Source organism: Psychrobacter sp. AOP31-B2-9 (genome assembly GCF_052378005.1).
In the GTDB taxonomy this organism is placed as follows: Bacteria; Pseudomonadota; Gammaproteobacteria; order Pseudomonadales; family Moraxellaceae; genus Psychrobacter.
In genome coordinates this window covers 1-55,760 of the sequence record NZ_JBQSXG010000007.1, presented here as the reverse complement: position 1 = coordinate 55,760, position 55,760 = coordinate 1, and the positions used below count along the sequence as shown (strand labels likewise).

The 55,760-nt window shown below is 41.3% G+C and carries 50 protein-coding genes; 35 read left to right on the top strand and 15 right to left on the bottom strand.

Annotated elements, in window-relative coordinates; genetic code table 11:
• Positions 1 to 311: 311 nt before the first annotated feature.
• Both pnuC and nadR read right to left on the bottom strand, forming a co-directional pair.
• Positions 312 to 1,043, bottom strand: coding sequence for a nicotinamide riboside transporter PnuC (pnuC, locus tag ACT3SX_RS01955; RefSeq protein WP_192519971.1), 732 nt, complete (start codon positions 1,041 to 1,043; stop codon positions 312 to 314).
• Positions 1,044 to 1,118: 75 nt separating this feature from the next.
• Entirely contained in the window at positions 1,119 to 2,165 is a 1,047-nt protein-coding gene (gene nadR, locus ACT3SX_RS01950; protein WP_192519972.1) for a multifunctional transcriptional regulator/nicotinamide-nucleotide adenylyltransferase/ribosylnicotinamide kinase NadR, read from the bottom strand.
• A gap of 367 nt (positions 2,166 to 2,532) precedes the next feature.
• Between nadR and ACT3SX_RS01945 the strand changes: the two genes are divergently transcribed.
• The 4 genes from ACT3SX_RS01945 to ACT3SX_RS01930 all read left to right on the top strand — a co-directional run bounded on the left by ACT3SX_RS01945 (position 2,533) and on the right by ACT3SX_RS01930 (position 6,757).
• Complete coding sequence (locus ACT3SX_RS01945; protein ID WP_192519973.1) at positions 2,533 to 2,745, top strand: PspC domain-containing protein; 213 nt, start codon at positions 2,533 to 2,535, stop codon at positions 2,743 to 2,745.
• 308 nt (positions 2,746 to 3,053) lie between these two features.
• Complete coding sequence (gene glyQ, locus ACT3SX_RS01940; RefSeq protein ID WP_413038458.1) at positions 3,054 to 4,070, top strand: glycine--tRNA ligase subunit alpha; 1,017 nt, start codon at positions 3,054 to 3,056, stop codon at positions 4,068 to 4,070.
• Positions 4,071 to 4,079: 9 nt separating this feature from the next.
• Positions 4,080 to 6,173 carry a glycine--tRNA ligase subunit beta gene (gene glyS, locus ACT3SX_RS01935; protein WP_192991981.1) on the top strand — a complete coding sequence of 698 codons (2,094 nt, stop codon included), beginning with the start codon at positions 4,080 to 4,082 and terminating at the stop codon, positions 6,171 to 6,173.
• A 293-nt stretch (positions 6,174 to 6,466) separates the two neighbouring features.
• Positions 6,467 to 6,757 (top strand): hypothetical protein, encoded by a 291-nt coding sequence (locus tag ACT3SX_RS01930; RefSeq protein WP_318779541.1) that lies wholly within the window; start codon positions 6,467 to 6,469, stop codon positions 6,755 to 6,757.
• Positions 6,758 to 6,846: 89 nt separating this feature from the next.
• Here the strand turns inward: ACT3SX_RS01930 and ACT3SX_RS01925 are convergent, their stop codons facing one another.
• Positions 6,847 to 7,293 (bottom strand): cell division protein ZapA, encoded by a 447-nt coding sequence (locus ACT3SX_RS01925; protein WP_192519975.1) that lies wholly within the window; start codon positions 7,291 to 7,293, stop codon positions 6,847 to 6,849.
• Between the two features lie 103 nt (positions 7,294 to 7,396).
• Entirely contained in the window at positions 7,397 to 7,837 is a 441-nt protein-coding gene (locus ACT3SX_RS01920) for a hypothetical protein (RefSeq protein WP_192519976.1), read from the bottom strand.
• A 185-nt stretch (positions 7,838 to 8,022) separates the two neighbouring features.
• On the opposite strand from ACT3SX_RS01920, the gene ACT3SX_RS01915 reads away from it, so the two are divergent.
• The 6 genes from ACT3SX_RS01915 to ACT3SX_RS01890 all read left to right on the top strand — a co-directional run bounded on the left by ACT3SX_RS01915 (position 8,023) and on the right by ACT3SX_RS01890 (position 13,663).
• Positions 8,023 to 8,676 (top strand): UPF0149 family protein, encoded by a 654-nt coding sequence (locus ACT3SX_RS01915; protein ID WP_192519977.1) that lies wholly within the window; start codon positions 8,023 to 8,025, stop codon positions 8,674 to 8,676.
• A 33-nt stretch (positions 8,677 to 8,709) separates the two neighbouring features.
• Positions 8,710 to 9,945, top strand: coding sequence for an acetylornithine deacetylase (gene argE / locus ACT3SX_RS01910; protein WP_192519978.1), 1,236 nt, complete (start codon positions 8,710 to 8,712; stop codon positions 9,943 to 9,945).
• A 123-nt stretch (positions 9,946 to 10,068) separates the two neighbouring features.
• The gene (locus ACT3SX_RS01905) at positions 10,069 to 10,803 is read left to right on the top strand and encodes a LysE family translocator (RefSeq protein WP_192991980.1); all 735 of its coding nucleotides are present in this window, start codon (positions 10,069 to 10,071) and stop codon (positions 10,801 to 10,803) included.
• Positions 10,804 to 11,582: 779 nt separating this feature from the next.
• Positions 11,583 to 12,797, top strand: a complete 1,215-nt coding sequence (locus tag ACT3SX_RS01900) for an RtcB family protein (RefSeq protein WP_192991979.1) — start codon at positions 11,583 to 11,585, stop codon at positions 12,795 to 12,797.
• 73 nt (positions 12,798 to 12,870) lie between these two features.
• Positions 12,871 to 13,422, top strand: coding sequence for a DUF6756 family protein (locus tag ACT3SX_RS01895; protein WP_192519529.1), 552 nt, complete (start codon positions 12,871 to 12,873; stop codon positions 13,420 to 13,422).
• Between the two features lie 4 nt (positions 13,423 to 13,426).
• Positions 13,427 to 13,663 (top strand): hypothetical protein, encoded by a 237-nt coding sequence (locus ACT3SX_RS01890; protein ID WP_226945076.1) that lies wholly within the window; start codon positions 13,427 to 13,429, stop codon positions 13,661 to 13,663.
• An 80-nt stretch (positions 13,664 to 13,743) separates the two neighbouring features.
• On the opposite strand, the gene miaB is transcribed toward ACT3SX_RS01890, so the two are convergent.
• Positions 13,744 to 15,237, bottom strand: a complete 1,494-nt coding sequence (gene miaB, locus ACT3SX_RS01885) for a tRNA (N6-isopentenyl adenosine(37)-C2)-methylthiotransferase MiaB (protein ID WP_442069485.1) — start codon at positions 15,235 to 15,237, stop codon at positions 13,744 to 13,746.
• 344 nt (positions 15,238 to 15,581) lie between these two features.
• On the opposite strand from miaB, the gene ACT3SX_RS01880 reads away from it, so the two are divergent.
• From ACT3SX_RS01880 to ACT3SX_RS01865, 4 genes are all read left to right on the top strand, one after another.
• The gene (locus ACT3SX_RS01880) at positions 15,582 to 17,705 is read left to right on the top strand and encodes a lytic transglycosylase domain-containing protein (RefSeq protein ID WP_192991977.1); all 2,124 of its coding nucleotides are present in this window, start codon (positions 15,582 to 15,584) and stop codon (positions 17,703 to 17,705) included.
• A 378-nt stretch (positions 17,706 to 18,083) separates the two neighbouring features.
• Positions 18,084 to 18,923, top strand: a complete 840-nt coding sequence (locus ACT3SX_RS01875) for a hypothetical protein (protein WP_225739187.1) — start codon at positions 18,084 to 18,086, stop codon at positions 18,921 to 18,923.
• A 222-nt stretch (positions 18,924 to 19,145) separates the two neighbouring features.
• Complete coding sequence (locus tag ACT3SX_RS01870) at positions 19,146 to 20,135, top strand: malate dehydrogenase (protein ID WP_192519526.1); 990 nt, start codon at positions 19,146 to 19,148, stop codon at positions 20,133 to 20,135.
• A gap of 191 nt (positions 20,136 to 20,326) precedes the next feature.
• Positions 20,327 to 20,566 (top strand): DUF2789 domain-containing protein, encoded by a 240-nt coding sequence (locus tag ACT3SX_RS01865; RefSeq protein ID WP_192519525.1) that lies wholly within the window; start codon positions 20,327 to 20,329, stop codon positions 20,564 to 20,566.
• 77 nt (positions 20,567 to 20,643) lie between these two features.
• Here ACT3SX_RS01865 and ribF read toward each other — a convergent pair whose 3' ends face one another.
• Positions 20,644 to 21,687, bottom strand: coding sequence for a bifunctional riboflavin kinase/FAD synthetase (gene ribF / locus ACT3SX_RS01860; protein ID WP_192519524.1), 1,044 nt, complete (start codon positions 21,685 to 21,687; stop codon positions 20,644 to 20,646).
• Between the two features lie 265 nt (positions 21,688 to 21,952).
• Between ribF and ACT3SX_RS01855 the strand changes: the two genes are divergently transcribed.
• The gene (locus ACT3SX_RS01855) at positions 21,953 to 22,552 is read left to right on the top strand and encodes a GNAT family N-acetyltransferase (protein ID WP_192519523.1); all 600 of its coding nucleotides are present in this window, start codon (positions 21,953 to 21,955) and stop codon (positions 22,550 to 22,552) included.
• Positions 22,553 to 22,615: 63 nt separating this feature from the next.
• Here ACT3SX_RS01855 and ACT3SX_RS01850 read toward each other — a convergent pair whose 3' ends face one another.
• The 3 genes from ACT3SX_RS01850 to ampD all read right to left on the bottom strand — a co-directional run bounded on the left by ACT3SX_RS01850 (position 22,616) and on the right by ampD (position 25,533).
• The gene (locus tag ACT3SX_RS01850) at positions 22,616 to 23,161 is read right to left on the bottom strand and encodes a hypothetical protein (protein ID WP_192519522.1); all 546 of its coding nucleotides are present in this window, start codon (positions 23,159 to 23,161) and stop codon (positions 22,616 to 22,618) included.
• 116 nt (positions 23,162 to 23,277) lie between these two features.
• Positions 23,278 to 24,828 (bottom strand): murein biosynthesis integral membrane protein MurJ, encoded by a 1,551-nt coding sequence (murJ, locus tag ACT3SX_RS01845; protein WP_192519521.1) that lies wholly within the window; start codon positions 24,826 to 24,828, stop codon positions 23,278 to 23,280.
• Between the two features lie 105 nt (positions 24,829 to 24,933).
• Complete coding sequence (gene ampD, locus ACT3SX_RS01840; RefSeq protein WP_192519520.1) at positions 24,934 to 25,533, bottom strand: 1,6-anhydro-N-acetylmuramyl-L-alanine amidase AmpD; 600 nt, start codon at positions 25,531 to 25,533, stop codon at positions 24,934 to 24,936.
• Between the two features lie 279 nt (positions 25,534 to 25,812).
• On the opposite strand from ampD, the gene ACT3SX_RS01835 reads away from it, so the two are divergent.
• From ACT3SX_RS01835 to lpxC, 12 genes are all read left to right on the top strand, one after another.
• Entirely contained in the window at positions 25,813 to 27,927 is a 2,115-nt protein-coding gene (locus ACT3SX_RS01835) for an Lnb N-terminal periplasmic domain-containing protein (protein ID WP_192991976.1), read from the top strand.
• A 108-nt stretch (positions 27,928 to 28,035) separates the two neighbouring features.
• Positions 28,036 to 28,875 (top strand): SDR family oxidoreductase, encoded by an 840-nt coding sequence (locus tag ACT3SX_RS01830; RefSeq protein ID WP_192519518.1) that lies wholly within the window; start codon positions 28,036 to 28,038, stop codon positions 28,873 to 28,875.
• Between the two features lie 167 nt (positions 28,876 to 29,042).
• Positions 29,043 to 30,038, top strand: a complete 996-nt coding sequence (locus tag ACT3SX_RS01825; protein ID WP_192519517.1) for a hypothetical protein — start codon at positions 29,043 to 29,045, stop codon at positions 30,036 to 30,038.
• 77 nt (positions 30,039 to 30,115) lie between these two features.
• Positions 30,116 to 30,826, top strand: a complete 711-nt coding sequence (gene pyrE / locus ACT3SX_RS01820) for an orotate phosphoribosyltransferase (RefSeq protein WP_442061807.1) — start codon at positions 30,116 to 30,118, stop codon at positions 30,824 to 30,826.
• 52 nt (positions 30,827 to 30,878) lie between these two features.
• Entirely contained in the window at positions 30,879 to 31,850 is a 972-nt protein-coding gene (gene gshB / locus ACT3SX_RS01815) for a glutathione synthase (RefSeq protein WP_192991974.1), read from the top strand.
• Positions 31,851 to 32,174: 324 nt separating this feature from the next.
• The gene (murG, locus tag ACT3SX_RS01810; protein WP_192519556.1) at positions 32,175 to 33,260 is read left to right on the top strand and encodes an undecaprenyldiphospho-muramoylpentapeptide beta-N-acetylglucosaminyltransferase; all 1,086 of its coding nucleotides are present in this window, start codon (positions 32,175 to 32,177) and stop codon (positions 33,258 to 33,260) included.
• Between the two features lie 84 nt (positions 33,261 to 33,344).
• A complete protein-coding gene (murC, locus tag ACT3SX_RS01805) occupies positions 33,345 to 34,784 on the top strand; it encodes a UDP-N-acetylmuramate--L-alanine ligase (RefSeq protein ID WP_192519557.1) in 1,440 nt (479 codons plus the stop codon).
• Positions 34,785 to 34,889: 105 nt separating this feature from the next.
• A complete protein-coding gene (locus ACT3SX_RS01800; protein WP_192519567.1) occupies positions 34,890 to 35,816 on the top strand; it encodes a D-alanine--D-alanine ligase in 927 nt (308 codons plus the stop codon).
• 413 nt (positions 35,817 to 36,229) lie between these two features.
• The gene (locus ACT3SX_RS01795) at positions 36,230 to 36,988 is read left to right on the top strand and encodes a cell division protein FtsQ/DivIB (protein ID WP_192992061.1); all 759 of its coding nucleotides are present in this window, start codon (positions 36,230 to 36,232) and stop codon (positions 36,986 to 36,988) included.
• A 198-nt stretch (positions 36,989 to 37,186) separates the two neighbouring features.
• On the top strand, positions 37,187 to 38,479 hold the full coding sequence (gene ftsA, locus ACT3SX_RS01790) for a cell division protein FtsA (RefSeq protein WP_226945089.1): 1,293 nt from the start codon (positions 37,187 to 37,189) through the stop codon (positions 38,477 to 38,479).
• Between the two features lie 248 nt (positions 38,480 to 38,727).
• Entirely contained in the window at positions 38,728 to 39,927 is a 1,200-nt protein-coding gene (gene ftsZ / locus ACT3SX_RS01785) for a cell division protein FtsZ (RefSeq protein WP_192992063.1), read from the top strand.
• 475 nt (positions 39,928 to 40,402) lie between these two features.
• Positions 40,403 to 41,320, top strand: a complete 918-nt coding sequence (gene lpxC / locus ACT3SX_RS01780; protein ID WP_192992064.1) for a UDP-3-O-acyl-N-acetylglucosamine deacetylase — start codon at positions 40,403 to 40,405, stop codon at positions 41,318 to 41,320.
• 299 nt (positions 41,321 to 41,619) lie between these two features.
• On the opposite strand, the gene ACT3SX_RS01775 is transcribed toward lpxC, so the two are convergent.
• On the bottom strand, positions 41,620 to 42,135 hold the full coding sequence (locus tag ACT3SX_RS01775) for a hypothetical protein (RefSeq protein WP_192519562.1): 516 nt from the start codon (positions 42,133 to 42,135) through the stop codon (positions 41,620 to 41,622).
• Positions 42,136 to 42,385: 250 nt separating this feature from the next.
• Between ACT3SX_RS01775 and ACT3SX_RS01770 the strand changes: the two genes are divergently transcribed.
• Positions 42,386 to 43,111 carry a CHAP domain-containing protein gene (locus ACT3SX_RS01770; protein WP_192519563.1) on the top strand — a complete coding sequence of 242 codons (726 nt, stop codon included), beginning with the start codon at positions 42,386 to 42,388 and terminating at the stop codon, positions 43,109 to 43,111.
• A gap of 229 nt (positions 43,112 to 43,340) precedes the next feature.
• Here ACT3SX_RS01770 and ACT3SX_RS01765 read toward each other — a convergent pair whose 3' ends face one another.
• Both ACT3SX_RS01765 and ACT3SX_RS01760 read right to left on the bottom strand, forming a co-directional pair.
• Positions 43,341 to 44,063 (bottom strand): hypothetical protein, encoded by a 723-nt coding sequence (locus ACT3SX_RS01765; protein ID WP_192992065.1) that lies wholly within the window; start codon positions 44,061 to 44,063, stop codon positions 43,341 to 43,343.
• Between the two features lie 242 nt (positions 44,064 to 44,305).
• A complete protein-coding gene (locus ACT3SX_RS01760; RefSeq protein WP_192519565.1) occupies positions 44,306 to 44,614 on the bottom strand; it encodes a YhbY family RNA-binding protein in 309 nt (102 codons plus the stop codon).
• 345 nt (positions 44,615 to 44,959) lie between these two features.
• Here ACT3SX_RS01760 and ACT3SX_RS01755 point away from each other — a divergent pair, with 345 nt between their 5' ends.
• From ACT3SX_RS01755 to ACT3SX_RS01725, 7 genes are all read left to right on the top strand, one after another.
• Positions 44,960 to 45,592 (top strand): RlmE family RNA methyltransferase, encoded by a 633-nt coding sequence (locus ACT3SX_RS01755; protein ID WP_192519568.1) that lies wholly within the window; start codon positions 44,960 to 44,962, stop codon positions 45,590 to 45,592.
• 389 nt (positions 45,593 to 45,981) lie between these two features.
• The gene (gene ftsH, locus ACT3SX_RS01750; RefSeq protein ID WP_319020966.1) at positions 45,982 to 47,877 is read left to right on the top strand and encodes an ATP-dependent zinc metalloprotease FtsH; all 1,896 of its coding nucleotides are present in this window, start codon (positions 45,982 to 45,984) and stop codon (positions 47,875 to 47,877) included.
• Between the two features lie 178 nt (positions 47,878 to 48,055).
• Positions 48,056 to 48,949 (top strand): dihydropteroate synthase, encoded by an 894-nt coding sequence (gene folP / locus ACT3SX_RS01745; protein WP_192519566.1) that lies wholly within the window; start codon positions 48,056 to 48,058, stop codon positions 48,947 to 48,949.
• Positions 48,950 to 49,007: 58 nt separating this feature from the next.
• Entirely contained in the window at positions 49,008 to 49,283 is a 276-nt protein-coding gene (locus ACT3SX_RS01740) for an FAD assembly factor SdhE (RefSeq protein WP_192519764.1), read from the top strand.
• 66 nt (positions 49,284 to 49,349) lie between these two features.
• On the top strand, positions 49,350 to 49,805 hold the full coding sequence (locus ACT3SX_RS01735; protein ID WP_192519763.1) for a protein YgfX: 456 nt from the start codon (positions 49,350 to 49,352) through the stop codon (positions 49,803 to 49,805).
• 130 nt (positions 49,806 to 49,935) lie between these two features.
• Positions 49,936 to 50,637 carry a YidB family protein gene (locus ACT3SX_RS01730; protein ID WP_192519762.1) on the top strand — a complete coding sequence of 234 codons (702 nt, stop codon included), beginning with the start codon at positions 49,936 to 49,938 and terminating at the stop codon, positions 50,635 to 50,637.
• Positions 50,638 to 50,973: 336 nt separating this feature from the next.
• Positions 50,974 to 52,431, top strand: a complete 1,458-nt coding sequence (locus tag ACT3SX_RS01725; protein WP_192992066.1) for an anion permease — start codon at positions 50,974 to 50,976, stop codon at positions 52,429 to 52,431.
• Between the two features lie 34 nt (positions 52,432 to 52,465).
• Here ACT3SX_RS01725 and ACT3SX_RS01720 read toward each other — a convergent pair whose 3' ends face one another.
• The 3 genes from ACT3SX_RS01720 to ACT3SX_RS01710 form a co-directional block, all read right to left on the bottom strand.
• Positions 52,466 to 53,602: a regulatory protein RecX gene (locus ACT3SX_RS01720; protein ID WP_192992067.1), complete on the bottom strand. Its 1,137-nt coding sequence runs from the start codon at positions 53,600 to 53,602 to the stop codon at positions 52,466 to 52,468.
• Positions 53,603 to 53,642: 40 nt separating this feature from the next.
• Positions 53,643 to 54,701 carry a recombinase RecA gene (recA, locus tag ACT3SX_RS01715; protein WP_192519759.1) on the bottom strand — a complete coding sequence of 353 codons (1,059 nt, stop codon included), beginning with the start codon at positions 54,699 to 54,701 and terminating at the stop codon, positions 53,643 to 53,645.
• Positions 54,702 to 55,569: 868 nt separating this feature from the next.
• Positions 55,570 to 55,760 (bottom strand): hypothetical protein (locus ACT3SX_RS01710; protein WP_444518943.1); only part of this gene is annotated, 191 nt, incomplete at its 5' end.

Below are 55,760 nucleotides of genomic sequence, written 5' to 3'. Positions count from 1 at the left end.
CTTTTTAGGAAAGGCTCGAATTTTTTTATTAACCAAGTTTTGATGACTGACCGAATACTCACTAAGCCACTGCTCTAGTGTGCGTTTTGACATCCTCTTTTGCTGAATGCGAGACATACTAACCTCCTTGTTAGTAATGAAAATGTAACCCTATCTGAATGTTTAGGTAGGGACTGCTATCAGTTGTATCATTAATCAGAGCACATCACCATACGGTCTGATAGACGGCTCAGTCAAAACCGATGGCATTATTTACTTTTATGCCTAAAACTGTTGAAGTGTTTTTAAGCTAATTTGGTTGAATATAGCTATTAGCCTTGTTCACTGCGATGCCATTCATATAGGCCAATAAAAGAGTTTATTTGATATATCATTGTTTGAATGGCGAAAATATAGTTGCCAGACATAAGGTTGACGATGAGCCAAACGAAATTGACGATAATCCATAACCACCAGTTAAAAGAATAGCGCAAAATCATGGCTGCTTGCGCTGTGATGGATAGTACAAAAGCAATAACATTGATCCAAAAAAAGGAAATGAAGCCTAAAAATTTACTATTATCATCTTCAACTACTGCATAACCATAGCTTGCCAATAATTCGTTTACGGTAGGAAACAGTGCAAGCCCAATGATTATAAAAGCTGCGGTAATCAACCAAACAGCTTTGCTCGCAGATTTAGGTATCATGTCACCATCGGGGTCAGTATGTTTTGACCAATAGAAAATGCCATAGACGTGGGTGAAGAAATTAAAAAGTGGTGCGAGCATCAAACCCACGGCACCTGATGTTGCTTGAACCACCACTTCACCGGCGGTTGCGCCCATGCCAAAGCCATTACCCATGATGTTTTTGCGAAAAGATAGTGACACCACGCAAATCAAACCGATGAATGAAACTGCCAAATAAAACCAGTCAAGGGCAGTGTGGTCTGTGGTGAACCAAAAACCTGTAGATAAGGCAATCACACCACAAATGAACCACGTTATAATCCATTGCATCGCCCACTTTCCAGTGATGTTATCTAGTAACTGAATACGCATAAGGTTTTCATCCTAAAATGAGTAATAATAGCGGTAACACCTACCAAAATCTTTCGTGTTACCACGTTTTTGATTTTATAATTTTTTATTATAGATATTTTGATCTATAAGACGTAATGCTTGTTGATAACGTGCATCATAGTCAGTCTCATCAATCATGTGAGGTTGAATATTATGACGATGAAAGATATCGATGAGTCGTTGCTCAAAACGTCCACGTGCTGCAGGTGTGCCTAAAGAGCGCATACCATCATCAATCCATGGTGTGCTATTGCTCAACATAATCGTATGGTCTAAATGAAACTCGTCAATACAAGCTGATACAAAAGGGTGGGTACGATTTTCGTACTCTTCACAAAAAGCTTGAGTCGTCACAAAGTCCGTATCAATTATGGTGACAGGTGCCGTTGCAACAGCAGTAGCATCGCGAATGGCTTGTGCATGATGAAGGGTAATGGGTGCATAATCACTATATTGTAGAGCAACTTCACTACCACCCAAATCTGTACCAACGTACAGTCGTCCCATTTCTAGTACAAATCTGGCTCCATAATAGTTGGCCAGCTTATGTACCAATGTTGTCTTTCCAGAACTTTCACCGCCAACAATCGCAACGGTCTTAGTATAATTTCGACGTGCTTGTGGATGAATCGCTGACCAATATGCAACAGGGTTGCGAGCGATAGCAAATGAGTCAAATTCAGGTTGCAGTGCAGTGGTTACTACTGGTATTTTTAGTTGTTTTTGAGTATCACGTTGCGCTAATGGGTGGTTTTCTGCCAAGAATAATACAGAGTCTGTTGGTAAGTTGAGCGCATCTGCCAAGTGCTGTAATTTAGCATTACTAAGAGGAATATTGATCGTTACGTCATCAAAGCTATCATGCAACGGAAGCTCAATTTCATGGGTGGTATGAATATGAATAAAAGGTAAGTCGGCACAAGCCATTTGTAGCCAGCGCGCCTTATCTTGCAAAGTGATGGTGAAATCTGGATGTGGTGAAGGATGTGCCGTAATGACAATATGCAGAACCTCTGCTTGTCCTGCCGCATCTAAAATACTGCGCATTTGTCCTAAATGTAGAGGCTCAAAATGCCCAATCATTAAGCCAGTATCGTACATAGTTATTCCTATAATGCTATTTATCTATTTGAGTAAGCCCAAAAATAACACAATCAGCAAAGTAAAGTCGTAAGGGTTTAGCAACAAAAGCCATTCTGAAATATTTTGAAATAAATATTTAAAATCAGTAAGTTATGAGGTGTTATGAGAGATTAGGGCAAGCTTAGGTAGCATAAACTCACAAAGTACTAGTACATCATCAACAGATCTAGTTTTAGGAGTTGATATACTGGATCTCAAGTTAGAAATATAAAGTAAATTATCAATAGGTTTAAAAAACAAGCAAATAAAAAATAAGCAAAATAACTGTAAATAAAAAACGATAAAAATAAGCAACAGTAATAAATAAAATAAAGAGGTATTTGATTTGGCTAAATTAGCAAAATTGCATCGCTCACAGAACAATCGTATGCTAGCAGGTGTGATGGGCGGCATTGCAGAATATGTCGGTTGGTCGCCTACTTGGGTGAGATTACTGTTCGTAATTATCTCATCATTGAGCGCAGCAGTCCCTGGTATTTTAATTTATATTATTCTTTGGATAGTAATGCCAAAGGCAACCAACGAGTCCTACCAATAAAAGCAGCTCCATTAAAAAACAAAAAGCCTGATTAATCAGGATGCTACAGACATGCTTTTCCTCCTGCCCAGATGCTCGCGCGTTTGGGTATTTTTTTATCATGATTATCGATATAAGAACGTGCTTCCGTGACATATAGGTCATATAACCAGATATTTGGGTCAATATAATAAAATTAGTTGCGGTAAATATGGATAAAATAGTCAATTTTTAGTAAGGTGAGCAGGCAAATAGAGTCGTTGCCAAATAGGCTATACGAGTGCTATCAATATTTTATTTAATAATACTAATTCCACAGTGGCTTTACTATGACAACCCAAAATATGACATCCCAAGCAAAAGAGTCTCAACCGATGACTTTTCAAGATTTGATCCTAACCTTACAGAATTATTGGGCGGCTAAGGGCTGTGTTGTTTTACAGCCGTATGATATGGAAGTCGGTGCGGGTACCTTTCATACAGCGACGTTTTTACGATCGTTAGGTCCTGAGCGTTGGAATGCAGCTTACGTGCAGCCATCTCGTCGTCCTACCGATGGTCGCTATGGTGATAATCCAAACCGCTTACAACATTACTACCAGTTTCAAGTAGTGTTAAAGCCCAATCCTCCTAATATTCAAGAGTTGTATTTAGATTCGTTGAGAGCCATTGGTATAGACCCATTAGTACATGATGTGCGTTTTGTCGAAGACAACTGGGAATCACCAACGTTAGGTGCGTGGGGTCTTGGTTGGGAGATTTGGCTAAACGGTATGGAAGTCACGCAGTTTACCTACTTCCAGCAAGTAGGCGGTATTGAGTGTTTTCCAGTAACTGGTGAGATTACTTACGGTCTTGAGCGTTTGGCGATGTATGTGCAAGGCGTCGATAGTGTTTACGATTTGGTGTGGGCAGACGGTGAGTTTGGTCGTGTTACTTATGGCGATGTTTTTCATCAAAATGAAGTTGAGCAGTCGACCTATAACTTTGAGCACGCTGATGTGCCAATGATGGGTCAGATGTTTGATTTTTATGAGCAGCAAGCAGATAAGCTGGTCACGGAAGGTTTGCCACTACCAGCCTATGAGATGGTGCTAAAAGCTTCGCATGCCTTTAATTTACTTGATGCTCGCGGTGCAATTTCGGTCACAGAACGTCAGCGCTTTATTTTGCGCGTACGTACACTGGCGCGTAAAGTAGCCTTTGGTTATGTCGAAGCACGTGCTAAGTTAGGTTTTCCACTGGCTGACGAGGCACATCGTCAAGCAGCACTTGATAAGTATTTGCCAAAACAAGATGTGGCAGATGAAAACTCAGGTAACAAGCAATCTACTAATAATAAATAGGAGCATCCCATGAGTACCATTTTATTTGAACTGGGGTGTGAAGAACTACCTCCAAAAAGCTTAAAGTCATTACGTGATGCATTGCAAGCAAGTGTTGTTGATCAATTAAAAGAAGCTGACATTAGCTTTGATAGTATCAAGGCTTTTGCTGCACCGCGCCGTTTGGCCATTCAGATTCAGGGTATTGGCGATAAACAACCTGATCGTAGTGAGCAAAAACGTGGTCCCGCGATCAAAGCAGCCTTTGATGCTGATGGTAATCCAACACGTGCAGCGATGGGTTTTGCCAAAGGCTTAGGTATTGAGGCCAGTGAGTTAATAACGATCAATACTGATAAGGGTGATTATGTCGGTTATGAGCAGACCATTCAGGGTCAGGCGACGACTGAATTGCTACCCACCATTTTTCAAACAGCATTAGACAAGCTGCCGATTGCTAAGCGTATGCGCTCAGGTGCAAGCCGTAATGAGTTCGTGCGTCCGGTACAGTGGGTTGTGTTAATGCAAGACAGTACTGTCATTGACGCCACCATCCAAGGACATCAGGCTGGTACGCAAACCCGTGGTCATCGCTTCCACAGCCCTGACTACCATGATATTGCTCACGCCAATGACTATGAAGATTTGCTCGATGGCTTAAAAGTTGTGGCTGATTTTGATAAGCGTCAAATGCTTATCAAAAACCAAGTCAAAGCATTAGCGGACGAAGTCAACTCAGATGCTATCGTACCGCAGGCATTGTTAGATGAAGTGACGGCATTGGTTGATTTCCCTGTTGCTCTACGTGCTAGCTTTGAGGCGCGCTTTTTACAAGTACCACAAGAAGCACTTATCTCTACCATGCAAGCCGATCAAAAATATTTTTGCTTGACGGATAAAGACGGAAAATTGCAGCCTTACTTTATCTTTATTACCAATATTGAGTCAAAAGATCCCAATCAAATCATCGAAGGTAATGAGAAGGTCGTACGTCCACGTTTGGCTGATGCAGAGTTTTTCTTTTTACAAGATCAAAAGCAGCCATTGTTTGCATTGACAGAGAGTCTCAAAAACCGTGTATTCCAAGATAAACTGGGTACAATTTGGGAAAAGTCTGAGCGTATCGCCAAGCTTGCTGCATTTATTGCTGCCTTGCTGCAACAGCAAGGGCGTGATATTAGTATCGATGAAACGGTACGTGCGGCTATTTTGTCTAAAGCTGATTTGGCCAGCTCATTGGTTGGTGAGTATCCAGAGTTACAAGGTATCGCCGGTACTTATTATGCTCGCCTCAATAATGAGCCTGAAGCCGTAGCAGCCAGTTTAGAAGAGCAGTACTTGCCTAAATTCAGTGGTGATGTATTGCCACAGATGCCGATTGGCATCTGCTTGGCATTGGCAGATCGCTTGGATACGCTCATTGGTATTTTTGCGATTGACCAAGCACCGACGGGTTCAAAAGATCCGTTTAGCTTACGTCGTTCAGCGATTGGTATCCTGCGCATTCTCATCGAAAAACAGTTACCGATTAATTTGGTCGCGCTCGTTGAGCAAGCTATTAAAGGTTATAGTACAGCAGACGGTAGTAAAATTGCCAAAATGGGTGATACCTTTACCCAAGTCATGGCATTCTTAAACTCACGCTATCGTGCCATGTATACTGAGCAAGGTGTAAGCGTTGATACCATCCAAGCCGTGCAAGCAATTAATCCGCATATGCCGCTAGATTTTGATCAACGTATTCGTGCGGTACAAGCCTTTAGTGAGCTGTCACAAGCGTCAATGCTAGCCGATTCGAACAAACGTGTTGCCAACATATTAGCTAAGTCAGAAGTAAGCGTGGCTGATAATGTTGATGAGGCCTTGTTATCTGAGCCTGCTGAACAAAATTTATATGCCAGTGTGCAGCAAGCGCAAACAGCGGTACAACCGCTGCTAGAACAAGCTGACTATACACAAGTATTGCAAACGCTTGCCAGTCTAGACGAGCCATTGACGCAATTCTTTGATAATGTCATGGTGAATAGTGAAGATGCTGCACTAAAAAACAATCGCTTGGCATTGTTAAAGCAAGTACGTGCGTTGTTCTTAACTGTGGCTGATATCAGTGAGTTACAGCTGTAATTTTTCGATACCGATATAAGTACGAATTAATAAACGTATGACGTATTATCTGATACAGAAACTGGCCCAAAGTGGCCAGTTTTTTATGCTGTATAATGGCACTTAAGGAGCTCGCCAAGTTAATATTCTATCGTCATAATTGATGGTTGTTTTATACTATAGTCAAATCCATATAAATCCGCTACATCGTCACCCTCGCTGACCATACTAATGTATAGCTTGCACTCGGTTTCCTTGTATCGAAATTATTTGAACTCAACTATATAGTCAATCCTCATCCAAGGAGTACTGCCGTGTTTGCTGTTATTATTGTAATCCTTATTATTTGGGCGTCGATGTGGGCTTTTTATAAGTTTATGTACCCACGTCCACCCAAAAGCATGATGCCAAAAGAAGGTGATGTGACCACGCCACGGCAGTGTAATTTTTGTGGTAATAGCTTGGCTGAATATCGCGGTGTACTTGAAACCAAGCCGAACTTGCCAGCAGATAGTAATACCGAAGTCAGTCAGCAGTTGTTTTTTTGCAATTATGAGCATCAAGCTGATTTTCATGCTGGAAAGGTTTATAACGCTAATCATTAAATAGGTTTAGATTGATGTGTTTTTGATTGAACATAAAAAAGCGCTTCGCTTTGATAGGCTAGGCGCTTGTTTTTAAAGGTTCTATTTGTCTACAGAATGGAATGCGCATCCTTGATGATTTTGTTAAGTAACACTTTAGATTGTATGTCTTGCTGTTTGCGATCTTCTTCCGTTTTTTGATTAGCATGGATTTTTTCGTAAAGGTTTAAGCAGCATAATACCAATAGGCTTTCTTGGTTGAGACTGGGTGCATCTCGCTTGAGATCTAGTGCGTAGTCATTAATATAAGAAACGGCTGAATGTAGCTCTTCTTGTTCGTGTACGGGACAATAGATTGGATAGGTAACTCCAGCAATAGCAATATCTACTTTTTTGATTTGTGGTTCAGCATTTGTTTTTGTCTTAGCGCTTGGTTGAATAGAAGTGCTTGGTCTGATTGAGGCAGTTGCTGTTGCTCTCTGTGGTTTTAACTCACGATTTGTTGCCTGATTTTTTGGTAGCTGTTTTTCTATAGATTTTTTGTGGTCATCGGTCATGATAAATCCTACAATGTCTGGTCAGTAAGGTGAGTAATAAAAAATATTACCGTTATAATTTTGGCTTAATTTATAAGAATCAATGGTTGATTGCTCTTAATTATTACCCTTCTACTTGATCAATATGGGTTAATCGTTTTAGTACGACTTGTGTGCGCTCAGCCGCTAGTTGGTTCTTTTTTTGTAGTTCAATGTTTTGTTGTTTGATATCGCTATACTGCTGCTTTAATTCACCATTGTGCCGCTGTAGTTCGCTATTTTTTTGTTGTAACTGGCTGATTTGCTTTTGTAGTTTGTCCTGCTCTTCGCCAATCATATGATGTGCTTCTGCCAGGTTTTGATAGCGTTTGTCTAGATCGTTCAGTTGTTTTTTGGCTCCTTCACGTTCTGTATGGCTGGTTTGTAGTTTGGTTCTCAGAGCCGTAAGTTCCTGTGGGTCGACGACAGGATTTTTTTTGAGGCTGCTAAGTTCAGCACTGACAAGCTGATACTGTTTTTTGATGTCGAGTACCATTTTTTCTAATATTTTAAGTTGGTCATACATAGTCAGTTTTTATCCTTAACAAGTAAGCGTGAATGAATTTTGTTCTCTGCGTTTAATAATGCCATAGGTGACCGCATAATATCTATATTAACAAAGTAATTCACATATTAAGTTCGGTCTTTTTATTTTTTGCTTTCTTTTTCTCCTTCTCTTTTAAGTAATATTCAATCACTAGGACATCTATTATGAATGACAATATCTCTGGCTGGAATACTTGGCTGACCGCGTTTGACAACTGGAACGACGTGTCTATTAGTGAGGTACATGGCTTGATGACAGGGCTGATGACAGCTTGCAATGCACCAGATGAGACGGTATGGGCTCAGGTGTTTGAGGAGCTGAGCTTTGCGGCATTACCAGAGTCTGCACTGACGTTATTAACCGAAGAGGCAGAAGACACTGTTTTTCAACTGAAAGACAAAGACGATGCTTACGCTTATATGCCACTGATACCTGATGATGAACATGACTTGTACGAGCGTGTGATAGCCTTGAAACAGTGGGCTAATGGCTTTATGACAGGCTTTGGTATCACTGATTGCAATATTAGCGCAGACGAAAACGAGATGCTATCGGATTTGGCAAAGATTGGAAGTATTCGTTTAGCAGATGATGAAGATTTTGAAGGTGGCGAAGAGTCTTATCTTTATATTTATGAATTTGCGCGTATGGTGCCAGTTATCTTTGCTACCCGTAAACGCAAGTCTGTCAAAGACATTGCTTTGATTTCTGGGCTGGCTATCGATGCTAAGACGACCAAAGAGTTACAAGCAGAAGGTAATCTGCCAAAACCAATGCCACCAGTGATTGATATTATGAATCAAGATAGCCCTTCATAAGGCGAAGCGGGCACATAGAAATAAGGATGTTTTATGGCTATAAATGACAGTAACGATAATGATAGGCAGACTATGTCTCATGCCAGTTATCCTGCAAACAGTATAGGTTGGCTCTCTCGTTTGATAGGATTTGATACGGTCAGTCGCTATTCGAACTTGGCTTTGATCGAAGATGTGCGAGCCTACTGTGAGCAGTTGAATCTCATGGTGAACCTGACTTTTAATGAGGCTAAAAACAAAGCTAATTTGTTTGTCACGGTGCCAGCAGGAGAGGATGGCGACAAGGTTAATCACGGCCTCGTGCTCTCTGGTCATACAGATGTAGTGCCTGTCGATGGGCAGGATTGGGCGTCAGAACCATTTGATGCAACGATTCGCGGTGATCGGTTATATGGGCGCGGTGCTTGCGATATGAAAGGCTTTATCGCTTGTGCGCTTAATTTATTGCCACAGGCCGTTCAGTTGTCAAACAAGGGTCAGCTACGTCGTCCACTGCATTTGGCATTGTCGTTCGATGAAGAGGTTGGCTGCTTAGGTGCGCCATTGATTTTAGCAGACCTAAAAGCGCGCGGTATTACGCCTGATTACTGTATTGTGGGTGAGCCAACCAATATGGCGATGGTGGTCGCGCATAAAGGCATTGCGGTTTATCGTTGCCGCGTACATGGTAAGTCCGCACATTCATCGCTGACAGCGCAAGGAGTTAATGCCATCAGTTATGCCAGTCGATTGGTTGGTTATGTCGATACATTGGCAGAAACGCTCAGTACTCGTGATGATGGAGATGCACTGTTTGACGTGCCTTATTCAACGATATCTATCGGTACGATAAAGGGTGGTACCGCGACCAATATCGTTCCTAATCTATGTGAGTTTACCTTTGACTATCGGAACTTACCTCATATGACCCAAGACGATATCCTAGTGCCGATTCAAGCAAAGGTCGATGAGCTGACACAGCAAATGCAAGCACGTGCACCAGAGACGGGTATTGAGCTGTTACGAGAAGTCAGCGTACCGGCAATGACCGATAAGGACAGTGCCGAACTGCAAGCACTGGTAGCTGCACTGACTCAAGATCATGAGCGCCACAAGGTTGCTTATGCGACTGAAGGTGGGCAGTTTACCAATGGGGGTATACCAACGATTATCTGTGGCCCTGGTAGTATTGAGCAGGCACACAAAGCAGATGAGTATGTTGAGCTAAGTGAAATAGCGCGCTGCGATGAGTTTTTACAGAAACTGCTAGATAGCTGTACGGCTCAGTAGCCTATGCAGCAGTAGAAGCGTTATTTGTAAGATAGATGAGTATATAGCACACCGTCTCAATGGCGGTGTGTTTTGTTACATGTTATCCAGTTTATTTGAAACGACAAGGTAAGGGGTTGGTTGATGTCTTGGCATCTGTTTGCAGTGTTTTTCGCGAGTACATTTTTTATCTCAGCGACTCCTGGCCCCAATATGCTACTAGCATTTCAGTATGGTATGAATTATGGGGTGAAACGAACGCTATGGACGCTGGCAGGTCTGAGTGTTGGTCTATTTATACTACTATTATCTACATTGCTTGGATTGGATGTCATCAGTCGACAGTCGCCTTGGTTGCTTACCGTTATCAAAGCAGTAGGAGCATTATATTTAATCTATTTGGGCGTCACTTCGTGGCGTGATGCGAGTAGTAGTAGCTTGATGAAAGACGCTCGTGAGATGAGTGAGGAGGTGGCGGCGGAATACTCCATTTCTGACAGTCAGGATACGCTTGGTAAGCCTCAGGCTCGCTCACTCTCCAGTGCAGCAGTTAATATGGCACCAAGCAATACGCGCTTATTTCGTACGGGCGTGTGGGTGTCATTGTCTAATCCAAAAGCCATTTTATTTTTTGCAGCATTTTTTCCTAAATTCATCAATTTTAGTGCGCCGTTATGGCCGCAATATGTCTTGCTCACTATCGGTCTGTTTTTGAGTGAGACAATTTGGCAAACTATCTATACGTTAGGTGGTAAGAAGCTAGCAAGTTGGCTCGATATAGGTAATCGTTTGGCTTGGCTCAATCGTGGTTGCGGGGTGATATTTATTATTATTGCTGCGGCTTTATTGGCTGAAGTATTAAAAAGTTTAATGGTTTAAAAAATAATATAACTTTAAATTAAAGCGCTTAATTAAATGTACGTATCCTATGTTTTTTCTATAAAAATATAAATTAATTATTGACTTTAATTTTTAAATCGTTATTATTACCTCATTGATTTATAGCGCTTGTCTTTACAAGCGATAAATTGTCCCAATTAATCCGCTACTGTCATCTATGACAACTAGCCACAACTATGGAGGAATCATCGTGTCCTATTTAACTATTAAGACGTTTTTAAAGATTGAATGTGTAAACTACCTGACAGCAATGACGACTTCGCAAAGGTGTGGCTAAGCTTGTAAGTCAGTTGTACATTGATTTTCTATCTATGATTATCAAATAACAACTTGCTATATCTGCCCGATTTATCCCTTTTCTAAGTCCATTGTCCAAGATTGCTCTGCAAGCGTGTTAAGCGATTTTGCACCTACTGTTGTCTGTTTATCTAACATTCCTCTTTATCGTTATTGCTAATAAAGCGACTCAGGCTATGGTTTAGCTGTTGTTTTCCTATGCGTATAGTATTTACGCTGTGGCTGACGGTTTTGATTTATATCACCCTTCTTTAAAACGTCCATTATAAATAAACCATATTTTTTATTAGTTTTATAACTAATAAAAAACGGTATTTTATTGTCTAAATTTTATGAGTTATTAAATAATTTTCTTATTAAACGTTTTGTTTAATTGAGATAGGTAAGTAATGTCTAAAAATAATAATAGTCAAAAAAAATACTATATGGTTATAAAAAAAATAAAATGGAAATAAAAAACTATGAGCATTCAATTAGTATTAAATGAAAACCGTAAACACGGCGTACCAGTCAAGATTTACACCTCGGATGTTGAGCAAGGGGCGATGCAGCAACTACGCAATTTGGCTCAGCTGGAGTTTGTACACTCGCATATTGCGGTGATGCCTGATGTACACGTTGGTAAAGGCGCCACAGTCGGCAGCGTGATTCCGACCAAGTCGGCAATTATTCCTGCTGCGGTCGGTGTCGATATCGGCTGTGGTATGAACGCAGTACGCTTGTCCCTGACGGCAAGTGATCTGCCTGATAGCTTGAAATCATTGCGGTTGATAGTGGAGCAGCAAGTGCCAGTCGGTTTTAATATGCACAAACAAATTCAAGCCAAGAACTCAACGCTTGATCCGTTAGGAAGGCGTCTAAAGCCAATTACTGACAAGCATCCGGGCTTGCTAAAGATGCTCAAAGGTTTTGAGCGTACGTGGGCAAAGCAGCTGGGCACATTAGGCGGTGGCAATCATTTCATTGAGCTGTGTTTGGATGAAAACAAAGATGTCTGGGTAATGCTACATTCGGGCAGTCGCGGTATTGGTAACTGTATCGGTCGCTATTTTATCAATCTGGCAAAAAAAGAGCGTCAATCGCGTTTTGGTCATGTGCCTGATCGTGATTTGGCTTACTTTGCTGAAGGGTCTGATAGCTTTGCTGATTATGTCGAAGCGGTGGGCTGGGCACAGGATTATGCACTAGAGAACCGCCGTGAGATGATGCGCTTAGTGATTAAGTCATTACAGTCACCACAAGCGGGGTTACCACGGTTTCAGCTGACCAAAGAAGCCATCAATTGTCATCATAATTATGTCAATGAAGAAGTGCATTTTGGCGAACAGGTCTATGTGACCCGTAAAGGGGCGATCAGTGCTTATGATGGTGAGCTCGGTATTATCCCAGGTTCCATGGGTGCAAAGTCTTTTATCGTACGTGGTCTTGGCGCGACTGAGTCGTTTTGCTCATGTTCGCATGGAGCAGGGCGCCAAATGAGCCGAGGCAAGGCTGTACGAGCATTTACTATCGATGAGCTAAAAGCACAGACTGATGGTGTGGAGTGCCGTAAAGACGAAGGTGTGATCGATGAAATACCTGGCGCTTATAAAGACATTGATGAAGTGATGGCCAATCAAGCTGATTTGGTCGAAGTGGTGCATACGCTGAAGCAAGTCATGTGTATTAAGGGTTAGATTTTTTATATAAAACTTGATCTTGTTTTGACGGTTAGCAGCCATAAGACAAGATCAAATTGAGGAGATAATTATGAGAAATTATCCTTATATCAATAAAAATGGTAAAAAAAGATCTCAATCAAAAGAGTGGGCTGATATACGAGCAGAGATGATGCGTTTGAAAACAGAGTTGAATCTAACGGATAAATCTTTTCGAGTTCTCACCCCTTACGATGATTATAAAGGTATAGAAGAGCGGATTTATCAAACCTTTTGCAAAATTGAAAATGGTAAAAGCCGTTCAGTTTGGTTATGGCAAAACTTGATACAAGAAACGTATTCAATGGAAGTCAAAGACTCTCTCAAGAGTTATCTGTTACGTTTGATTAAGCCCAATGAGAGTATCTGGTTTGCTATAACAGGAACGTTTAAGGAACGTTCTAAAATCTGGTTTTACGAGGGCAAAATTGAGGCAATAATAAAAATACTCGATGAAACCTGTTTCTTTGACGAGTGCTATTTTGTTTCTAAAAAGTATGACTGGCTCGTTTGTAGCAATCACCATGACGTTTTGATGGCTACAGGTAAAGGTATGCCACAAAAATTAAAGGCTATAGAAGATATAGCAAAGAATAAAGGATAAGATAATGAGCTTAAAACAAACATTAAAAAAGGCCAAACAAATCGAACGGCAGTTAGAGCAACAAGCTGACGCAGGCGTTCAGCAGTCGCTAGGCACAGTCAAGCCGCGCAACTATTTGGCATTGGATCCACTATTAAGAAAAGGCGGTATTCACGAAAAGGAGGATATCGATATCGTCCGCAAAAAACGTCGCCGTGAGACCAAGCAGCATTTGCGTCAGACGGATTGGTTGGCTGAATAATAACAGTCAAAATTCACGCACAAAAAAGCCGTTCGCTATTATAGCAAACGGCTTTTTTATTCAATTTTAGAATTTAACGGTTACGCCAATACTTCAATTAACTCACCTTTGACCATATGCGGGCTGACGAAATCAGTAATACGTACGCTGACGAGCTTACCCAACATCTCATCCATTTGCTCAACATCATGAGGGAACATCACCGTACGAGTATTATCTGCCGTTCCGATTAAGCAGTCAGGGTGGCGATTGGCGATTTGTTCAACCAATACGCGTGTCGTAGTGCCGACCATTTCATGGGTTTTCGCTAGAGTCGAATCAATAATGACTTTTTGGAACTCCGCCAAGCGTGCTTTTTTAGTGGTGAAACTCACATCATCTGGCAACTCAGACGCTGGCGTGCCTGGACGCTTAGAGTAGATAAAGCTATACGAGTGATCGAAGTTCAATTCTTTTGCTAAGTTTAATGTGTCTTGGAAGTCTTGATCTGTCTCGCCAGGGAAGCCAATGATAAAGTCGCTCGACAAGTGAATATCTGGGCGAATGGCTTTAAGCTTATTAATCTGATTGATATAAACGTCGATCGTATGGTTGCGTTTCATCGCAGCCAAGATAGCATTGGAGCCACTTTGTACAGGTAGATGTAGGTGCGATACCAGTTCTGGCAGTTGTGCATAAGCATCAATGATGTCATCCGTAAACTCTAGCGGATGACTGGTGGTATAGCGAATACGCTCCACACCGTCGACATGCGACACATAATGCAACAGCTCAGCGAAGCGGCAAATGCTGCCGTCATCTTTTTCACCGCGGTAACCGTTTACGTTTTGACCCAATAGATTGATTTCACGCACACCTTGCGCTGCTAAGTTATCGATTTCTGCTAATACATCGTCAAGTGGACGCGACAACTCTTCACCGCGGGTGTAAGGCACCACGCAAAATGAGCAATACTTTGAGCAGCCTTCCATGATAGAAACGAAAGCTTTAAATCCTTCTACCCTTGGCTCAGGTAAGAAATCAAACTTCTCGATACTTGGGAACGAGATATCAATCGTGCCGATACGGTTTTTTGGGGCAATATCGCGTTGTTCGTTTGATTGATCATATAGCTCTGGTAGACGGTGTAATGTCTGTGGACCAAATACCATGTCGACATATGGCGCGCGTTTTTGAATATTATCGCCTTCTTGTGATGCCACACAGCCACCCACACCAATGACTAAGTCTGGGCGTTTTTCTTTTAATTTGCGCCAGCGACCCAATTCTGAAAACACTTTTTCTTGTGCTTTTTTACGAATGGAGCAGGTATTCATTAACAATACATCGGCTTCATCAATATCATGCGTGACTTCCATACCATGTGAGTCGCCGAGTACATCGAGCATTTTATCAGAGTCATAGACATTCATCTGACAGCCTTGTGTGGTCACAAAGACTTTTTTGGTTGCTGGCTTATCGACTGGCGATTGGGCTGAACTTGCTTCTTTGAGTGCAGTGACAGCAGGCGCAGCAGCAGTTGTTTTGGCAATGGCAGCGTCATTGATGCGGGGATTGAATACAGTAACACTCATAAGGATAAGTCCATGATTGACTAAAAATATAGCAGGGTAGCCGATTAACAGGTGGCGTATTTTATCACAACCCTCTGCCAATGTGAAAAATTAGCGTCGGCGCTTAGTGGTAGTTATTATTAATTATTTATAACAGTATCAATTGCTTACTAAAATTAGTAGTACAATTGGCAAAATGCTCAAGCAACACCATTCCTATGTTACACCGTGCTGTCCTATTTATTAACAAAAGTAAAGGTAATGGTTGAAAGTGCAACGAGTATAGTATGATAAATAACCCCCTTTAGCGGTATGTTATAAACCGCTGTTCATATAGTTTTAGAGAGTTAATAAAGAGAGTCAATATGACAAAGTTGCGCGTTGCTCATAGCACCAAGGATAGAGAGTTAACCAGTCAAAAGCCTACTTCAAAGTACTTTAAAGCAGGTAGGCTGAGACGAGTGAGTGTACTAAGTTTGGCAACGGCAGCGAGTGCGCTAGGATTATCACAAGTCGCTTGTGCAGAGCTGACCTGGGGTGATAATGAGCGTTACCAGCAAGAAAATAACTATCAACCAAACAGTGGTGCGGATTCCTTCACAGCGGCAGCAATTGCAGCTGAGCGAGGTGATGTTAGCGCACTTTATAAATATGAACAGTCAATGAGTGGCGGTTTGTTTGCCATGTATCCGACATATTGGCGTATGAATTTGGATCTAAATACGCAAAGTGCGGCGGCCGTTTCACAGTTTGTTCGTAAATACCCTAATACGGTTATGGCAGAAAAATTGGTTGCTGATTTTGCTGAGACCAAGGCTGCCTCTAACGATTATGCCTCAGTACGCCAAGTGGCGAATTTGATTACCAATGCGGATGCGAGCGAGCGCTGCGCAGTTGCCCTTGGGTTCAATAATGGCGGTGATACCATGCGTGCGATGGCAGCGAAGTCCGATGTCTGGCTGACGACAAAAAAACAGCCCGCTTTGTGCGATCAGCTCGCGATGGAGATGAATAATAACGCATTAATCAGCGATCAGGATCGTGTTTCTCGCCTAAAACGCATGCTGCGTAAAGGGAAGACAGGTGACATCATGGCGTTATCCTCACGTCTTGGCACACCAATTGCTTATTCTGCATTGAGTGAGATTCAGCTAAATCCATCTTCTTTCTTTAGCAGCTTTGCTAGAGAGCCTGCCAGTCAGATCAATCAGTATCTCTATATGTATGCGTTAGGTCGTGTTGCTGATAAGTCGTATCGTGAGGCGGCACTACAGTTAGAGTTTGATATCAAGCAAGACAATCAACGTTCGACCAAACTGTTGAATGATGATACCCGTCGTTATGCCTATCGTATCATTGGCGTGCAGCGTATGAACCACAATACCGATGATGGCTTTAATGTCGAGGCGGTTGACTGGTTTCGCAATAGCTTAGATAACGATTTTAATTTTGAAGAAGCCGAAGATTATGCCATGGCAGCCATTCGCTTCAGTCGCTGGGATGATGTGGTCGAAGCCATCTCCAAAATGGATAGCGATACTCAAAAAAGCAATCAGTGGCAATATTGGGTAGCCCGTGCGTATGAGCAATCAAGTGATGCTAATAAACGTAATACCGCGAAGAAGATGTATCAAAATCTAGCAAAAAGCAACGACTACTATGGTTTAATGGCAAAAGATAAAGTTGGTCAGCGTTTTGATGCTAGTAAGTTGGGTGGTCAAAACTTACCAAACGTCAGTAATTCAGATCGTGCACGTGTTATGCAAGATGCTAACTTTGCTCGTGCTTTTGCGTTATATAACTCCGATGCTAGTCGTGGTTATGCAAATCGTGAGTGGAATTGGGCGGTAAAAGTGGCACGTGACAACCGTGATGAAAATTTAATTATTGCTGCTGCTCGTCAAGCTTACGATATGGGCTGGCTTGATCGTGCAATTTATGCGATTGATAATACCGATAAAGTGGATAGTTTAGCGCTATCGCATCCGATGCCGCACCAAGATGCCGTGGTTCGTTACAGCCAATCAGCAGGTATTGATCCAGAGTGGGCTTATGGCATTATGCGTCAAGAGAGTCGCTTTGTAACCTCTGCTCGCTCAAACGTTGGCGCTAGTGGCTTGATGCAGGTCATGCCCGCTACCGCAAAATATATTGCTCGCAACTTAGGCGAGACGTATAGTGCCAGTCGTGCCAATAGTGGTGATACCAATATTCGTTATGGTACATGGTATATGGGTGATATCTTAGGTAAATTGAATCGTCAGCCTGTCGTAGCCACCGCAGGTTATAATGCTGGACCTAATAATGCCAAACGTTGGCAACCAGTTTATGGCTCGCTCGCAGCTGATCAATACGTTGAGTCGATTGCCTTTCCTGAAACGCGCAACTATGTGAAGCACGTGATGGAAAATGCAACGATCTATAGCAACTTGTTAGGTCGTAGTAAGCCGATTAGTCAGCGTATGGGTACGGTGCCTGCTGCATTTTAAGAAGTTTGTACTGATAGAGAGCGGCTTTAATATTTAATTACGCTGTATGTGTAAAAAACCATGAACGAGCGATGAGATGACCTCAAAATCTTAGGCAGTGTACATTTACTTCAAGGACTGGGTTCTGTATTGCACAGGGCTCAGTCTTTTTAGTTTAAGCTAAGTTATTTCTTGACTGTAGGAGTGGAACTTAGCTTATGTTTACGTTTTTGCTATAGATTAAAAAAAACGTTTTGTTAACATGGCTTTAATCAGTGTTTTCTATTGATGTTTATAAACCGTTATTTATGTTCTTTGTTAGCTCTATGCTTAGTATTACGAGTGTTTGTGTTCCAAATACTGGCTCCTAAGCGATAGCCCATGTTTTATCACTGCTAGATGTCTTCAGCCCTTATGATCAAAAAATATCTCAATCTGTATCTGCTATCGAAAGTTAGGCCTCACTCATCTACTCAGATGCAGATGCACTCGCTATCTAAACGGCTGCCATATCTAAGTCAGTTAAAGATCCATTCATCGATTCAATCCATCAAAAATTTGCATAAATATCATACCAGCCTAGTAGGCAAAAAAACTTTTGGCACACTTAATACTACAGTAAGCATTGGCGCATTGTTGATATTGCAAGGTATTGTGCTGATACCAGCCCATGCTGCCAGTACTACTAAAAGTGGGCAGCGTGTATTGATGATTGAAATGACACCAGCATTATGTAGCCTGCAGCCAACACGTGCCCGTATGCGTCAATGTCTTGAAGGCTACTCATTAACCGTAGCGGGCTTGGACATGGGGTATGGTGAGCGTTGTGGTCGTGGTAGCGAGCCTCGTTTGACACCATTGCAGTTAAAGGTTGTTAACCGCATCATGCCTGACACCACTGTACGCAGCCAAGTATGGCAGCGGTTTGGTGTGTGTAGCCCACTCAGTGCTAGTAGCTATTTTCGGCAGATCACTAACTATGCTGGCGCATTGAAGTTACCGAATGAGCTCAATACTGGCAACAGTTATACGGTTTCTAAGTCGCGATTTCTCAGTCAAATGACACGCCTTAATAAAGGCATGTCATCGGCTAGTGTTGATCTTATTTGTCAAGCAGGTAGCCGAAAACAGTCCATATTAACTGAGATTGATGTTTGTTATGACGGTGCTGATTTTGGTCGTTGTCATAACATGGTAGATAGTTGTGGCAGTAAATTTATTATTTCAGGTGGTCGCTGAGTATTTTTAATAAATTCATTTGTATAAAATGTAACAATATAGTGCTGAGTAAGGTGGATATTGCTGCTAGACGATTCAGTAAACGAAGTGCTACACTAGCTCTCGGTTTATAGCTGCTATTAAGCATCAGCAGCAAACAAGTCGATATCTAAAATGATAATCACTAATTACAACTATCAATTAGAATCATGAGTTATCTAATAATCAAATAGGGAGTATTCAATGTCAATGAAACAGCCTTTACGTGTTGCCGTTACCGGTGCCGCTGGTAACATCAGTTATGCGATGCTATTCCGTATTGCCTCTGGTGAAATGCTAGGTAAAGATCAGCCAGTTATTTTGCAGTTGCTTGAAATCACTCCAGCACTTGACGCCCTAAAGGGTGTGGTTATGGAATTAGAAGACTGTGCATTCCCATTATTAGCGGGCATCGTTCAAACTGATGATGCAAACGTTGCATTCAAAGATATCGATTACGCTTTGTTAGTTGGTGCTCGCCCTCGTGGCCCAGGTATGGAACGTAAAGATTTGCTAGAAGCCAACGCTGCAATTTTCTCAGCGCAAGGTAAAGCATTAAACGACGTAGCAAGCCGTGATGTTAAAGTATTGGTTGTAGGTAACCCTGCCAACACAAACGCGCTAATCGCTCAACGTAATGCACCAGATCTTGATCCACGTAACTTTACAGCAATGACTCGTTTGGACCACAACCGTGCTATGGCACAGTTGGCTGGCAAAACTGACAGCACTGTAAATGACGTGAAAAACATGATCATCTGGGGTAACCATTCATCAACTCAGTATCCTGATCTAACCGCTTGCACTGTTAATGGCAAACCAGCATTAGACTTGGTTGATCGTACTTGGTACGAAGGTACTTATATCCCAGAAGTACAACAACGCGGTGCGGCAATCATTAAAGCACGTGGTGCATCATCTGCTGCATCTGCAGCTAACGCTGCTATCGCACACATGCGTACGTGGGCACTTGGTACTGATGAAAACGATTGGGTATCAATGGGTGTTTACTCAAACGGTGAATACGGTATCTCTGAAGGTTTAATTTACTCATTCCCATGCACTTGTGTGAACGGCGACTGGTCTATCGTAGACGGCGTTGATGTGTCATCTGATTTCTCAAAAGAGAAAATGGCTGTCACTGAGCAAGAGCTTAGCGAAGAGCGTGATGCAGTAGCACACTTACTACCATAAGTTAGTATCTAGCATTATTCGTTTTTAGTTAAAAAAGCCCTCTTAAATGTGAGGGCTTTTTTATGGTTTAACAACATTAACATAAGCATTAACATTGGATAACAGTGTTTGAAAAACCACTTGCTACAATAAAGGTGTTAAGCCAAAATATAAACCAGAGTTTATACTGATAACTAAAAAGGAGAATAACAATGTTAGGCGAACCTGAATACACTATGAATGAGTTGTTTGAACAGTTAGGACTTGATAGCTCAGATGAAGCAATTAATAGTTTTATCGAAAAGCATCAATTGCCAAAAAACGAGAAATTGATAGAATCTAGTGTTTGGACTGATACTCAGCGTATGTTTTTGCAAGAAGAATGGCAAAAAGATGCGGAATGGGTAGAAGTTATTGATGAGCTAAATGTACGTATGCATCCAGATGCCTAGCTAAGAAAGCAATCGTATCTTATGAAAAACCCACAAATATTTATGTTGTGGGTTTTTTTATGCTGTAGATATTTGCTCTAATGAGTTGGTTGATTGGCTCGCCACTCGATCAATTCTCTTACATCATTATGAATACCAGTCTTCAATGCCTCTAAGCCATCATAACGGCGTTCACCATGCAGGTAATGCAAAAATCGGACTTGTAAAGTTAAGCCATATAAATCCGCTTGTAGCTCTGGGAAATGAACCTCTAAGCGCCAATTCTGCTTTTTATCTACAGAGGGTCTAGTGCCTATATTGGCTGTACCAAATAAACTATTAGCACGCAATCCTGCTATACCCGTTTGACCATTAATGGCAGATAACGTCAAGCCATCCGCTATTACATTACCATCATTATCAAGACTCACCACATCGACTGCAAAAATACCATGTAAAGCAGGCTTTATTCGCTGCAAATCAATATTTGCGGTAGGGAAGTCTATCGTTCGACCTATCTGATCACCGCGGACAACCACTCCTGTAATTGCATATTCACGACCAAGTAGTCGGTTGGCTGCTTGAATATCACCTGCCAACAATAAATCACGCACACGAGTTGAGCTAATGCGAGCCGCTTCATCACTACTGTCAGTGATCGTATGTAAATTAGTCACATCTAAGCCATAGTTGCGTAAAAACTGGCTATCACCTGTACGGTCATGACCAAACTTAAAGTCATCGCCCAACACTAATGCTTGTACGTTTAGACGCAGTGCCAAAATGTCTGCAAAGGCTTGTGCTGATAGCGAGCGAAATTCTGTATCGAATCCTGCCACTATCAAAGTTTCTACACCGTATTCTGCTAGCAATGCTTGTTTTTCAGCGAGAGTGGTCAAACGTGCAGGTGCTTTGTCTGGCGCAAAAAATTCACGAGGTTGTGGCTCAAATATCATGACAGCAGAGCCAAGGTTTTTTGTCTGTGCGATTTTTTGGACTTGTGCAAGCATCGCTTGATGTCCTAAATGGACGCCATCAAAGTTACCGATAGTCAACACACAGGGTGCTAGGTCTACTGGGCTAATATTTGCAGGCAAAATATTTGGCGATGCAATCAGTTGCTCAAGAAAATAGGTGTTCATAAATTTTCAGCTATGATAGATAAGACCCGATAAAAAAAGAAAAACACACCATACTAAAAATCGATGTGTCTAAAATCAGTCATTATAAAGTAAAATGGCTATACTAACATCCTATAGTCTACTCATAATTTAAGTATAACGTTGTCAGTTCCATAATTTTAAAAGAATGTGGTGGTTTATACTTGCTTTTCTTTGATGGCTATCGTTAGAAATAAACCATTAAAAACCTTTATCTGTCATGCTATCAAATAAATATGGAGCCCTTATGTCTGATGTTGACTTCGATGCTGTGCCGTCTCTCTTGCTTAAATACAACCTCACTGACAAATTTACGGTACAGCGTGCAAGTGAAAAAGACTTGCCAGAGATTTTGGCGATTTATAATCAGAGTATTGCGGGTAAACAAGCAACAGCTGATCTGGCAACAGTGACCTGTGCAGAACGTGAAGATTGGTTTAACGAACATATAAATAGTGCCACACGACCTATTTATGTCGTTCGATCAGTGACCAAAACTGGCGAAAGTAATGACCTGACTGAGAGTTCGCCGATAGTGGCATGGGGCAGTTTTAGTGATCTTTATGCACGTACGGCTTACCATATTAGCACTGAGATTAGTATTTATTTGCATCAAGACTTTCATGGAAAAGGACTGGGCAGCTCATTGACACGCTGGATGCTCACACAAGCAGCAGATTTAGATATTCATAACATCATTGCACTTATTTTTGCCCATAATCAGCCAAGCTTAGGGCTATTCCGTAAGCTTGGTTTTGAGCAATGGGGTTATATGCCAAAGGTTTGTGATATGGAGGGCTTTATAGCCGATGTGGTTATGCTAGGTAAGGCTGTGTCGTCAGACTGAAACTTCTGAGATAACGCCACAGTAGATTGATAGTATTTTATCAATGACGGGCACTGTGGTGCTTTACCCTAAAATTTTCCATTGTCCTTCTATTTTCTGTAACTCATAGCTCAAGGGTGCCGGCTCACTCTGTCCTTTTAACAATATCTCGCCAGTGATGGTAGCACGTGTTTTATCATCATTGTATTGAGTATCAATGATGGTGACACTATCGACGGTTTGTTGGAAAGAGTATTGGGTCTTGGCGAGCTCTTCTGCGAAGTTTTCCATGTCTACTTTGTAGTATCCAGCAGCTTCTTTTGCATCGCCGTAATACAGACTGTCTAGTGATTTTTTAACCGTATCTTCTGGTGTGCCAGTTTCGGTATCATTGGTTAGTAGGCTTTTTTGCTCAGTGGCATCTGGCGTCCCGTCAACTGCTTGTTCGCTCTCACTTTTAGCTTCATTGTTAGTATCAGTGTCATTACTAGTATCCGCTGTTTCTGTGGTATCGGTTGTTGTCTCGGCATCTACATCCTTGCTACAACCGCTCAAAAGCAACCCAGTGCTCAGCAGACCTGTGGCAAGTAGGAGTGGCAAACGTTGGAAGGTTAGCTGTCTAGTAGTCATTGTTAAGCCTCAATATTGATTAACTGTCTATTATGGCAATTATTTGCATTGTATATTGTCAACTCTCATACCAAGCTTGTTTTGGTTTGGTAAGTGAAAACCTGCTCTATCTCTGTCTATCCGTGCTTTAGCTGACGAGGACGGAAGCCTGTGGCCAGTAATACCACACCATAAACCAGCGCGCCTACTGCACACATAATCAGTAGAGCTACTATGCGTTTCCACTGAGCATCATTGGTAGGGAAGTAGGGTAGCATGACATAAAGCATACCAACCATGGCACTGGTAGACATTACAAACTGAGCAAACAGTTTTTTCCAGTGGCTACCAAAGCGGAAGATATCACGCTTATGTAAGAAGTAATACAGTAAGCCTGCATTTACAAATGCGGCACCAGTTGTCGCCAATGCTAGACCACCATGTAGCGGTATCTCTAAAAAGTAAAAGATACTGATAAAAATAATACTAAAAATCATGTTGGCAAACACGGAAATAATACCGATTTTCACCGGTGTTTTGGTGTCTTGACGCGCAAAAAAGGCAGGTGCAAATATCTTGATTAACATAAACCCTAAGATACCGCCTGCCATACTCCGTAGCGCCAGCGCACTCATCTGTGAATCCTGTAAAGTAAATTCACCACGCATGAATAAGGACTGCATAAGTACATCTGCTAGCATAAACAAGGCAGCTGCTGCTGGAAGTCCAACCAATATAATCAAGCGTGCTGCCCAATCAAGGGTCTTTTTAAAACTTACATCGTCTTTTTGAGCCTCGCTTTTCGACAAGCTTGGCAAGATAACCGTGCCTATCGCCACCCCGATTAACCCTAGCGGTAACTCACTCATACGCTCTGCAGCATAGAGCCAAGACACCGAACCGCCAATCATTAATGACGCAAACACAGTGTTGAGCAATAAATTAATCTGCGTGACAGAGACACCAAAGATAGCAGGTAGCATAAGCTTTAAAATACGGCGAACACCTTCATGCTGAAAGTCTATCTTTGGTGCAACTAGTAGCTTTTGTTGCCATAGCTGCGGCAGTTGTATCAAAAACTGGAGCAAACCTGCGATAGCAACCGCATAGCCGAGCGCCATGATAGGGGTATCAAACATAGGCGCAAAAATCAGCGCACCGCCAATCATGCACAAGTTTAATAACACAGGGGCAAACGCTGGTGCCGCAAAACGTCCGTAGCTTTGTAATATGCCACTCGCAAAAGCGGTCATAGAAATGAACAGTAAATAAGGAAAAGTCAGACGCAGCAGTTCAGTCGTAATCGCAAACTTATCTGGTTGATCCGCAAAGCCTGGCGCAAACAAGGTTACGACCCAAGGTGCAATTAAGATAACCACTACCGTCAGCATGGACAGAGCCATTAATAGTGCACCTGATGTGCGGCTAACTAAAATCTGTACCTGCTGTAGGCTATATTTTTCTTTATATTCGGATAGTACAGGGACGAAGGCCTGACTGAAGGCACCTTCTGCAAACAGCCGGCGTAAAAAGTTCGGTATCTTAAAGGCGACCAAAAAAGCATCCATCAAACCACCAGCGCCAAAGGCACCCAACAATACGATATCGCGTACTAGACCTAAAATACGAGACAACATGGTCATACTGCTGACCACCATAGTTGAACGAAATAACCGACTTTTTGCCATGAGAACCTATTTTGCTAAGTTGTTTGCTGACTTACTGGTGTCAAAAAATTGACGAATTATAGCATTTTCATAATCGAGATAAATGGATTGAGTGTGGAATATAACTTAGAGTTTGCTATCAATTAGGCTATGGGCGACCATCTCACGCAGCTTTGGCCATTCAAAAAAATCACCGGGATCGGTTTTGCGGCCTGGTGCGATATCGCTATGGCCTGTCACATGACGACGTGTTTTGGGGTAAGCATCATATATAGCTGCGATAACTGGTGCTAGCGTATCGTATTGCTCTTGAGTGAAAGGCATAAAATCTGACCCTTCAAGCTCGATGCCAATGCTATAATTATTACATTCAGGTCGACCTAAATAGCTTGATCGACCCGCATGCCAAGCGCGTTCGTTGAAGTTTACAAACTGAGTAATGGTTCCATCGCGCTCAATAAATAGATGCGCTGAAACTTCCGCCCCTTCGATTGATTTAAAATAAGGATGGGCATTCCAGTCCAGTTGATTGGTAAACAACGCCTTTACATAGGGTATGCCATCAGAGTTACATGCGCCAAAATCATTGGGTGGCAAGCTAATATTATGAATGACAATAGTGTCGATACTGATATCTGTCGGTCTCATATTTTTATTTGGTGACGCAAGCCATGTGGCTGCAGATAGTAAGCCGTCTTTGATAGTCATTGATGCTGCTGTGGTCATGATATTCTCTTTTATAATAGTACTAAGGCGTGTTGATCATTCACAAGTCGGCACTGCTGATCGCTCAGGCAGTTCTAGGCACGCCCTAATAGATGTGCTATAGATGATTTATTGTGATCACTTTTTTATAAAATAATAGCAAAAGTGACGTGGATGCTTAAGCGGTCTAAAGCGAATATGGCTTTTTAAGTTATTTGATTTGACGACTCAGCAGGCATTACTTTCCAATTCTTAATCACGCAATCGGCGTATGAATAATAACATCTGAGGTTTTATCCTATGTCTAAACAGCCCGCTTCTCTATCTGTCGATTGTACCTTAACAGCAACTTGCCAACGAGCTTGTTTGTCATTTGCTATCACTGGATTGCTATTTTCTATACAAGCACAAGCTTTTTTGCCAACGCCAGAACTGCTAGTTACCACAGGGGAGCTGGCAGATAAGCCACAAACGACAATAAATAGTGATACCGCACCTAGCAATAACGCACCATATAATGGTGCTGAAGCAAACGTTCAAAGTACACAAACGATGCTAGGTAAAAAAGACGGTAATACCCAATCGTTGCTAGCTGTGTGGCGCAAACAGGCAGAAACAAAGAATCTAGCACAGCATACAACTTGGCGACGGTTATTGTATTTCTTTGATGATCAAAAGAAGTTAATTGGTAAGAAAAAACAAACGAGCATGGTTGATGATGCTGATTTTTTCTTAAGTAAAAATGGTCGCAGCGATTCAGCAGCGGAACTTGATGCCATGCTCGTTGCGCTTGCAAATGAAACAGCGATGACTGTTAACAATAGCAACTCGGTACTGTGCCGTTTTCCTGCGAGAGTACAATGGCTAACTGATACCTTGAATATCGACGACCCAGCGCTACAAGTTGATTGTCCAGAGCTGGATGAGTGGATGCAAACGATTGCACCTGAGCAGCTGTCTCTTATGTTTGCACAGGAGTATTTAGACAATCCGCTCTCAGCGTTTGCTCATACTCTACTGCGTATCGACTCAAAAGAAAGCGCGGCCGATCCCAAGCAGATCCAGCATGCTTATGCGCTGAATTATACGGTAGATGGCAATCCTGAGGATAGCTTTCCGGCATACTCTGTCAAGTCAGTGATCGGTGCTTATGATAGCCTTATTGAGATTGACCCTTATCCTGAAAAGCTCGCTAATTATCTACAAGGAGATGAGCGTGATACGTGGACCTATCAGCTAGATCTGACACCGAGCGAAGTGCAGCAAATTATGTTGCACGTTTGGGAAACCAAAGATTTGAAGCTACCCTATTACTTCACCACAGATAATTGCGCGTCTGAAGTGTTGCGCTTAATTGATGTGGTGCGCCCGCAGCAGCATTTATTAAGTCGATTACAGTATGCCGTCGTTCCCTCGGATGTGGTGCAGTTACTTGATAAAGAGGGCTTGCTCGCCAGTACTATTTACACGCCAGCAGATAGCACCTTACGCCAATCACAGCTTAATGAGAGCAAGCAGCAGCGTAAGCAACTGGGCTACCATAATAGTGCAGAACAGACTATAAACGAGATTAAATCTGCGCAGCTCGATCCTATCTCAAGTATATCAGCCGATGGTCAGACATTGCAGCAGCGGCGTATCGCTGTGTCGGATAATAATCCAGTGGACCGTCATTCCTTAAACCTGAGCCGTATTGCTATAGGGCAGCGCGGTGATAACGATTATATTGATCTTGGGGTGAGAGCAGGCTTCCATGACATTCTAGATCCCACTTCAGGGTATCCACAGTTTTTTAATTTAGAAGGCTTGGCTGCGACCCTACGTCTATATGACACGGACAGTGATAAAGACAATCAGCCAAAAAATATCGTCTTGCAAAATGCCACGTTAATTCGCGGTCGTTCTTTTAATCCCGTTAATTCTGCTAAGACAGGAAAATCGTGGGGTGCAAGTATCGAGGCGACACGCGTCAATGACGGCTCACAGAAAGATGGCACCGATCATCTAGTAGGAAGTGTTGGCTACGAGACGGGCTGGTCTTGGGCCTTTGGAACCCCGAATGTGGGTACTGGCGAGATGCCACCGCAGTTGTGCTATGCTTTTTTATCAGGGACGACGCAGGCAGGTCGCGGTATTAGTAAAGGCGTTCGTATCGGCGCAGGTGTGAATGCAGGTTGTCACTATCAGATTAACAATCAATTACGTGCGCAGGCTGAATTGCAACTGCCATATTGGTATCATGGCAATAGCGATACGTCTGACGTCCGTGGTCATTATTGGCAGCCGATTTCGACAGTGGGTCTACAATACGATATCGATCAAAAACAGGCGCTACGCATGAAGGCTAACTATGAGTGGCAAGATCGTATCGATGCCAATGAAGACATACAGCTGTCATATAGGCGTTATTTTTAGAGTTTAGTGGCTTTTATAATGGTTTTCAAAATGAGGACAGGGTCTAGTATTTTTTGAGTGTGACTATTGGTATTATCATCAGACGTTTTGCTAAATAAGGGGTATATGATGGGTAAGCAAAATTTACTGATTATAGGTCAAGGTGATATTGGTTTGCCAGTTACCAATAAGCTTGCACAGGACGGTTTGAATGTCACAGGACTGGCTCGTGGTGAACGGTATAATTATGAGCTAGATGACACAGTACAGTTTATGCAAGAGGATGCGTTGAGTTTGACCAGTCAGCAGTTGCAAGACTTCACTCATATTGCCATTATTGTGACTCCTGATGAGTATTCGGCCAGCGGTTATCACGATAGCTACCTTGCTATTTGTCAGCATTTGGCAACGCTTGAACCTCAGCTGCCCAATCTGTCGCGTGTTGTTTTTATCTCCTCAACAGGTGTTTATGGACAAAATGATGGCGAGTGGATCGATGTAGATACTAAGCCACTTACTCCTGAGCGTGAAGCCTCAAGAGTGATATTGCAAGCGGAACAAGCATTGCAACAAGGATTTGGTCATAAAGCCATTATTATTCGTCCTAGTGGTATTTATGGCCGAGCACGCTTAATGCGCCTACGTAAAGCCAAAGAGAAACATAAAGAGCCAGTGGCTGAGGCACATTGGAGCAACCGAATCATGGATCGTGATTTGATTAATATTATTGCAAAAGTAATGACGATAGAGGTGCCACAACCAATCTATTTAGCCACTGACTATGCGCCCGTCACCACATTGGAGTTAGGCGTTTGGTTAAGTCAACAAGTAGGTGAGACATCACCTATGATTGACGATGAAAAAACAGCAGTTACGGGAAAACGCTTGCATAGCAATATTCCATTAGCTTGGCTGGATTATCCTGATTGGCAAGTAGGTTACCGTGATATTTTGCGTCATCAAGCATAATGCTATACCAAAAAAGTAAGCATCATCGTGTCCAAGCTTGTTTAGATGACAATGTGTGGTACTAGCGCTTATGTTTCTCGCTACTCCAAATTTTGTGGATGGTATAAGATGACCGTTGGACCTGATTTGCCTTATTTGTTTTATATTTCGTAATCTATGGAGATTTCATGACCCAGCCTTCTACTTCTGATAATCGCTTAGCTACTACTGATATGACGGCGGTAGGCGGTAAGCTTGCAGAAGGCAACGCTGAGCAATCGCCTATTTTTTCTGATAGTAAGCGACCAGCTATCGTGCACCCTAACTTTGATCCAAAGCAATCACCACTTGACCCTGCAAGGCCTTTGACTGATATTCCAGAGCCTACACGTCGTCTTAATGGTCAGCTCCGCCGGTTATACGGTAATGCGGCGCGTTTTTCTCAGCGTAACAAAGACAATTTATCTAAATGGGCATTGATTGCTTCAGAAGACTTGAGGGATCACTTGTCGCTGCTGCGTGCCGCTAATTTGGCTGAGTTTCCAGACAGTTTTTATCATAATCATAGCGAGCAGCCATTATTAGTACCTCTAACTGACATGATATTGTTAGATATGTCAGATATTCAGAAAGCGCTTCATGCTTATCCAAAGCTGCAGCGTTATGGTTTTTCACTTGTTGATAGTTCATCAAATTCTGAGCTGAATAATACTAATGTCGAAAATAACGGCGCATCGCTACGTGCATTGACCAAACGTTATAATCCCGATGAGCTACTAAATAGTCTTTATGCAGATGATTGGCAAGTGATTTTGCAGCCGCAGCAGTTTGAGACAGGCAAGGGTAGTCTGGCTACTGATATCATGGCGTGTAGTGCTGCTTTGCATGTTTTAAAACAATGTAGTACGCGTAAAAGCATCAACCACAGCTATAGTGCGGCGCAAATTTGTCAGCATATACGCAGCTACCTGCTCAGTCAGGTGATTTGTGAGCCATCACAGCGTCATGTGTATCGTCAGATACGAGTTTTTTCAGGACATATTATTGTTGCTGCTTATCATTTGGGCTGGGAGATACAAGTGAGTCATGACGGACAATGTTACTTTAACCTCTCATCACGCAGCGGTTTGCTGACTCGTTATCCCAATATGCAAGACTACGATATCAATGGCTGGTTAAGTTAATGGTTGGTCAAGCTGACTAATAATGCGTACAATACTGCCAGTTTTTTGCCCTTATTTTTGTCAATAGGAACCTCTCTATGCTTAATGTTTCAGTACCTAACGCTCAAAACCCTTCTTTCTCCTCTCATCAATTTATTCAATTGGCTTTAGACAATCAAGTTCTCAAATTTGGTGAGTTTGTCCTCAAGTCTGGTCGTATCAGTCCGTATTTTTTTAATGCCGGTTTGCTTGCTAGCGGTGAGATGTTATCGTTATTAGCACGTGGCTATGCTGATGCATTGGCAGCGCAAGTGGCTGAGGCAAATAACGGCGCAGATGTGCAAGAGTTGGTCATCTTTGGTGCTGCGTACAAAGGCATTCCTTTTGTGGCTGCAACGGCACAAGCATTGTGGTTGCATCATGGTATCAATGCTAAATGGGGTTATAACCGCAAAGAGGCCAAAACCCATGGCGAAGGTGGTAATTTGGTAGGTGCTGATGTCAGTGGCAAAGCGGTTTGGGTGCTTGATGATGTCATTACAGCTGGCACGGCAATGCGTGAAGTCGTTGAGATTTTAGAACAAGCGGGTGCGAGCGTTGCAGGTATTATCGTTGCGCTTGATCGTAAAGAAAAAGGCCAAAGCGATCATTCTGCCATTCAAGAGCTGGCCTCAACATTAGAAGTGCCAGTACGTGCACTTGTCGATATTGATGATTTAATCAGTTATTTAGCAGATGACAATAGTCAATATAAAGATGCGACCCAGCTGGCAAAAATGCAGCACTATCGTAAGCAGTACGGCGTATAGTTGGGCACTGAGTTCGTTTCATATTAACAATATAACGTAAGTGAGTCTTATCATGAGCCAACCAAAACAAGAAAAATCGCTAAATATACTCGTCATTATGGATCCTATTGAGCAGGTTAACTATAAAAAAGACACCAGCCTAGCCATGATGTGGGCCGCTCAAGATCGCGGACATCAGCTTGGTTACTGTCAGATTCATGACTTGTGGTTGGACCGTGGTCAGTTGATGGTTGATACACAGCCGCTTACAGTGAAGCGTGATCCTACAGATTTTTATACATTGGGCGATAAAGCAACAGGGCCAGTGGGCGACTATGACGTGATCTTGATGCGTAAAGATCCACCGTTTGATATGCGTTTTATCTATACGACCTATATGCTCGATCATGCCAAAGCTGCAGGCGTATTAGTGGTCAATGATCCACAAGCGATTCGTGACTGTAATGAGAAACTGTTTGCCACTTGGTTTAGCAACTATATGAGCCCAACGATTGTGACCAGCAAACAAGCACATATTCGCAAGTTCATCACTGAGCAGCAAGACGTTATCGTCAAACCGTTAGATGGTATGGGCGGCACAGGGATTTTTCGTTTAACTGCTGATAGTCCCAATATTGGTGCCACGCTTGAGATGCTCACAGAGCTTGAAACATTACCCATCATGGCACAGCGTTATCTACCAGAAATCAAAGATGGTGACAAGCGTGTACTCATTGTCGATGGGGTAGTAGTGGACTATTCGTTGGCTCGTATTCCGAGCAAAGGCGAAACCCGAGGTAATCTGGCTGCTGGTGGTCGCGGTGTGGCTATGCCGTTAACGGACGTTGAGCGCCAAGTAGCTGAAGTGGTTGCACCGATCGTTAAGGAAAAAGGTCTAATGTTCGTTGGTTTGGACCTAATCGGTGGCCGTATCACTGAGATTAATGTCACTAGTCCGACCTGTGTACGCGAGATTGATGATCAGTGCGGTACAGATATTGCAACCGACTTTATCATTGCTATTGAAAATAAATTGGTCATTTGAGCAACTGAGTGCTGGCTCTAGCAATAATAGAGTGATTTATTTTTAAGGTATCTGAACAATGGTAAAAAATGGTTGTGCTAGTATGTTGTATTGATACGCTATAAATAAGAGCGACTTTATCATTGTCTCACCATGTTTATCAAAGCCAAGTCGCGGTTACTCACGACTTGGATTTTTGTTATTGATAATGAATAAAATACTATATATAAGCTCACTATTTACACTATACTATGCGATATTTTATAGAGTCGTTATTTGTTGATGATTTGAATGTTGGTAGAGTAATAAGTTCTTTATATAAACAAAAAAGATAGGCAGATATACATGAAGACACCGCATATATTAATGATGGCTGCTGGTACAGGCGGGCATGTTTTCCCTGCATTGGCAGTGGCTGAAGAATTGACTCAGCGCGGTGCTGTTATCCATTGGTTAGGCACCCCAAATGGTATGGAAAATGGCTTGGTTCAACCAACTGGCTATAGTTTTCATGCTATCGACATGCAAGGGTTACGTGGTAAGGGAATAGGGCGCTTATTAAAGCTGCCAGTGACTTTGTTGGCAGCGACGATGGCTGCTATAAAAGTAATTCGTAACAATCAGATTGATATTGTTGTCGGCTTTGGTGGTTATGTGACCGCGCCTGGTGGTATTGCCGCACGGTTGACCAAGACGCCACTGATTATCCATGAGCAAAATGCCATCGCTGGCATGAGTAATCGTTATTTGTCTAAGATGGCGACCAAAGTATTGCAAGCCTTTGAGGATACGTTTGCCAATAGTGAGCTTGATGCAAAATTAGAGACAGTTGGTAATCCAGTACGTAATGCTATTACTGGGGTCGATGAACCAACCGTGCGCTATGATGTCAATGATAGCTCACCGCTTAAATTACTTGTGGTTGGTGGCTCACTTGGCGCGCAAGTATTGAATGAGACAGTGCCTAAATCATTGGCACTGATGAATCATGCTTTTGAAGTGCGTCACCAATGTGGTCGTAATAATGAGGCAGCCACACAAGCGGCTTATGATGAGCAGGATTTAAGCATTCATAAGTTTGTCGTACAGCCGTTTATCGATGATATGGCGGCAGCATATAATTGGGCTGATATTATTGTTTGCCGCGCAGGTGCATTGACGGTGACGGAAATTCAGAATGTCGGTATCGCCGCTATTTTTGTGCCGCTACCACATGCCGTTGACGATCACCAAACTGCCAATGCTAAGACACTAACTTCACATGATGCCGCGATTTTATTGCCCCAGTCAGAGCTTACGTCACAGCGTTTGAGTGAAGAGCTTTCTTCCCTTGATAGAGCGAGCTGTTTAGCAATGGCCAAAAAAGGTCACGCTCTTGCCAATCGCAGTGCCAGTAAGCAGGTTGCTGATATTATTTGGCAAGCCCTATAGTTTGTGATTCTATCAGCGGCTATTTTTATGACCAATTATTTTAATTTACTACATTTTACTCGCCTTTAATAAAGAGAATTTCTTATGCCTACTTCTGCAAAAGCTTTACCTAAGCGTTTGATTGAAATACCAGAAATGCGCCGTATTCAGCATTTACACTTTGTAGGTATTGGTGGTTCAGGAATGTGTGGCATTGCAGAGGTGATGAGTAATCAAGGGTATGAAGTCAGTGGATCTGATATTGCTGAGAGTGTAGTTACACGTCGTCTACAGCAAATTGGTATTGATATATCCATTGGTCACGACTCAAAAAACATCGCCAATGCGGATGTTATCGTCGTATCATCAGCGATTGACCGTAGTAACCCTGAGATTAAAGCTGCGCTTGAGGCACGCTTGCCAGTGGTACGTCGCGCGGATATGCTGGGCGAGTTGATGCGCTATCGCCACAGTATTGCTGTTGCAGGTGCTCATGGTAAGACCACAACGACTAGTTTGCTCACTACGATGATGGCAGAAGGTCAGCTCGATCCTACATATGTCATCGGTGGTAAATTAAATGCCTCTGGTAAAAATGCGGCACTAGGTAGCAGTCGTTTTTTAGTTGCAGAAGCCGATGAATCTGATGCATCTTTTTTATCTTTGCACCCTATGGCTGCGATCGTAACTAATATCGATCAAGATCATATGGAAACCTATGAGAACAGTTTTGATAAGCTAAAAGCGGCTTATATTCAGTTTTTACAAAACATGCCGTTTTATGGTTTGGCAGTGGTATGCGGTGATGACCCAGAACTTTACGCGATGATTGATGACATCGGTCGACCTGTATTAACCTTCGGACTCGAGCCTTTTAATGATGTGCAGGGTATTGACCTAGTCACTGAAGGCACCAAGACGCACTTTACTGTTTTGCGCCGTGACCGTGAACCATTACGTTTGACACTCAATATTCCTGGTACTCACAATGTCTATAATGCACTGGCCGCTATAACCATGGCGACTGATGAAGGGGTCGATGATGCAGCGATTACCCGTGCACTTCAGAAGTTCGAAGGCGTTGGCCGCCGCTTTGAGCAGCAAGCTTCTGTAGATATTGATGATGGTAATGTTCTATTGATTGATGATTATGGTCATCACCCAAAAGAAGTCGATGCGACTATCAAAGCTGCCCGTCAAAGTTTCCCTGATCGTCGCTTAGTCATGTTATTTCAGCCACACCGTTTCAGTCGTACGCGTGACTGCTACGATGATTTTGTCGAAGTGCTATCAAGCGTCGATGAGCTATTATTATTAGATGTATATTCAGCAGGTGAAACGCCGATTGCAGGTGCTGATACCAAGTCGTTGGCACGTAGTATTCGTTTACGTGGTGAAGTTGAGCCGACGATTGTAGATAAAGACAATTTGGCGCCTGTAATGCAGCGTTTATTGAAAGCCAATGATATGCTGATTACCCAAGGTGCTGGTAATGTAGGACAGATCGCTGTTGATTTGGCTGCAAATAACCTTTACATCAAGTAAGCTAAAAGAACTTTAGGAACTGTCCTTATGACGACAAATAATGATCAGAAGAATACAAAACATGAAGCCATAGATACTGCTGAAAATGCAGGGGTTTCAAACAATATGAACAGTAATGTAAAAGATGCTAGTCAGTTTGGTAAAGTTGCAGTCGTCTACGGTGGCAGTAGTAATGAGCGTATTATTTCTTTAGACAGTGGTGCAGCGGTATTGCAAGCATTGCAGAACCAAGGAGTTGATGCCACGCATTTTGATCCTAAGCACCAAGACATCACTGAGTTACGTGCGTATGATCGCGTGTTCAACGTTTTGCATGGTCGCGGTGGCGAAGATGGTTTGTTGCAAGGCGTGTTGCAATGGTTTGATATTCCACAAACTGGTTCAGGAATCTTGGCATCAGCACTAGGTATGGACAAAGTACGCACCAAGCAGTTGTGGCAAGGTTGTGGTTTGGCGACAGCGCCCTTTTCATTACTGACCGCAGATACTGACTGGCAGCAAGTGGTCAACATGCTAGGACTACCATTGATTATCAAACCCGTTCACGAAGGCTCAAGCATTGGTATGACGAAAGTCAATAATCTTGATGAGCTTCCTGCTGCTTATGCAACTGCTGTGCAGTGCGGTGATGCGGTAATGGCTGAGCGTTGGATCACTGGGCGCGAGTTTACAATTGTCATCATCGATGATGAGGCGTATCCCGTTATTCGTCTAGAGCCCGCTGATATTACGAATTTTTATGACTTTGAAGCCAAATATAACCGTAATGATACGAGCTATTATATTCCTTGCGGGTTGAGCGCTACCGATGAAAAACATTTACAGGATTTGAGTCTAGCAGCATTTAGGGCTGTTGAAGCAAAAGGATGGGGTCGTATCGATGCTATGCAAGATGCTGCAGGAAATTTTTGGTTACTGGAAATCAATACTGTACCAGGTATGACTAGTCACAGCTTGGTTCCGATGGCCGCTAAGGCTCGAGGTATGGACTTTGATACTCTATGCTGGCATATTTTGGCGCAAACGTTATAGTGAAGTTTTTACTACTGGTACATATATTGATTTGAACAAGTCTAAAGCCTATTTCTATGTTAAAAATAGGGATACGCATACGTTAATGTATCGCTAGAACTGCTATACCACAGCTTCATGTAAACTTGTGTAAATTCGTTGTTACCAGTAAGCGTTAGGCTATTGTTTGATCATAAAATACGTTAATATTGTATGTTATAGGCCACTATGGGCAATGTTTATGTTATTTTGTGAATATAAGCCGTAAGTTAAGAAAAATGTTACGTTTAAATGTGTTTAATAGCATCATATAAATTGTTTTAGTCAAAGACTTTGATAATATATCGACTCAATAGGCTTCTGCGCACTATAGGCATACTCAAATTAATAATTAGCATGATCATTATTATGCAAATATAGGGGTAAAGGTCGTTATGGCTCAAACTGTCAACAAGGTAACTGACTTGATGAGTGATAAAACCCGTCGCCCACAAAACAAGCTTCAAGTACCAAACACGGTCAGATATTTTTTTATGGCCATGGTACTAGGATTGCTAGTCCTAATATTGATTATGGGTGGGAAAGCATTACGTGATGCGCCGCCAGCTGCTATTCATGTCAATCATGAAGGTTTGACAGACGTTCAATATCGCTCATTGCAACAAATAATGGATCAGCAAGAGGTGAGTAGTTTTTTTACCTCTGATCTGCAGGCACTGAGAGATATATCCATTGGTCTGGCTTGGGTTGACCAAGTAAGCGTTTCTCGTGATTGGCAGCGTGGTATTGTTGTGACTGCATTACCGAAACAAGCAGTGGCTAATTTTGGTACAGAGCGTTTGGTTGATGCAAAAGGTGCTGTATTCGTTCCTGCAGATAGCAGAGACTTGAGGCAAGAAAAATTTGCTACTTTGCAAGGTGAAATACGTCAAGCACCAGTTATTATGCAGCAAATGCAGCAAGTCAATGATTGGTATTCGCCACTTGGTATGCAAGTCGAAGATATTATTTTGTCACCAAGAATGACATGGTTGATTCGTTTTGATAGTGGGCTACGTATTATTGTAGATAATGAAAATACCGCACAAAAACTATTAAATTTGAGTCAGTTGCTTAGTAACCAACTAAGCGAGCGTCAAGATGAGATTCAATCGGTAGATTTGCGTTATAAAAATGGTTTTACTATTTCTTAAAAAATAGTAGCGCTATAGATATATGAAAGAGTATAGATAGTAGAAAATAAAGAACGATGAAACTTTTTAGTTTTAGCAGTTTCGATAGTATTTAGCACTGAATACACTACATTATAGTGTATTGATAGCGCTTTTTTAAATGATCTAATGGAGACGTCATTTGGTCTCCTGTTTAGCGATAATAATTTGTCTGGTACCATGAAAAATACTGAAAATCTGGTTGTTGTCCATCTAAGTGCCACGGCAGTCTATGTCGTTATCGGTAGCGTTGTCTCTGCAAAAGACATCCGCATTTTGGGCGTGGGACAAGTTAAAAATAGTGATTTTTATCAAGGTCAAATAAAGCATCGAGAACGTTTGCAGGGAGCTATTAAGCAAGCTATTCAAGAAGCAGAAGATACAGCCAATTGCCGTGTACATAGTGTGTGGCTGACATTGGCAACACCTGAGTTATTTAGTAAAAATAGTGCAGGTGAAGTGCAAGTAGAGGATGACGTAGTACGTGCTAAAGATATGGTACAAGCTTTGTCAAACGCTAAGTCACGAGATCTACCATCAGACTATTACTTGATGCATTGTTGTCAGCAAGGTATTTATGTTAACGATCAAGATTTTATAGTTGATGATGCTATTGAGACAATGGCACATAATATTACTGTGATGTATCACATGATGATGATGCCAGTATCTAGTCGCCAAAATATTCAGAAGTTACTGCAAAGTTGTGACGTTGGTATTGATCATATCGTTTTTGATGCTGTGACCAGTGCTGAATATAGCCTAATGAGCGATGAGCGCCAACAGGGTGTGTGTTTGGTAGATATTGGTGCGAGCACCACCAGCATTTGTGTTTATAAAGAAAATAAACTGATATTTACCCATTGTATTGCGACTGGTAGCCATGAAGTTACTATGGATATTTCTGCTGACTTTGGTATCTCAATGATTGAAGCTGAAAAGCTCAAAAAGACTCATGGTACTGCTGATGTACATAGTGTTGATCCCAGCTCATTCTTTCTCTTTAAACCACAAGGGTCAGGTGACGAGATCAATATCAATATTTATAATTTAGCTCGTATTATTGAGGCTCGCTATATCCAAATATTTACGGAAGTTGCTCGTCAGCTACATGAGGCCGACTTAATTGGCTATATTGATAAAGGTATCGTTCTTACTGGTGGCGGTAGCGTGATCAAAGGTATGATACCTTTTGCTAAGAAACTACTCAAAATGCCAGTCGTGTTGACCAATACGCATCCTGCAATTAGTGCGTATAACCAGTTTGATAATGATGAATCATTCAAGCAGTTGAATATTCAGGTTAACGATCGTACTTATCAAACGGCATTTGGTACACTACTATATAGTCAAAGCGAGCAGTTCCGTCGTAGTGAAAAAAGCGAACCTGAAGCCCTTCAGGAAAATAGAGTCACGAGTATTTTTCAAAGTGCGGGGCAACGTTTTGCGAGTGTACTAAAAAAAATACTATAGTGTTTCTTGATAAAATGCCAAGAAAGCTAGCACTTTGTAGAATAGACTTAAATTATTTAAGCAAAAAATGAAGTAATATAAAAAGTAATGATTTGTGTAATGATGACCTATTGTCATCTACGCTAAAATATTAAGCCATAGCCCTATTTTATTTAAATACATTTATATATAGTATGTCGATAGTGCGCCATATGAGTGCGTTACCACGTATTAATCATCACGCTATCTGCAACTGGAGAATCTTTTTTATGTCAAAATACACCATGCCAGATGATAACCAGCTTCAAAATAACGGCCAAGCGAGCTTCACTGTATTCGGTGTTGGCGGCGGTGGCGGTAATGCAGTTGAACATATGGTACAACAAGGAATTAGAGGTGTAACGTTTGTTTGTGCCAATACGGACAAACAAGCACTTGATCGTCTAACTGCGCCGCATAAACTACAGCTGGGTGCAAAAACCAACCGTGGTCTAGGTGCAGGTGCAAACCCAGAAGTTGGTCGTGAAGCGGCAGAAAGCGAAGAAGAATCTATCCGTGCATTACTCGAACATTCAGATATGGTGTTTATTACGGCTGGTATGGGTGGCGGTACAGGTACAGGTGCAGCACCAGTGGTTGCTCGTATTGCTAAGGAAATGGAAGTATTGACGGTAGCGGTTGTGACCACACCATTTAAATTTGAAGGCGGTAAGCGTATCAAGGCGGCGAAAGCCGGTATCGAGCAGCTAACTAACTTCGTTGACTCTATCATTACTATTCCAAATGATAAATTAATGAGTGTGTACGGCAATATTTCTATGCAAGACGCGTTTAAAAAAGCGGATGATGTACTACTGCATGCGGTGCAAGGTATTGCTGAAACCATCGCTAGCGAAGGTATGATTAATATCGATTTCAACGATATTCGTACTGCGATGACTGCTAAAGGTCATGCAATGATGGGTATTGGCCGTGCAAGTGGGGACGATCGTGCACGTCAAGCGACGGAAAAAGCCATCAGATCACCATTACTTGATGATTTGCGTTTAGAGAATGCTAAGGGTCTATTGGTTAACGTTATTTCTTCTGAGTCGTTATCGCTAGATGAAATGAGCAAAATCAGCATAATAGTGGAAGAGATTACTGATATTGATGATGCTCATATTTTTTATGGTTCAGTCATTGATGAAAAAATGGGTGATGATTTACATGTGACTGTTATTGCAACAGGTTTGACTTTAGATGAAAACGCCGGTAAGGATCCTGAAGTAGCGGAACAAGTTGTACCTTCTGTGAACAGTACTCAGCCAGTTGATCCTAACTTGCATACCAGTGCGCTAAATAGCCAAAAACAGTCTCAAGCTAAGATGTATCAAGATAGTACTGTTCGTTCGAACCCATCACAAGAGCAGCCTAAAACTAAAACCAACAGTATTCAAGATTATCTAAAACGCCAACAAAATAAATAGTATTTTTAGGTATCATGAACTGCAAAAGCCAGCGTTAATCGCTGGCTTTTTTGTGGTTATAGATAAAGTATATCTGTTTGCAAAAGCGTTATTCTATGATCCTTGTAATAGATATAGTCGGTGAACTACTAAGTTGCTAGGGTGTTATACCTTCTTAGATATATTACCTGTACAATCTGTAGTCGATTACCTTGTACCCATTTTAGATTTCTTTGACTATAGAGGTAGCATTTTAAGAACCACTAATTATTAACGAGTAGTAGCATAAGACATATCTCGATAATAAATATCGACTTTAATATGGCTACATACATAGGAATAATTATGTTTTTAGATCATGAAAATAGTTTCAGCTTGGTGTGATAAGTGTTATCAATCAAGGAGATAAGAAAAATAGCAGGTTTTAACTGTGGCGAACTAGTGGTCTGTAATGGTACACTATGGCAATTGTAACAAAATATGTGAGAAGACAGTCATGAACCAAAGAACTATAAAAACTGCGATAGCTGTGACAGGTACAGGTCTTCATAGTGGTCAGCCTGTTGACTTGGAGTTTCATCCACAGCCAGTGAATACTGGTATTGTTTTCGAGCGTTCTGATATCGAAGGCAGTCAAGCTATTCCAGCCAGTGCTTTTTTGGTACAAGATACCATGATGTCCTCTAATCTTGTATTTGGTGGTACACGGGTTGGTACGGTCGAGCATTTGCTGAGTGCGATTGCTGGACTTGGAGTCGATAATCTTTTAATCCGTGTTTCTGCCGCTGAAATACCTATTATGGATGGTAGTGCAGCGCCTTTCGTTGCACTGTTACTTGATGCTGGGTTGTGTGAACAAGAAGCTGCAAAAAAGTTCATTAAGATTGTACGACCAGTACGAGTGAAAGTGGATGATAAATGGGCAGAGTTGCGCCCTTATGAAGGGTTTGAGTTGAATTTTGAAATTGATTTTGATCATCCTGCCATCGATAAAGACTTTCAACATGCACAACTACAGTTTTCTACGCAAAACTTCATTGAGCAATTGAGCTCGGCACGTACTTTTGGTTTTTTACGTGATATTGAAGCACTACGTCAGAATAACTTGGCATTGGGTGGCAGTATGGACAATGCTATTGTTATTGATGAGGCAAACATTCTTAACGAAGAAGGTTTGCGTTTTAATGATGAGTTTGTTCGCCATAAAATTTTAGACGCCTTGGGTGATTTATATTTGATTGGTTATCCAATTATAGGTCGTTTTAACGCTTACAAATCTGGTCATGCGTTAAATAACTTATTGGTGCGAGAGATTTTATCTAACCATGATAACTTTGAAATTGTAACTTTTGATGACAATGTAACCTGTCCTATTGAATATTTACCGATGAAAGGGCTAGTTGTTGAAGCGTGAAGAGGGGAATATACAGGAAGTATCGAAACATTGACGCAATATTACATACGGCGTCTATAATTACATCTTTATAATATTAAAAAATATGAATACACACTCAATATTATTTTGATAGCTTTACTCTAAGCTAGAGTATGCAAAAGCTGTAGATAGTTTTTAAATCATCTGTTGGCTCTATTCATATTATGAATAGAGCCAACAGATGATTTTTTTTATTTGCTCCATTACAAACTTCCATTGTTTTTATTCGATTTTTACATTCTTATTTACATAACTTTACATTAAACAGCCGAGTCTTTTTAATGTTTTGCTAAGCGTAATAGTGCTTTTTTGAGGTTTTCATCAGTGGTGACATGCTCTGCAGCCTGTGATATAGTCCGTTTTATGTTTTGGCTAAGCACCTGATTTTCATTAGCTTTATCAGCCTTAGAAAATTCTGTTGAGAGTGTTGATGCTTGCTTAGATGAGTGATTATTATTCGATTTACTAACGACTACGACGCGGATTTTTTTGAGTTGTTTAAATGTAATTGATTGCTCTGTTAGTACTTGCAAATAAGCATTTTGTAGATAACGGATGTGATTCGCAGCAGTTATTGAGCCAACACTGAGTATTAACTGTTCAGAAGTGAAACCTACGACCCAACAGGTATTGAGGATTTCCTCAGGTAGACAGTCTACCAATAGCTCTTTTACCTCATTGGTCGTTTGTATATATAGACGCATATTATCAGCAAGTGTTTGAGGTAGTGCGCTACCAGCAAAAGCTTGGTGATCGATAAGCTGGGCAAGCCGATTAGGTTGTTTTTTTGACATCGTAATGACTCATCTAATAGGTGACAAAATCGATACTCATAACAGATATGCTAAAGAGATATATGTTAAACGATTTGTGTGAGAGCTGACTAGTCAGATATTTATATCTGTATTAGTCATTACAGAAGAAAGAGCGAAATGTTGTAATTAGGATTTTATCATGTTTGTTTAATGATTATATCCTCCTAACTTAATTGATGCTTCGTTATGGATGACGAGCGGTCTGGTATTAACAATAGGTAGTAAATTTATGAAACAAGCTTTATTAATTTTGTCAGTATTGGGAATGGGTATAGCACAGGCAAATGGTGCTGTCGAAACCACCTTTCAGCCAAATAATACCTTGAGTCATAGTAGATCCACTGTTCCTACTGCGAACTACGCTTCTAGTAGCAACATCTATAGCACTAAAAGTGGTGCTCATGTATATAGTAATGATGAGATCAGCCAAGCCATCGATAGTTTAAGCGCACATGCTAAGCAAAAAGAATATCAGCTTGCTTCGTTGACCAGCCGTTTGTCTTATGAGCAGCGTCAGCAGCAAGCAAGTCTTGTTCCTGATCGTTATTCAGCGCCTGCTATTGCAGCAGCAAATGCATCGCGAGCTGCTTTATCTAGAAGTTCTGGTTATTGTGCTCGTTATGTACGTAAAGCACTGCAATCAGCTGGTTATGAATTTACGCCTAATCCTTCAGCCTATCAATACGCCTCTCGTGGCACGCTAGCGCAAGCTGGTTTTACTAAAATTAGTAACGATACGCAACCACAAGTCGGTGATGTGGTTGTTTACGATCGAACCTCAAGACGTCCACATGGTCATATTCAAATATTTGATGGTAATGACTGGGTATCTGACTTCCGTCAAAACAGTATAAGCCCATACAGTGGTCATCATAATTATACGACATGGCGTGATTCAAAATACGTTGATGATGCATCAAATCGTGGTATCTATCTTGCTATGGCTGACAAATAGTTAGTAGTCAGTTAGCTACGCATATGAGTGTATTCAATTGAACACTTTCTCTAGACTCAGTAATGTTGTTTATAACATTACTGAGTTTTTTATTTTGAGTAGCAGGTTTTAATTGAGAGTGTTAGGCTTTTTGTTGCTTGAGTATTGATTAGAAAAGGTGGTTTTAATAACCTAAGATGTGTCCTAGTTGTTACAACCATTATTCGAATGAGAGTACAGCCTAGCCGAGTTAAATTTCACCTTTTGACCAGTAATGGCAATTATGAAAATCAGGCGGTGTCGGATGAGAGACTGCAAAGTATAGAGCAGTTTTATTTAGCCATAAAATAACACAGGGGTGTATGTACTCGATAGGCGTGCCATACATGGCATATTTGTTATTAGATACTTGGGTTATAGGTATATTGAAGCTTTGTTCAAAATCAATAGGTTTGGAGGTTTTCGATGAAGGTTCAGATGTCTTAGTTTGTGTTAGGGTTATGGCTGGTTTGATATAGCCGCTCCAATCAATAGAAGCACGTGTTTTATTGTCTGTTAGCATCAGAGGCGTAGGTGGCAGAATTACGGGCTTGCGGTAGCTTTCAAATTGATAAAGTGCATAACGACCGTCTGGACTGGCATTGATTTCAATATAGGGTGATGTGTTTTTATCTATACGATTATTATTAATTAGATCGCCAGCGATAAAGCACTCAAGGCAAGTCTCCTCCCATAAGTAGTCAGCAAAGCCAACTTGCTCTACCTTCCAGGTTGGCCAGTTGAGTTGGCTTATCAAAGATGGAGTAGGTAAGCTAATTTGATAATTAAACTGTAAACACATTACTGGTTGGTGGATCACTGTAAGGCTAACAGCAATACGAATATTTTTTAGTTCATCTATAGTGCTATTAAGCTGTTTTGCATCAGCTACTATTGTGTCATTTGCTAAGCATAAATGAAAAGTTTGGCTCATAATTTGATAACGTCCAACATTTAAAAATAAGAATCATAAAATATCTTATCTGCTAACTGCTTTCATTTTTATAAAAAATTCTATTTAGGGTAAGCGATAAGTATGAAATAGGATATATATATATAGCATAAAAGCCGCGAGCAAAATTGCATCGCGGCTTTTATGTACTACCTAAATGATTTATCTGTCTTATAAATCATTTAGGATAGTAAAATGCACATTAAGTGGATATAAAAGAAATACTACGCGTGACGTGCGAGGTTAGACAGTTTCGGGTTGGCATTTGGGTTTTGGCGTAATAACAATGCCATACGACCGATAGAGTGAACCAAAGACGCATTCGCTGCTGCTGCAAGTTCAGCTCCCACGATGTCACGCTCTTCTTTTGTTCCTGCTGGCAGCTTTACTTTAATAAGTTCATGATCCGATAAAGCGCGATCGATTTCTTCAGTAATGGTCGGAGTGATACCTTTATTGCCAATCATCACAATTGGTTTGAGTTCGTGACCAATGCCTCTTAGGCGTTTGATTGTAGCATTATCGAGTTGCATAGAGTTCCTAGGTGTTGGTAAAAATAAAAGACAGTGCTATTAAAAGCAGTTGGTGACCATTATAGATAATCTATAGTCAGATTGCATGATATCAGCAGGATTTTGCACGATTTTACGTGATGAAAATGTTAAACTAAATATTTAGTCACATTATAAACGCTACTGTCTTATAAAACAGTGTTTTAACCCATAGAATTTGATCAGTTTGACACTATAAAATAAGTTTATGACCTGATTGATGATTGCTTTAAAATCATTGAGCTCATCTAAAAAATCTATTTGATAAATGAATGGCTATTGAATGAATATGTATTCATGTTTTGTAATGTAATAGGAGCAGGTATTTTGGCCACGCGTATCGAAAATAAAAAGCTGTCAAAGAGTAGCAGCGCTTGGATGAAAGAGCATATTGATGACCATTATGTGCAAAAGGCTCAAAAAGAAGGCTATCGTGCCCGTGCTGCTTATAAATTATTAGAGATCAATGAAAAAACTAACCTGATTAAAAAAGGTATGACAGTCGTAGATTTAGGTAGTGCTCCTGGTAGTTGGTCGCAAGTAGCTGGTCAGTTGGTAGGCGAGCAAGGCATCTTGATTGCTTCTGATATTTTGGCTATGGATACGTTGCCTGATGTTACCTTTATTCAAGGCGACTTTCGTGAAGCAGAGGTGTTTGATAACATCATGGCAGAGGTTGGTGATAGACAAGTTGATGTGGTGTTGTCTGATATGGCACCGAATACAGCCGGTAACAGTGCTATCGATCAACCACGTATGATGTACTTATGTGAATTGGCAGTGGACTTTGCTTTAGCAACCTTACCAGAAGGTGGCGCGCTTATTATGAAAGTGTTTCAAGGTGAAGGAACGCAAGAATTACGCAAGCAGATGCAGCATGATTTTAGTAAAATTCGTAGTATCAAACCAGGCGCTTCACGACCACGATCAAAAGAGATGTTTTGGGTAGCTATTAAGTAGTTTGGACTGCGATGAGTTACTACTATTGCAAATGAGATATTGTGTCACCATAAAATATATCTAATTGATATATTAAACTCATTACAATCGTTGATTGAATAATAGTGAAATCTGCTTGAATTATGCAGGTTAGTACCACATATCATGGTATATTAACTTTGTTTTAGGCAAAGTCGTCTGACAATAAGCGCTTGATAAGCTCATCTATGATAGAGTCATATGTTATTGATATTTATCATATGTTATATCTGTTTTGATAAATAGTTTAATATGCATAAGTTATGGGTCATAAGATTCTAGTGTTGAAAAAGTTATCAAAAATGAGTATTACGTTTATAGACGTCACGTGTTTAATAAACACACCAATAAGTAAGGGATGGGAATAACTAGTGAGCGACATGGTAAAAAATACCTTATTGTGGCTGGTGGTAATCGGCGTTTTAGTACTGGTGTTTAGCGGCTTTGATCAATCATCTGAGCCGGATAGCCTTAACTACTCTGAGTTTGTGACCGCTGTGTCAGAAAACCAAGTAGCCAGTGTTGAAATCGACGGTGAAGAGATCACTGGCGAGAAGAAAAATGGTTCATCTTTTGAGACCATTAGACCTGCTGTGTCAGATGACGAGCTTATGCCATTGCTGCGTGAAAACCAAGTCGAAGTTCAAGGGACTGCACCAAAGCGTCAAAGCGTATTGATGCAACTACTGATCGCCAGTTTCCCGATTCTATTGATCATCGGACTGTTCTTATTCTTCATGCGTAATATGCAAGGTGGTGCTGGCGGCAAAGGTGGCGGCCCAATGAGCTTTGGTAAATCTAAAGCTAAAATGCTGACTGAAGACCAGATTAATGTCGATTTTGAAGATGTAGCTGGTTGTGAAGAAGCCAAAGAAGAAGTGGTAGAGGTCGTTGACTTTTTACGTGATCCAGATAAATTTACCAAACTTGGTGCAACCATTCCACGTGGTATTTTGATGGTAGGCCCACCTGGTACTGGTAAGACACTATTGGCACGAGCCATTGCTGGTGAGGCTAAAGTACCATTTTTCTCAATTTCAGGCTCTGACTTTGTTGAGATGTTTGTTGGTGTTGGTGCATCTCGTGTACGTGACATGTTTGAACAAGCGAAAAAAAGCGCACCATGTATCATTTTTATTGATGAGATTGACGCAGTCGGTCGTCATCGTGGCTCTGGTATGGGTGGCGGTAATGATGAGCGTGAGCAGACGCTGAACCAACTATTGGTTGAGATGGATGGCTTTGAAGGTAATGAAGGCGTTATTGTAATTGCCGCGACTAACCGTGCAGACGTTCTTGATAAAGCATTGCTACGTCCAGGTCGTTTTGATCGTCAGGTACAAGTTGGCTTGCCAGATATCAAAGGCCGTGAGCAAATCTTAAAAGTCCACTTGAGGAAGCTACCAAACACTATTGGTGTGGACGCCAATGCACTTGCTCGTGGCACACCTGGATTCAGTGGTGCACAGCTAGCCAACTTGGTTAACGAAGCAGCACTGTTTGCGGCGCGTCGCAACAAGACTAGTGTCGATATGAATGACTTTGAAGATGCGAAAGACAAGCTTTATATGGGTCCTGAGCGTAAGTCTATGGTTATACGTGAAGAAGAGCGCCGTGCAACAGCTTATCATGAGTCAGGTCATGCCTTAGTCGCTGAGTTGCTACCTGGCACAGATCCGGTACATAAAGTAACGATTATGCCGCGTGGTTTTGCTCTTGGTGTTACTTGGCAGTTGCCTGAGCATGATCAAACTAGCATGTATAAATCTAAGATGTTAAATGATATTGCAATCTTATTCGGTGGTCGTATCGCTGAAGAAGTCTTTATCAATCAGATGTCAACGGGTGCCTCAAACGACTTTGAACGTGCAACCAAAATGGCGCGAGCTATGGTTACCAAATATGGTATGTCTGATGCACTTGGTGTTATGGTGTACGAAGATGAAGATAGTTCACAGGGCTATTTTGGCTCTAGTAATCGTACGATTTCTGAAGCCACACAGCAAAAAGTGGATGAAGAAGTACGTCGTATGCTAGAAGAGCAGTATGATATCGCTCGTGAGCTTATCGAAGGTAACCAAGAGAAAATGCATGCTATGGTTGAGGCATTGATGAAGTGGGAAACGATTGACCGTGATCAGTTGCAAGATATATTAGCAGGTGAAGAGCCACGCCCACCAAGAGTCTATCAGCCCAATGAAGTAAATCTGTCAAAAAATGATGTGAAAACGACAGGCCCAACACCGCCGCCATTACCTGCGATGTAAGTTTACAGACATTGAAGTTAGATTTAATACGTTAATTAAAAAAGCCCTTTTTCATAAAGGGCTTTTTTATTGCTGTCATTTTATTAAGGGTTTAGAACAGTATAAGATTTACTGGTATCATGAGAGTACCTAGTAAGAATTAAAACCACATTACATATTTACTTATGATGGATTATTGATGTCACTATTCCAATCTTTACCCACTTACCAAATATCTAGCCGTGATAAAACTTTAGATTTGTCGCAGCCGCATATTATGGGCATACTCAATGTTACACCAGATTCATTCTCAGATGGAGGACAGTTTACTGCTATAGATAAGGCAGTTGATCATTGTCAGCAAATGATAGCGGAAGGTGCCACTATTATTGATATTGGTGGTGAATCTACTCGTCCAAATGCTGATGTGGTAGCCACTAGTGATGAGATAAAGCGTGTTATACCAGTTGTCAAAGCTATACGAAAAAATTTCGGTCATGATATTTGGCTGTCTATTGATACCAGTAATCCAGCGGTCATGGCAGCTGCATTCGAAGCAGGTGCTGATATCTGGAACGATGTAAGAGCGCTTAAACGTGAGGGTGCCGCCATATTAGCTGCTGAACTTAATATACCAGTTATGCTCATGCACATGCGCGGTGAGCCCACAACAATGAATAGTTTGGCACAGTACAATGATGTGATAAACGATGTCAGTACCGAGTTATTAGCTCGTGTTGATGAAGTAACTAGCATCGGTGTCAAGCGTGACAAACTGGTTATCGACCCAGGTTTTGGTTTTGCTAAAAACTATGAGCATCACTGCGCATTACTAAGTCAATTGAGCCGCTTACAGGCACTTGGTTTACCGATGATGTTTGGTATTTCACGCAAGCGTTTTTTAGCAGAAGTATTAACCAACAGTGGCGTTAAAGCAGTTGCGATGACTCAAGCAGCAGAACGAGATATGATAGGTACAGCAGCTGGCATTTTTGCGTTACAACAAGGTGCCAGTATCATTCGAACCCATAATGTGGCGATGATGCAGCAATCAATTGCGCTCTGGCATCAGCTGTCTGAGTACCAGCGTTAGATGAGCACATCGCTTAAATATAATATAAAAAATAAATTTAATCATTAAAGGTAGCTTTATGACCAATCAGCCAGAACCAACCAATGAACAGCGTCGTATTATTTATCAAGCGCGCCGCGGACTAAAAGAGTTAGATTTTTATATTGACCCTTATGTCAAAGAGTTATACCTAACCGCAGATGCTGCTGAACAAGCTACATTTGCAGAAATGCTGACGCACGAAGACCCTGACTTGTTGGATTATTTTACCAATCAAGATCGTCCAGAAAATGATGACGTATGGGCTTTAGTTAATAAAATAAAGACATGGCGTCATACAAAAAGCTTGGCTTGATACTTGGTCAGGCAGTATGAGTTTTAGATTTGCATAATAGCTTCATATTTGTACTGGTACTTGACTATGACCTCGTTGACATCTCTACGCATTGACACTGCTATTCAGCCTACCAGTTACTTGCGCTTGCTGCTATATATTGGTTTAGCGAGCGTGATGATGATAATTGCATGGTTTGCTACGTTAATGTTGTGGCAGTATGTGCTTATTGTGATAGTCACAGTGATGGTTATTGTTTATCTGATATTATCAAGACCTATGCCGCTGCATATGAGCCAACCGCCGCTTAGTCAGCGTACTGATAAAGGTTGGCAGCTGATGATTCGCACTGCTCATGGTGATGAGCTATGGCAGGCACAATTGGTTACTGTGCATGCTTATCGGTGGGTAATGAGTTTTGAATTCAATATCGTAGAGCCGTATCAGCGTTCTTTATCAGTAACTGTATTTCGCGACCAAGTAAGTGCTGACCAATGGAGAGAGTTGCGTATTTTGGCTAATGTAAGTGTTACTAAAAGATAATAGAGGGCTATTTTCTGAATGTATTTTGCTAATACATGGCGGATTTTTTCAGCTGCGTCTTTCTGAATAAAGTATGAGGACACGCCCAAATTTTTAACAATAAATAATATGAGCAGAACAGGAGTAGTGTATGAGTTTATTAGGTAATTTAGTGAGCCAAGTCGCCCGTAGTGCGATGAATCCAGAAGATAACCAAAGTAATACCGTTAATCATAGTACGGGTTCAAACAATACTGCTGGCTTAGGTGGTGTGTTGGGTAGCGTGTTGGGTGGAATGGCTCAGACTAGTAATAATACACAAAAGCCAAGTAGCCAAGCAGATAATGGTTTTGGTTTAGATGATATCATCGGTGGTCTTGCTGGTGGTCAGAGCGGTAGCGGTGCTAGTGGTTTGGGAGATATCTTAGGAAGCGTGTTAGGTAGCAATCAGCAGCAGCAAGGTAGTATGGGCGGGAAAAGTATGCTGATCGCGGCACTTATGCCTATGGTGCTCAGCTGGATTAAGCGTAATGGCGGTTTGAGTGGTGCATTATCAAAAATCACTGCGATGGGTCACGAAAGCAAAGCGCGTTCTTGGATGAGTAGTCAAGAAACCAACGATAACCTTGATCCTGATGACATCAGTCGTTTATTTGATGAAAATGAAATTCAGAAAGTAGCCGCGCATACAGGTACCAATGATGTAGAGGTGCGCCAAGGTCTTGCAGAGTTGCTCCCTGAGGTTATGAATCAACTAACGCCAAATGGCAACTTGGATAATGAGGGTGAGGCCAACGAAGAGATTGATCAAATTATCAATCAGCTATCTAGTCGGCTGAATGCTTTTAAGTAAATTTTTCAATTGGTTTTTAGAGTAGATGTTTGAAAATAATAGTCTGTTTCAAATACCAATATCATAAGTTAAGACTGCAATAAAAAAGAGTGCCTCATGAGACGCACTCTTTTTTATTACCCATACCTGCAATCTCTTACTGTGTTTATCCAAAACTTTCATTATCTACTCATTTTATAATCTAAAGAGATATGTTAAAAACAGTAATCAATAGAACACTAGACATATATATCTTATAAAATAATTAGTATGAGTACATCACTTTTGCATTTAGCTCTTGTTAGCTAAAGCATGTTTTCCAATAGCTATAATTTAATAGCATAAGGATTTTGACCTATGCCATTTAAGCCTATCCAAGCAGCGATTGCCATTTTAGTTGGTTTGATAATTTGGTTTGTTATTCCGGTACCTACTGGTGTCACACCAGAAGCATGGCATATGTTGGCATTATTTATCGCCACCATCGTCGCTATCATAGGGAAGGTGTTACCTATTGGTGCAATTGCTATTATTGCAGTTACCCTAGTGGCACTCACAGGTGTAACTAGTGATAGCCCAAAACAAGCCATTAGTGATGCGTTATCAAGTTATTCAAGCCCTCTCATTTGGCTGATTGGTATTGCAGTTATGATATCACGTGGTTTGATAAAAACAGGTTTGGGTCGTCGTATTGCTTACTATTTTATCTCTGTTTTTGGTAAAAAAACCATCGGTGTGGCTTATTCTTTAACTGCTGCAGAGCTGATGATAGCGCCAATTACACCTTCTAATACGGCGCGTGGTGGTGGTATTATTCATCCGATTATGAAGTCCATTGCACAAAGCTTTCATTCAACTCCAGAGGAAGGTACACAAAACAAAATTGGTCGCTACTTGGCTATGGTTAATTACCATGCCAATCCAATTACTTCTGGTATGTTTATCACAGCGACTGCGCCCAACCCCTTAGTTGTAGAGTTGGTCAATAAAGCGACAGGTGGTGACATTCAGTTATCGTGGACAACGTGGGCGGTGGCAATGTTTATACCGGGTTTGCTCTGCTTGATAGTTATGCCGTTAGTCATCTATATGATTTGCCCGCCTGAGGTCAAAGCAACACCCGATGCCAAACATTTTGCTAAAGACAATCTAAAAGAAATGGGCAACGTAAGCTCACAAGAGAAAATTATGCTTGGTGTGTTCGCGCTTATGTTGATTTTGTGGGCAAATATTCCGGCATTGATTTTGGGTGACCAGTATAGTGTTAATGCTACTACCACTGCTTTTGTTGGTCTGACGACATTAATATTGACAGGCGTATTGACCTGGGATGATATTTTAAAAGAGAAGTCAGCATGGGACACTATTGTATGGTTCGGTGCCCTGATTATGATGGCGACTTATTTAAATAAACTTGGGTTGATTAGTTGGTTCTCAGGCAATATTGAGTCTCTAATTGGTATAACTGGTTTAGGCTGGATAGGCGCCGTAACAATTTTGACTTTGGTTTATTTGTATATCCATTACTTTTTCGCTAGTACCACTGCGCATATAACTGCGCTATTTGCAGCATTTTATGCCGTAGGTCTGACATTAGGTGCGCCGCCTATGTTATACGCCTTAATCTTAGCTGCGGCAGGCAATATCATGATGACATTGACCCATTATGCAACTGGTACAGCACCCGTTATCTTTAACTCAGGCTATGTGACACTAAAAGAGTGGTGGGGTGTTGGTGCGGTTATGAGTGTGGTGAACTTAGTCATTTGGATAGGTGCTGGTCTAATTTGGTGGAAAGTGCTTGGCTATTATTAATGAGTAACTCAATTAAGATGAGCCATAACACTGATTAAAAGCGCTCATCTAACGTCTCTAACGTATAGTTGAGCGCGGCAAAGCAGATGTCCGTATTAAACCCCCTGTATTGTAAAAACCGTAACTGGCGAGCTTTGTCTTTTTGTTCGAGCGGTACACCATCGCCGTACTTCTTAGTGCGAGCGATGACGGCGAGTTTTAGCCAGTCTACGCCTTCAACAAGATTGTCATCACTATCATCTACAAACTCACTAAACTCATCTGACTCTGCATTTGCCATATCTATTAGCTCATCAATATTGCTGGGCATAGCAATGCTTTTGCGATAAAACTCTTGCTTAATACGACCGCGTCCACGGCCTTTGCGAATATTTTCACGGATTAACATCAATGTTGTTCGATAATCACTTTGGTAGCCTTTTTCTTCAAACTCATCGAGCAACGCATCAATTTTCTCTGGCTCTTGCCCTTTATCAATGAGCTTCTGCTTGAGCTCGGCTTTGCCATACTCACGGCGCGACAAGTAATAAAATGCTAGCCAACGTAACCGGCTTTCGGCTTTAACTTCATCTACTTCTGCTTGACGTTGTTCAGGTGTACGTAGATAGGCTTTGAGTGCAGCGGGCAGGTTGTCGGTCTGTTTATTTGTTTCACCTTGGTGAGAAATAGTACCAGTTTCAGCGCCATCACCATCACTGTTATCACATCCTTCTTCTTCAGTACAAAGAGCACCCTGCTTAACTTCTTCTAGCATCTCTTTAATGCTTTGTGCTTTTGGTTGCTGATAAGCAGGCACGTTGCTAGGTTCAGGGCTAAAGTTAGCCGCTGGATGGAAGCGTTTTTCACGTTTTTTATACTTTTTTGGTTTAGATGTTTTTTGGTTGGCAGAGGAGGGTGAGTCGTTTGATGCTATGTCAGACATATCCTCATTGATAACTGAATCACTATCTTCCAAGTGGTTAGTTGCTGAGAGGTTATGTGTTGATCTATTGGTTTTAGAGCGGTTTTTATCTGAATTTACAAAGCGTTTACCAGTTTTACGGGGCTTTTTTGGCTCATCTCTATGTGACTGCTTAGAAAACTTAGTATGTTTTTTTGGTTTAGTACGAGGGGTACTCGCTGAATCAGAATCTGATTCAGCGAGTATTTCAGCTAAGGTTTTAATTTTCATAATAAATCATGATAATCGATAGAAATTATTGAATATTATATTATTGTGCAGGTTTAGCCTCTGACTTTTCTTTGGCTTCTTCAGCATCTTCATCTTTGGCGTTCTTTTTTGAGCCAAGCTTTTCAGCACGAATCTTATCTTCGATTTCTTGAGCGATTGCCGGGTTTTCTTTTAAGAAAAGTACCGAATTGGCCTTACCTTGACCGATTTTTTCATCACCATAGCTATACCAAGAGCCTGCTTTACCAACTGCGCCAATTTCAACGCCTAAGTCAATGACTTCGGCTAAGTGGTTGGTACCCTCGCCGTAAGTGATTTCAAACTCAGCTTGACGGAAGGGTGGTGCCATTTTGTTTTTGATAACTTTGACACGGGTTTGGTTACCGATAATTTCGTCACCATTTTTAACTGCGCCAATACGGCGAATATCCATACGAACTGATGCATAGAACTTCAGCGCATTACCACCAGTAGTGGTTTCAGGACTACCAAACATAACGCCAATTTTCATGCGGATCTGGTTAATAAAGACGACCATACAGTTAGAGCGTTTAGCGTTACCAGTGATTTTACGTAGTGCTTGGCTCATTAGGCGCGCTTGCAAGCCCATATGTGAGTCACCCATCTCGCCTTCGATCTCAGCACGAGGGGTCAATGCTGCCACCGAGTCAATAACGATCATATCGATAGCACCAGAGCGTACTAGCATATCGGTAATTTCAAGGGCTTGTTCGCCGTTGTCAGGCTGCGACAGTAGTAGCTCATCCGTGTTCACGCCAAGTTTGCGTGCATAGACAGGGTCTAGTGCATGCTCAGCATCGATAAAGGCACAGGTACCCCCTTGCTTTTGGCATTCTGCAATAGCTTGTAGAGTCATGGTCGTCTTACCTGAGCTTTCTGGGCCATAGATTTCAATAATACGCCCTTTTGGTAAGCCACCAATGCCAAGGGCGATGTCCAACCCAAGTGATCCTGTAGAAACTGCATCTACATCCATAGCGACTGAGTCATCGCCTAAATGCATAATCGTATTTTTGCCAAACTGCTTTTCAATTTGACCTAATGCTGCTTTGAGTGCCTTGGCTTTATTGTCGTCCATACTAGATTCCTTGTGTTCAATCATAAAGTAAAAGTTATCAATTGTAGTGTTGCACATCACATATTCGTATTATAAAAATAATGATTTATTCGTGCTGAATATTGCTTAAGTCGAATGCCGAATAAGTAGTATGAAACGTTAATAGCAAGCAACGTTCATCGCCTAGCTAAGACAAACAAGTTATACATACGACTTTGTATAAAGTTATATCAGTCTACTATACAGTAAAATTAAATAGCGAGATAAGTAAAAATAAGTTCATAAATAAGCCTGCTAACGTAAATTTCTCGCTAGATTTTATAGATTCATGACAAAATACTCTTTAACTCACTATTCATAAGATGAAATAATTATAACAAATCAAAGTGAGTATTTAGAGGGTGAAATAACGATAGGCGACACTAGGTGTCGTATCGTATATCGGTCATGATTCGTATAGATAAATTATGAAATCAACCATAATTTCGAACTATATAATGGCAGGGTTTGTCAATAGATTTAGAAGTTGTTCACAGCGAAAAAATTCTTGATATTCATTGATTGTGAAACATTGATGACAATAAAATTATTTTTTTTAAAATATTAAAATTTTTTTTAATGATTGTATGTTGTGTATAAGTAATTGATTTATATCAATATTTTAATTGTATAAAAAATGAACGATTTTACCTTATCCTTTAAGTTATCTAGGGGATTTCTTGTCAAGTAGCTACTTATACACAGGGTTATCCACAGGTTATGGGGAGAACTCACCAAGCCCTTATAGCATCGATGTTTGCGTGGATTATGAGTAGGGTGCAGCAAGGTGATAATGTCATTTTTTCATGTGCATGGATAGATATTCTTTAATAAACCATATCATAATTAACTATGTTTCACGTACTAATATTTTATAATTTTTTTTCAAAGAAATGATAAAGGCTTTTAAAATAAGGCTTAACGCTGAGGATTTATCACATTTGACTTTGTTAAGTAGTAAATAGTGAGTTATAAATCTAAAAAAGCGGCTAAATATATTAGCCGCTTCTTTAGATATTATTAAAAGTATGCGATTGATAT

What these genes read in the sequence shown, in the direction of transcription:
- pnuC (WP_192519971.1), bottom strand. Translation starts at nt 1,043, where the DNA reads ATGCGTATTCAGTTACTAGATAACATCACTGGAAAGTGGGCGATGCAA.
- ribF (WP_192519524.1), bottom strand. Translation starts at nt 21,687, where the DNA reads ATGAACACCTATTTTCTTGAGCAACTGATTGCATCGCCAAATATTTTG.
- ftsA (WP_226945089.1), top strand. Translation starts at nt 37,187, where the DNA reads ATGAAAAATACTGAAAATCTGGTTGTTGTCCATCTAAGTGCCACGGCA.
- ACT3SX_RS01740 (WP_192519764.1), top strand. Translation starts at nt 49,008, where the DNA reads ATGACCAATCAGCCAGAACCAACCAATGAACAGCGTCGTATTATTTAT.
- ACT3SX_RS01730 (WP_192519762.1), top strand. Translation starts at nt 49,936, where the DNA reads ATGAGTTTATTAGGTAATTTAGTGAGCCAAGTCGCCCGTAGTGCGATG.
- glyS (WP_192991981.1), top strand. Translation starts at nt 4,080, where the DNA reads ATGAGTACCATTTTATTTGAACTGGGGTGTGAAGAACTACCTCCAAAA.
- ACT3SX_RS01915 (WP_192519977.1), top strand. Translation starts at nt 8,023, where the DNA reads ATGAATGACAATATCTCTGGCTGGAATACTTGGCTGACCGCGTTTGAC.
- ACT3SX_RS01875 (WP_225739187.1), top strand. Translation starts at nt 18,084, where the DNA reads ATGTCTTCAGCCCTTATGATCAAAAAATATCTCAATCTGTATCTGCTA.
- ACT3SX_RS01760 (WP_192519565.1), bottom strand. Translation starts at nt 44,614, where the DNA reads ATGCAACTCGATAATGCTACAATCAAACGCCTAAGAGGCATTGGTCAC.
- ACT3SX_RS01850 (WP_192519522.1), bottom strand. Translation starts at nt 23,161, where the DNA reads ATGACTACTAGACAGCTAACCTTCCAACGTTTGCCACTCCTACTTGCC.
- argE (WP_192519978.1), top strand. Translation starts at nt 8,710, where the DNA reads ATGGCTATAAATGACAGTAACGATAATGATAGGCAGACTATGTCTCAT.
- ampD (WP_192519520.1), bottom strand. Translation starts at nt 25,533, where the DNA reads ATGACCACAGCAGCATCAATGACTATCAAAGACGGCTTACTATCTGCA.
- ACT3SX_RS01905 (WP_192991980.1), top strand. Translation starts at nt 10,069, where the DNA reads ATGTCTTGGCATCTGTTTGCAGTGTTTTTCGCGAGTACATTTTTTATC.
- ACT3SX_RS01835 (WP_192991976.1), top strand. Translation starts at nt 25,813, where the DNA reads ATGTCTAAACAGCCCGCTTCTCTATCTGTCGATTGTACCTTAACAGCA.
- murC (WP_192519557.1), top strand. Translation starts at nt 33,345, where the DNA reads ATGCCTACTTCTGCAAAAGCTTTACCTAAGCGTTTGATTGAAATACCA.
- ACT3SX_RS01880 (WP_192991977.1), top strand. Translation starts at nt 15,582, where the DNA reads ATGACAAAGTTGCGCGTTGCTCATAGCACCAAGGATAGAGAGTTAACC.
- ACT3SX_RS01865 (WP_192519525.1), top strand. Translation starts at nt 20,327, where the DNA reads ATGTTAGGCGAACCTGAATACACTATGAATGAGTTGTTTGAACAGTTA.
- lpxC (WP_192992064.1), top strand. Translation starts at nt 40,403, where the DNA reads ATGAACCAAAGAACTATAAAAACTGCGATAGCTGTGACAGGTACAGGT.
- ACT3SX_RS01800 (WP_192519567.1), top strand. Translation starts at nt 34,890, where the DNA reads ATGAACAGTAATGTAAAAGATGCTAGTCAGTTTGGTAAAGTTGCAGTC.
- ACT3SX_RS01725 (WP_192992066.1), top strand. Translation starts at nt 50,974, where the DNA reads ATGCCATTTAAGCCTATCCAAGCAGCGATTGCCATTTTAGTTGGTTTG.
- ACT3SX_RS01735 (WP_192519763.1), top strand. Translation starts at nt 49,350, where the DNA reads ATGACCTCGTTGACATCTCTACGCATTGACACTGCTATTCAGCCTACC.
- ACT3SX_RS01895 (WP_192519529.1), top strand. Translation starts at nt 12,871, where the DNA reads ATGAGAAATTATCCTTATATCAATAAAAATGGTAAAAAAAGATCTCAA.
- ACT3SX_RS01925 (WP_192519975.1), bottom strand. Translation starts at nt 7,293, where the DNA reads ATGACCGATGACCACAAAAAATCTATAGAAAAACAGCTACCAAAAAAT.
- ACT3SX_RS01825 (WP_192519517.1), top strand. Translation starts at nt 29,043, where the DNA reads ATGACCCAGCCTTCTACTTCTGATAATCGCTTAGCTACTACTGATATG.
- recA (WP_192519759.1), bottom strand. Translation starts at nt 54,701, where the DNA reads ATGGACGACAATAAAGCCAAGGCACTCAAAGCAGCATTAGGTCAAATT.
- ACT3SX_RS01830 (WP_192519518.1), top strand. Translation starts at nt 28,036, where the DNA reads ATGGGTAAGCAAAATTTACTGATTATAGGTCAAGGTGATATTGGTTTG.
- nadR (WP_192519972.1), bottom strand. Translation starts at nt 2,165, where the DNA reads ATGTACGATACTGGCTTAATGATTGGGCATTTTGAGCCTCTACATTTA.
- ftsZ (WP_192992063.1), top strand. Translation starts at nt 38,728, where the DNA reads ATGTCAAAATACACCATGCCAGATGATAACCAGCTTCAAAATAACGGC.
- murJ (WP_192519521.1), bottom strand. Translation starts at nt 24,828, where the DNA reads ATGGCAAAAAGTCGGTTATTTCGTTCAACTATGGTGGTCAGCAGTATG.
- ACT3SX_RS01770 (WP_192519563.1), top strand. Translation starts at nt 42,386, where the DNA reads ATGAAACAAGCTTTATTAATTTTGTCAGTATTGGGAATGGGTATAGCA.
- folP (WP_192519566.1), top strand. Translation starts at nt 48,056, where the DNA reads ATGTCACTATTCCAATCTTTACCCACTTACCAAATATCTAGCCGTGAT.
- murG (WP_192519556.1), top strand. Translation starts at nt 32,175, where the DNA reads ATGAAGACACCGCATATATTAATGATGGCTGCTGGTACAGGCGGGCAT.
- ACT3SX_RS01900 (WP_192991979.1), top strand. Translation starts at nt 11,583, where the DNA reads ATGAGCATTCAATTAGTATTAAATGAAAACCGTAAACACGGCGTACCA.
- pyrE (WP_442061807.1), top strand. Translation starts at nt 30,116, where the DNA reads ATGCTTAATGTTTCAGTACCTAACGCTCAAAACCCTTCTTTCTCCTCT.
- miaB (WP_442069485.1), bottom strand. Translation starts at nt 15,237, where the DNA reads ATGAGTGTTACTGTATTCAATCCCCGCATCAATGACGCTGCCATTGCC.
- ACT3SX_RS01795 (WP_192992061.1), top strand. Translation starts at nt 36,230, where the DNA reads ATGGCTCAAACTGTCAACAAGGTAACTGACTTGATGAGTGATAAAACC.
- gshB (WP_192991974.1), top strand. Translation starts at nt 30,879, where the DNA reads ATGAGCCAACCAAAACAAGAAAAATCGCTAAATATACTCGTCATTATG.
- ACT3SX_RS01765 (WP_192992065.1), bottom strand. Translation starts at nt 44,063, where the DNA reads ATGAGCCAAACTTTTCATTTATGCTTAGCAAATGACACAATAGTAGCT.
- ACT3SX_RS01920 (WP_192519976.1), bottom strand. Translation starts at nt 7,837, where the DNA reads ATGTATGACCAACTTAAAATATTAGAAAAAATGGTACTCGACATCAAA.
- ACT3SX_RS01855 (WP_192519523.1), top strand. Translation starts at nt 21,953, where the DNA reads ATGTCTGATGTTGACTTCGATGCTGTGCCGTCTCTCTTGCTTAAATAC.
- glyQ (WP_413038458.1), top strand. Translation starts at nt 3,054, where the DNA reads ATGACAACCCAAAATATGACATCCCAAGCAAAAGAGTCTCAACCGATG.
- ACT3SX_RS01870 (WP_192519526.1), top strand. Translation starts at nt 19,146, where the DNA reads ATGTCAATGAAACAGCCTTTACGTGTTGCCGTTACCGGTGCCGCTGGT.
- ACT3SX_RS01775 (WP_192519562.1), bottom strand. Translation starts at nt 42,135, where the DNA reads ATGTCAAAAAAACAACCTAATCGGCTTGCCCAGCTTATCGATCACCAA.
- ACT3SX_RS01890 (WP_226945076.1), top strand. Translation starts at nt 13,427, where the DNA reads ATGAGCTTAAAACAAACATTAAAAAAGGCCAAACAAATCGAACGGCAG.
- ACT3SX_RS01720 (WP_192992067.1), bottom strand. Translation starts at nt 53,602, where the DNA reads ATGAAAATTAAAACCTTAGCTGAAATACTCGCTGAATCAGATTCTGAT.